This window comes from Marivita geojedonensis (assembly GCF_002115805.1).
GTDB classification, from domain to species: Bacteria; Pseudomonadota; Alphaproteobacteria; order Rhodobacterales; family Rhodobacteraceae; genus Marivita; species Marivita geojedonensis.
In genome coordinates this window covers 1-57020 of record NZ_JFKC01000015.1, presented here as the reverse complement: position 1 = coordinate 57020, position 57020 = coordinate 1, and the positions used below count along the sequence as shown (strand labels likewise).

53 protein-coding genes (1 of these 53 running past the window's edge) are annotated in these 57020 nt (G+C 61.6%); 36 read left to right on the top strand and 17 right to left on the bottom strand.

The features are described 5' to 3' along the window. The 11 genes from uppS to lpxB all read left to right on the top strand — a co-directional run. Positions 1–384, top strand: partial view of a polyprenyl diphosphate synthase gene (gene uppS / locus MGEO_RS14255; RefSeq protein WP_085639097.1) — the 3' portion only. 348 nt of this gene lie to the left of the window's left edge; the window shows 384 of its 732 coding nt (coding positions 349–732); its start codon lies beyond the left edge, outside the window; the stop codon is at positions 382–384. Then, on the top strand, positions 381–1169 hold the full coding sequence (locus MGEO_RS14250) for a phosphatidate cytidylyltransferase (protein ID WP_085639093.1): 789 nt from the start codon (positions 381–383) through the stop codon (positions 1167–1169). Before uppS ends, MGEO_RS14250 begins: the two co-directional genes overlap by 4 nt. Beyond that, entirely contained in the window at positions 1166–2338 is a 1173-nt protein-coding gene (gene dxr, locus MGEO_RS14245) for a 1-deoxy-D-xylulose-5-phosphate reductoisomerase (protein ID WP_085639090.1), read from the top strand. The genes MGEO_RS14250 and dxr overlap by 4 nt, the downstream gene beginning before the upstream one ends. A 3-nt stretch (positions 2339–2341) precedes the next feature. Beyond that, positions 2342–3685 (top strand): RIP metalloprotease RseP, encoded by a 1344-nt coding sequence (rseP, locus tag MGEO_RS14240; RefSeq protein WP_085639087.1) that lies wholly within the window; start codon positions 2342–2344, stop codon positions 3683–3685. A gap of 108 nt (positions 3686–3793) precedes the next feature. Continuing rightward, a complete protein-coding gene (locus MGEO_RS21585; RefSeq protein WP_170102916.1) occupies positions 3794–3952 on the top strand; it encodes a hypothetical protein in 159 nt (52 codons plus the stop codon). A gap of 85 nt (positions 3953–4037) precedes the next feature. Then, positions 4038–6380, top strand: a complete 2343-nt coding sequence (bamA, locus tag MGEO_RS14235) for an outer membrane protein assembly factor BamA (protein WP_085639084.1) — start codon at positions 4038–4040, stop codon at positions 6378–6380. Continuing rightward, on the top strand, positions 6381–6965 hold the full coding sequence (locus MGEO_RS14230) for an OmpH family outer membrane protein (RefSeq protein ID WP_085639081.1): 585 nt from the start codon (positions 6381–6383) through the stop codon (positions 6963–6965). A gap of 63 nt (positions 6966–7028) precedes the next feature. Then, positions 7029–7490, top strand: coding sequence for a 3-hydroxyacyl-ACP dehydratase FabZ (gene fabZ / locus MGEO_RS14225; protein WP_085630989.1), 462 nt, complete (start codon positions 7029–7031; stop codon positions 7488–7490). Continuing rightward, positions 7487–8272 (top strand): acyl-ACP--UDP-N-acetylglucosamine O-acyltransferase, encoded by a 786-nt coding sequence (gene lpxA, locus MGEO_RS14220; protein WP_085639078.1) that lies wholly within the window; start codon positions 7487–7489, stop codon positions 8270–8272. Before fabZ ends, lpxA begins: the two co-directional genes overlap by 4 nt. A 3-nt stretch (positions 8273–8275) precedes the next feature. Continuing rightward, the gene (locus MGEO_RS14215; protein WP_085639076.1) at positions 8276–9178 is read left to right on the top strand and encodes an LpxI family protein; all 903 of its coding nucleotides are present in this window, start codon (positions 8276–8278) and stop codon (positions 9176–9178) included. Further along, complete coding sequence (gene lpxB, locus MGEO_RS14210) at positions 9178–10323, top strand: lipid-A-disaccharide synthase (protein WP_085639073.1); 1146 nt, start codon at positions 9178–9180, stop codon at positions 10321–10323. The genes MGEO_RS14215 and lpxB overlap by 1 nt, the downstream gene beginning before the upstream one ends. A gap of 48 nt (positions 10324–10371) precedes the next feature. Here the strand turns inward: lpxB and MGEO_RS14205 are convergent, their stop codons facing one another. Then, positions 10372–11004: an invasion associated locus B family protein gene (locus tag MGEO_RS14205; protein ID WP_085639070.1), complete on the bottom strand. Its 633-nt coding sequence runs from the start codon at positions 11002–11004 to the stop codon at positions 10372–10374. 460 nt (positions 11005–11464) lie between these two features. Between MGEO_RS14205 and MGEO_RS14200 the strand changes: the two genes are divergently transcribed. Next, positions 11465–13015 (top strand): helicase HerA-like domain-containing protein, encoded by a 1551-nt coding sequence (locus MGEO_RS14200; RefSeq protein WP_085639067.1) that lies wholly within the window; start codon positions 11465–11467, stop codon positions 13013–13015. A gap of 63 nt (positions 13016–13078) precedes the next feature. Then, positions 13079–14896: an ABCB family ABC transporter ATP-binding protein/permease gene (locus tag MGEO_RS14195; RefSeq protein WP_085639064.1), complete on the top strand. Its 1818-nt coding sequence runs from the start codon at positions 13079–13081 to the stop codon at positions 14894–14896. A 53-nt stretch (positions 14897–14949) separates the two neighbouring features. Here the strand turns inward: MGEO_RS14195 and MGEO_RS14190 are convergent, their stop codons facing one another. After that, the gene (locus tag MGEO_RS14190; RefSeq protein ID WP_085639061.1) at positions 14950–18708 is read right to left on the bottom strand and encodes an efflux RND transporter permease subunit; all 3759 of its coding nucleotides are present in this window, start codon (positions 18706–18708) and stop codon (positions 14950–14952) included. After that, positions 18705–20009, bottom strand: a complete 1305-nt coding sequence (locus tag MGEO_RS14185; RefSeq protein WP_085639058.1) for an efflux RND transporter periplasmic adaptor subunit — start codon at positions 20007–20009, stop codon at positions 18705–18707. Before MGEO_RS14185 ends, MGEO_RS14190 begins: the two co-directional genes overlap by 4 nt. Before the next feature lie 348 nt (positions 20010–20357). Here MGEO_RS14185 and MGEO_RS14180 point away from each other — a divergent pair, with 348 nt between their 5' ends. The 4 genes from MGEO_RS14180 to MGEO_RS14165 all read left to right on the top strand — a co-directional run bounded on the left by MGEO_RS14180 (position 20358) and on the right by MGEO_RS14165 (position 24710). Further along, a complete protein-coding gene (locus MGEO_RS14180) occupies positions 20358–21014 on the top strand; it encodes a hypothetical protein (protein ID WP_085639055.1) in 657 nt (218 codons plus the stop codon). A 67-nt stretch (positions 21015–21081) separates the two neighbouring features. Next, positions 21082–22392, top strand: a complete 1311-nt coding sequence (locus tag MGEO_RS14175; RefSeq protein ID WP_085639054.1) for an outer membrane protein assembly factor BamB family protein — start codon at positions 21082–21084, stop codon at positions 22390–22392. A gap of 79 nt (positions 22393–22471) precedes the next feature. Next, positions 22472–23926, top strand: a complete 1455-nt coding sequence (gene der / locus MGEO_RS14170) for a ribosome biogenesis GTPase Der (protein WP_085639051.1) — start codon at positions 22472–22474, stop codon at positions 23924–23926. 76 nt (positions 23927–24002) lie between these two features. Continuing rightward, complete coding sequence (locus MGEO_RS14165) at positions 24003–24710, top strand: DUF5765 domain-containing protein (RefSeq protein ID WP_085639048.1); 708 nt, start codon at positions 24003–24005, stop codon at positions 24708–24710. A 73-nt stretch (positions 24711–24783) separates the two neighbouring features. Here MGEO_RS14165 and MGEO_RS14160 read toward each other — a convergent pair whose 3' ends face one another. Further along, entirely contained in the window at positions 24784–26550 is a 1767-nt protein-coding gene (locus tag MGEO_RS14160; RefSeq protein ID WP_085639045.1) for a PQQ-dependent methanol/ethanol family dehydrogenase, read from the bottom strand. A gap of 190 nt (positions 26551–26740) precedes the next feature. On the opposite strand from MGEO_RS14160, the gene MGEO_RS14155 reads away from it, so the two are divergent. Continuing rightward, a complete protein-coding gene (locus MGEO_RS14155; RefSeq protein ID WP_085639042.1) occupies positions 26741–27286 on the top strand; it encodes a hypothetical protein in 546 nt (181 codons plus the stop codon). On the opposite strand, the gene MGEO_RS14150 is transcribed toward MGEO_RS14155, so the two are convergent. After that, complete coding sequence (locus MGEO_RS14150) at positions 27287–27697, bottom strand: c-type cytochrome (protein ID WP_085639039.1); 411 nt, start codon at positions 27695–27697, stop codon at positions 27287–27289. Positions 27698–27856: 159 nt separating this feature from the next. Here MGEO_RS14150 and MGEO_RS14145 point away from each other — a divergent pair, with 159 nt between their 5' ends. Next, complete coding sequence (locus MGEO_RS14145; RefSeq protein WP_085639036.1) at positions 27857–28831, top strand: ABC transporter substrate-binding protein; 975 nt, start codon at positions 27857–27859, stop codon at positions 28829–28831. Positions 28832–28860: 29 nt separating this feature from the next. Continuing rightward, on the top strand, positions 28861–29505 hold the full coding sequence (locus MGEO_RS14140; protein ID WP_233139935.1) for an ABC transporter ATP-binding protein: 645 nt from the start codon (positions 28861–28863) through the stop codon (positions 29503–29505). Here MGEO_RS14140 and MGEO_RS14135 read toward each other — a convergent pair. The 6 genes from MGEO_RS14135 to MGEO_RS14110 form a co-directional block, all read right to left on the bottom strand. Beyond that, a complete protein-coding gene (locus tag MGEO_RS14135; protein WP_085639033.1) occupies positions 29502–30056 on the bottom strand; it encodes a tetratricopeptide repeat protein in 555 nt (184 codons plus the stop codon). The two genes, MGEO_RS14140 and MGEO_RS14135, sit on opposite strands and share 4 nt — an antisense overlap. 53 nt (positions 30057–30109) lie before the next feature. After that, positions 30110–30901: an ABC transporter permease gene (locus tag MGEO_RS14130; protein WP_085639030.1), complete on the bottom strand. Its 792-nt coding sequence runs from the start codon at positions 30899–30901 to the stop codon at positions 30110–30112. Then, complete coding sequence (locus MGEO_RS14125; protein WP_085639028.1) at positions 30898–31614, bottom strand: ABC transporter ATP-binding protein; 717 nt, start codon at positions 31612–31614, stop codon at positions 30898–30900. The genes MGEO_RS14130 and MGEO_RS14125 overlap by 4 nt, the downstream gene beginning before the upstream one ends. Before the next feature lie 121 nt (positions 31615–31735). Next, positions 31736–32182, bottom strand: coding sequence for a hypothetical protein (locus MGEO_RS14120; RefSeq protein ID WP_085639025.1), 447 nt, complete (start codon positions 32180–32182; stop codon positions 31736–31738). A 41-nt stretch (positions 32183–32223) separates the two neighbouring features. Further along, the gene (locus MGEO_RS14115) at positions 32224–33189 is read right to left on the bottom strand and encodes a YVTN family beta-propeller repeat protein (protein ID WP_085639023.1); all 966 of its coding nucleotides are present in this window, start codon (positions 33187–33189) and stop codon (positions 32224–32226) included. An 83-nt stretch (positions 33190–33272) separates the two neighbouring features. Next, positions 33273–34451, bottom strand: coding sequence for an ABC transporter substrate-binding protein (locus MGEO_RS14110; protein ID WP_085639020.1), 1179 nt, complete (start codon positions 34449–34451; stop codon positions 33273–33275). Positions 34452–34626: 175 nt separating this feature from the next. Between MGEO_RS14110 and pedF the strand changes: the two genes are divergently transcribed. The 6 genes from pedF (at position 34627) to MGEO_RS14080 (ending at position 40609) form a co-directional block, all read left to right on the top strand. Continuing rightward, positions 34627–35325 (top strand): cytochrome c-550 PedF, encoded by a 699-nt coding sequence (gene pedF / locus MGEO_RS14105; RefSeq protein ID WP_085639017.1) that lies wholly within the window; start codon positions 34627–34629, stop codon positions 35323–35325. A gap of 4 nt (positions 35326–35329) precedes the next feature. After that, positions 35330–36229, top strand: coding sequence for a substrate-binding periplasmic protein (locus MGEO_RS14100; RefSeq protein WP_085639014.1), 900 nt, complete (start codon positions 35330–35332; stop codon positions 36227–36229). Positions 36230–36313: 84 nt separating this feature from the next. After that, complete coding sequence (locus tag MGEO_RS14095) at positions 36314–36835, top strand: CoxG family protein (protein WP_085639011.1); 522 nt, start codon at positions 36314–36316, stop codon at positions 36833–36835. A gap of 54 nt (positions 36836–36889) precedes the next feature. After that, entirely contained in the window at positions 36890–37375 is a 486-nt protein-coding gene (locus MGEO_RS14090; RefSeq protein WP_085639008.1) for a (2Fe-2S)-binding protein, read from the top strand. Between the two features lie 55 nt (positions 37376–37430). Continuing rightward, positions 37431–39806: a xanthine dehydrogenase family protein molybdopterin-binding subunit gene (locus MGEO_RS14085; RefSeq protein ID WP_085639005.1), complete on the top strand. Its 2376-nt coding sequence runs from the start codon at positions 37431–37433 to the stop codon at positions 39804–39806. Between the two features lie 14 nt (positions 39807–39820). Beyond that, on the top strand, positions 39821–40609 hold the full coding sequence (locus MGEO_RS14080; protein WP_085639003.1) for an FAD binding domain-containing protein: 789 nt from the start codon (positions 39821–39823) through the stop codon (positions 40607–40609). A gap of 183 nt (positions 40610–40792) precedes the next feature. Here the strand turns inward: MGEO_RS14080 and MGEO_RS14075 are convergent, their stop codons facing one another. Together MGEO_RS14075 and MGEO_RS14070 are read right to left on the bottom strand one after the other, a co-directional pair. Beyond that, entirely contained in the window at positions 40793–41665 is an 873-nt protein-coding gene (locus MGEO_RS14075; protein WP_085639000.1) for an FAD:protein FMN transferase, read from the bottom strand. After that, positions 41662–43773 (bottom strand): 4Fe-4S binding protein, encoded by a 2112-nt coding sequence (locus MGEO_RS14070; protein WP_233139933.1) that lies wholly within the window; start codon positions 43771–43773, stop codon positions 41662–41664. Before MGEO_RS14070 ends, MGEO_RS14075 begins: the two co-directional genes overlap by 4 nt. On the opposite strand from MGEO_RS14070, the gene MGEO_RS14065 reads away from it, so the two are divergent. Further along, a complete protein-coding gene (locus tag MGEO_RS14065; RefSeq protein WP_332908319.1) occupies positions 43772–44611 on the top strand; it encodes an ABC transporter permease in 840 nt (279 codons plus the stop codon). The two genes, MGEO_RS14070 and MGEO_RS14065, sit on opposite strands and share 2 nt — an antisense overlap. 135 nt (positions 44612–44746) lie before the next feature. Here MGEO_RS14065 and MGEO_RS14060 read toward each other — a convergent pair whose 3' ends face one another. Both MGEO_RS14060 and MGEO_RS14055 read right to left on the bottom strand, forming a co-directional pair. Beyond that, entirely contained in the window at positions 44747–45508 is a 762-nt protein-coding gene (locus MGEO_RS14060; RefSeq protein WP_085638991.1) for a hypothetical protein, read from the bottom strand. A gap of 512 nt (positions 45509–46020) precedes the next feature. Beyond that, the gene (locus tag MGEO_RS14055) at positions 46021–46554 is read right to left on the bottom strand and encodes an REP-associated tyrosine transposase (RefSeq protein WP_332908318.1); all 534 of its coding nucleotides are present in this window, start codon (positions 46552–46554) and stop codon (positions 46021–46023) included. Between the two features lie 134 nt (positions 46555–46688). Between MGEO_RS14055 and MGEO_RS14050 the strand changes: the two genes are divergently transcribed. Further along, positions 46689–47405 (top strand): RlmE family RNA methyltransferase, encoded by a 717-nt coding sequence (locus tag MGEO_RS14050; protein ID WP_085638985.1) that lies wholly within the window; start codon positions 46689–46691, stop codon positions 47403–47405. A gap of 74 nt (positions 47406–47479) precedes the next feature. Here the strand turns inward: MGEO_RS14050 and MGEO_RS21850 are convergent, their stop codons facing one another. Both MGEO_RS21850 and MGEO_RS14045 read right to left on the bottom strand, forming a co-directional pair. Then, a complete protein-coding gene (locus MGEO_RS21850) occupies positions 47480–47602 on the bottom strand; it encodes a hypothetical protein (protein WP_269845897.1) in 123 nt (40 codons plus the stop codon). Between the two features lie 58 nt (positions 47603–47660). Further along, a complete protein-coding gene (locus tag MGEO_RS14045; RefSeq protein ID WP_233139931.1) occupies positions 47661–48719 on the bottom strand; it encodes a GlxA family transcriptional regulator in 1059 nt (352 codons plus the stop codon). Between MGEO_RS14045 and MGEO_RS14040 the strand changes: the two genes are divergently transcribed. The 8 genes from MGEO_RS14040 (at position 48688) to MGEO_RS14005 (ending at position 56804) form a co-directional block, all read left to right on the top strand. After that, the gene (locus MGEO_RS14040) at positions 48688–49599 is read left to right on the top strand and encodes a BKACE family enzyme (protein ID WP_085638982.1); all 912 of its coding nucleotides are present in this window, start codon (positions 48688–48690) and stop codon (positions 49597–49599) included. The genes MGEO_RS14045 and MGEO_RS14040 overlap by 32 nt on opposite strands. Next, positions 49596–49961 carry a hypothetical protein gene (locus MGEO_RS14035; RefSeq protein ID WP_085638979.1) on the top strand — a complete coding sequence of 122 codons (366 nt, stop codon included), beginning with the start codon at positions 49596–49598 and terminating at the stop codon, positions 49959–49961. Before MGEO_RS14040 ends, MGEO_RS14035 begins: the two co-directional genes overlap by 4 nt. A 10-nt stretch (positions 49962–49971) precedes the next feature. Next, entirely contained in the window at positions 49972–50595 is a 624-nt protein-coding gene (locus tag MGEO_RS14030) for an SGNH/GDSL hydrolase family protein (protein WP_085638976.1), read from the top strand. Continuing rightward, entirely contained in the window at positions 50592–51353 is a 762-nt protein-coding gene (locus tag MGEO_RS14025; protein ID WP_198948114.1) for an SDR family oxidoreductase, read from the top strand. The genes MGEO_RS14030 and MGEO_RS14025 overlap by 4 nt, the downstream gene beginning before the upstream one ends. Next, positions 51350–52765, top strand: a complete 1416-nt coding sequence (locus MGEO_RS14020; protein WP_085638973.1) for a carnitine 3-dehydrogenase — start codon at positions 51350–51352, stop codon at positions 52763–52765. Before MGEO_RS14025 ends, MGEO_RS14020 begins: the two co-directional genes overlap by 4 nt. After that, positions 52762–53922, top strand: a complete 1161-nt coding sequence (locus MGEO_RS14015) for an acyl-CoA dehydrogenase family protein (RefSeq protein WP_085638970.1) — start codon at positions 52762–52764, stop codon at positions 53920–53922. The genes MGEO_RS14020 and MGEO_RS14015 overlap by 4 nt, the downstream gene beginning before the upstream one ends. Before the next feature lie 96 nt (positions 53923–54018). Beyond that, complete coding sequence (locus MGEO_RS14010; protein ID WP_085638967.1) at positions 54019–56022, top strand: acetate--CoA ligase family protein; 2004 nt, start codon at positions 54019–54021, stop codon at positions 56020–56022. Then, complete coding sequence (locus MGEO_RS14005) at positions 56019–56804, top strand: carnitinyl-CoA dehydratase (RefSeq protein WP_106299206.1); 786 nt, start codon at positions 56019–56021, stop codon at positions 56802–56804. Before MGEO_RS14010 ends, MGEO_RS14005 begins: the two co-directional genes overlap by 4 nt. Positions 56805–57020: the final 216 nt, after the last annotated feature.

Below are 57020 nucleotides of genomic sequence, written 5' to 3'. Positions count from 1 at the left end.
GCCATGATGGACGAGTTGGAAGCGCTTACTGCAAACTGCCAGACGGTCAACCTGACCATAGCCATCAACTACGGTGGCCGCGATGAGGTGGCGCGGGCGACCAAGCGCCTTGCGCGCGACGTGGCGGCAGGGAAGCTTGATCCTGAAGCGGTAGATGAAGAAACGCTGCCAAAGTATTTGGATACCTGTGTTTTGCCTGATCCGGATCTTGTGATCCGAACCAGCGGCGAAGCAAGGATTTCAAACTTTCTTCTGTGGCAGTCTGCATATTCGGAATACGAATTCATCGACACGCTCTGGCCGGACTTCTCGGCGGACGAATTCCGCTCGGTCGTGGGTGGGTTCGGAACCCGCGAGCGCAGGTTCGGAGCCGTGGTGGCATGACCTCAGGCAAGTGGGACGACCTTGCCCCGCGGCTGATGTCAGCCGTGGCAATGGTGGGTGTCGGCGCGCTTGGCGTCTGGCTGGGCGGTTTGTGGTTTCACGGGCTGATCGCGATTGTCGTGGGTCTCATGGTCTGGGAACTGGTGACCATGCTGGACACGGATCGCAGCAAATCTCCCATCGTTCTTGCGGTGATCGCGGCGGTTGTTTCGATGGTGTCCATCGAGTTGCCCGCCTCGTTTGCTCTGCCGCTGCTGTTGGCGCCATCGATGATCGGTCTCGGGCGGATGGAGCAGGGCGGCGTGACCTACGCGGTCTTCACCGCGTTCATTCTGCTTGCCGGATACGGATTGATGGCCCTGCGCGACGATTTCGGTCTGACCTGGATGGTCTGGCTCTTGCTGGTCGTCGTTGTCACCGACATTGCCGGATATTTTGCAGGGCGTCTGATCGGCGGGCCCAAACTCTGGCCGCGCGTCAGCCCCAAGAAGACTTGGTCGGGCACTGTGGCGGGGTGGATCGGATCGGCTGTGGTCGCGATGCTTTTTGCTGGCGCGACCCGCGCCGGGATCGGCCTGATCGGCGTCAGCATCGCGGTCAGCATGGCCAGCCAGATCGGGGATATCGCCGAAAGCGCGATCAAGCGTCGGGCAGGGGTCAAAGACAGTTCGCACCTGATTCCCGGTCACGGCGGGTTGCTCGACCGGTTTGATGGTATGCTCGGCGCGGCGCTGTTCATCGTAATCGCCGGGCAATTGATCGGATTTCCACCGGGGACCCAATGAGGCGGATCACCATTTTCGGGGCCACGGGCTCTATCGGGCAGAACACGCTGGATCTGATTGGTCGGGATCCGGACGCCTACAAGGTCGTTGCCCTCACCGGTGGTCAGAACATCGCGCAGCTTGCAGGTGATGCGATCCGTTTCGGTGCAGAAGTGGCTGTAACTGCTGATCCGGATCGGTTGGATGATCTGCGCGCAGCCTTGTCAGGGTCGAATGTCGAAGCTGCCGCAGGACCAGGCGCTCTGCTCGATGCGGCGTCGCGCCCGGCCGATTGGGTCATGTCCTCAATCGTTGGCTCGGCCGGTTTGGCCCCGGGGTTGCGGGCGCTGGAGCAGGGCGCGACCCTTGCCCTTGCCAACAAGGAGAGCATGGTCTGTGCCGGAGCTCTGATGCTTTCGACTGCACAGGCGCATGGCGGCAGTATTCTGCCGGTCGACAGCGAACACTCGGCGGTTTTCCAGGCTCTGATCGGTGAAGACCTGAGTGCCGTTGAACGCGTGATCATCACAGCTTCGGGCGGTGCATTCCGCGATTGGCCGATCGAGGATCTGGCCAAAGCCACGCCGGAACAGGCCGCTCAGCACCCGAACTGGGACATGGGTCAGCGCATCACCATCGACAGCGCATCAATGTTTAATAAGGCGCTGGAACTTATAGAAACAAAAGAGTTTTTCCAGATCGATCCGGCGCGTATCGAAGCCGTTGTCCACCCTGAATCCATGATTCATGCGCTGGTGGGATTCCGTGATGGTGCGTTGATGGCCCATGTCGGACCACCTGACATGCGTCACGCGATCGGCTTTGCCCTGCATTATCCTGAACGCAAAGACCTGCCGGTGGATCGCCTTGATCTTGTAAGCTTGGGTCAACTGACCTTCCGCCGGGCGGATGAGGAGCGGTGGCCGGCGCTCAGACTGGCGCGCGAGGTCATGGCAGCAGGCGGATTGTCCGGCGCGGTGTTCAATGCTGCGAAAGAACGCGCCCTCGACGGGTTCATTGCGAAACGCATCGGATTCCAGCAGATTGCCCAGGTTGTCGAGGAGGTCTTATCCCGAATTTCGGCGCAACCGGGTCACATTGATGCCGCCATCACCCTTGATAACGTGATGCAGGCAGACCATCTCGCTCGTACACGGGCAGATGAAATCATGAAAAAATTAGAGGGTTGAGCTTTGGATATTGCAGCGCTTTTGCCCCAGTTTGGTAGTGTCATCTGGACTCTCTTCGCTTTCGTGATTGCTTTGTCGATCATCGTCGCGATCCACGAATACGGACATTATATTGTCGGACGCTGGTCCGGGATCGATGCCGACGTGTTCTCGCTCGGCTTTGGGCCGGTGCTGTTTTCGCGCGTCGATAAACGCGGTACGAAGTGGCAATTCGCGCTGCTTCCGTTCGGCGGATATGTGAAATTCAAAGGCGACGGCAACGCGTCTGGCGGCAAGGACGAGGACGTGATGTCCCGCCTGTCGGAAGCGGAGCAGCGCCGCACCATGAACGGCGCGCCGCTTTGGGCGCGTGCGGCCACTGTCGCGGCGGGTCCGGCGTTCAACTTTGCGCTGTCTATCTTGATCTTCACCGGCGTTTTCATGTTCCAGGGCGAAGTCACCGAACCGGTAAAGGTCGGCGAATTGCGTGCTGTACCCTCTCAGAACGAACTGCAAGTGGGTGATGAACTGGTCGCAATCGAGGGGGTTGCCCTGCCGCCGTTCAGTGAGTCAGACAGTTTTCAGAGCTTTCTTGAGGGACTGCCGCAGCAGGAGCACCTGGCTTACACGGTTAAACGCAACGGCAATGAGCTGGTTGTAGAAGGCCCCTATGTCTATCCCCCCGTCGCGACACAGATTATTCCGCGCTCTGCGGCTGATGATGCCGGGTTTCGGTCCGGGGACATCATCACCTCTGTGGATGGCCAAACCATCTACGCGTTCGACCAATTGCGTGAAGCCGTTGAAGGTTCGGGCGGAAATACTCTTCGCCTGGATGTCTGGCGGGAAGGCGAGATCCGTACCCTTGAGCTGACACCCCGTCGTACCGATGAACCTCAGCCGGATGGCACGTTCAAAACGGCGTATCGGATCGGTCTGGTGGGCGGCATGTTCTTTGAACCGGCAACCGAGTTCGTCGGACCGGTCAGTGCAATTGTTTCCGGTGTCGAACAGACTGGCCGTATCATCGACGGGTCTCTGTCGGGGCTCTGGTACATGATCACCGGCGCCATCAGCACCTGCAACCTGTCCGGTCCGATTGGAATCGCGGAAACGTCCGGGTCTATGGCTTCTCAGGGCACCGCGAGCTTCATCTGGTTTATCGCCGTTCTGAGCACGGCTGTGGGACTGCTGAACCTGTTTCCGATTCCCGTGCTCGATGGTGGTCACCTGGTTTTCCACGCCTACGAGGCCGTCACCGGCCGCCCGCCAAGCGACAAAGCGCTGCGCGTTCTCATGGCGATCGGTCTGACGCTGCTGCTGTCATTGATGCTGTTTGCGCTGTCAAACGATCTGTTCTGTCCGTGATTGGACGAGGCGGATAAGGCGATTCCGCAGAATCGCCTTATTTGCCGCCTGATTGCTGCCACAATTCGACATCACTTTGGCCATTGAAACAGGCAGTCGAGGTGCGTCATGCAAACGATTCAAGACGGTTACAGAACGTTCAGCCTTCTGGTCTCCATCAACTGGGACCGGCTTCTGTACGTGTTCGCCATCGTGGCCTCCCTGTTTCTGGGCGCCTATCTCGGCACGCTCATGATTGAGGCGATGACACACCCGCTTGGCTATTGACCGAGACGGCCTCTGCGCTTTTGACAAGCTAGGGCAATCTCGGTACTCACATCCTTAAAAGGGATGTCTGAGTAGGTTGCCAACAATGACACATAAAACAGGCGGGCAGGTGACGCGACGAGCAGCGCGAAACACCTCCATTCGTCCACTGATATTTGCTGCTTCCATGGCGCTGACGGTTGGTGTTGCTGCCGCACCCGACGTCGCGTTCGCGCAGGACTTCCGGTTCAACGCGATTTCGGTCGAAGGCAATCAGCGCATCGAAGCCGGAACGATTGCCAGCTACCTCGGAGTGGCGCGCGGAGAAACCGTGTCGGCTGCGCAGCTCAATGACGGGTACCAGCGAATTCTTGCCTCCGGTCTTTTCGAGTCCGTCGAGATTGAGCCGCGGGGAAACACGTTGGTGGTGCGCGTGGTGGAATTCCCGACCGTCAACCGCATCACATTCGAAGGCAACGCCCGGATTGATGACGAAACGCTTGGCACGATCGTGCAGTCGCAGTCGCGCCGTGTGTTCAGCCCCTCCACAGCCGAAGCCGACGCTGCCCGCATCACAGAGGCTTATTCGCAGCAGGGGCGCATCGCCGCCCGCGTTCAGCCCAAAGTGATCCGCCGCTCTGACAACCGCGTCGATCTGGTTTTCGAAGTGTTTGAAGGCGGTGTTTCGGAAATCGAACGTATCGGTTTTGCCGGCAACCAGGTGTTCAGTGACCGGCGTCTGCGCCGCGTATTGGAAACCAAGCAGGCGGGTATTTTCCGTGCGCTGATCCAGTCCGACACGTTCATCGAGGACCGGATTGAATTCGACCGTCAGGTCCTGCGTGATTTCTACCAGTCGCGCGGCTACGTCGATTTTCGGACAACCGGCGTGAATGCTGAACTCAGCGATGAACGCGATGCCTATTTCATCACGTTCAATGTTGAGGAAGGGCAGCAGTTCACCTTTGGCGAAGTCACCGCAACCTCGGATCTGGCAGAAGTCGACACGGATGTGTTCCAGAACGCCATCCGCCTTCGGTCAGGCAAGGTGTATTCACCGACTGCCGTTGAAACCGAAATTGCACGCCTTGAACGTCTGGCAATCCGCGAGGGTCTCAATTTCGTGCGCGTTGAACCGCGCGTGACCCGCAATGATCGCGACCTGACTCTGGATGTGGAATTCCTGCTGACCCGTGGTGAGCGTGTCTTTGTTGAACGCATCGACATCGAAGGGAACACCACGACACTGGACCGCGTTGTGCGCCGTCAGTTCCGTGTTGTGGAAGGCGACCCGTTCAACCCGCGCGAAATCCGCGAGAGCGCGGAACGCGTGCGCGCGCTTGGCTTTTTCGGAGATGCTCAGGTGGAGGCCCGCGAAGGCTCGACCCCGCAGCAGGTCGTGATCGACGTGGACGTCGAGGAACGTCCGACCGGGTCGCTGAGCTTTGGCGGTTCCTACTCAACAAGCAGCGGCTTCGGCGCCGCAATCACGTTCAGTGAGCGGAACTTCCTTGGCCGGGGTCAGCAACTGGCGCTGGGTGTAACGACGGGGGTCGACTCTTCGAACTACAGCTTCAGCTTTACGGAACCGGCATTCCTTGGCCGTGATGTGGCGTTCAATTTGAACGTCAACTACCTCGAAACGGACAACGCCTCGGCCGAATATGACACCGCTATTGGTAACTTCTCGACCGGTTTCACGTTCCCTGTGTCCGAAAACGGACGTCTCAGCCTGCGCTACGGCGCGCGCTATTCCGAGATCACCAACCTCAACCCCGAGGTCGGTTCGATCATCACCGCCGAAGCGGAACGGGGTGAGGTGTGGGACAGCTTCGTAGGTTACCGCTACAGCTATGACACCCGGCGTACTGGGCTGAACCCAAATGCGGGTGTTCTGCTGGAGTTCGGCCAGGACTTTGCGGGACTTGGGGGCGACAGCACCTATGTGGAGTCGACGTTGCGCGCGGTCGCACAGACCAAGATCTACAACGACGAAATCACATTGCGGGCAACCTTGCAGGCCGGAGCGCTCAGCTACTCTGAAGGCGCGTCGCGCGTGACCGACCGTTTCACGCTTGGCACGAATCTGATGCGCGGCTTCGAAGGCGGAGGCATCGGCCCGCGCGAAGTGGGGCCGGGTGACGTCAACGATCCTCTGGGCGGCAACTACTTTGCCGTGGCGCGGTTCGAAGCGGAATTCCCGCTGCCTCTGCCCGAAGAATACGGTGTCTCCGGTGGTATCTTCTATGACGTCGGCAGCCTTTGGGGGCTGGAAGAAACCAATGCGAATGTTCTCTACGAGGACTTCACCGCCCGGCACGTGGTTGGCGTGTCGCTGTTCTGGGATACGCCAATCGGCCCGCTGCGCTTCAACTTCTCCGAAGCGATCAGCAAGGAAGACTTCGACGAAGACCAGAGTTTCGACCTGACGATCTCAACGCAGTTCTAAATGCAACGCATCTTTCGCAATCTGACAGGGGCGCTCTTCGGAGCGCTTCTGTGTTCTGTCTCCCCCGTTTTCGCGCAACAGGACGGAGGGTTGTCCAACCTTGGCGTTGTCCAGAGCCTCATCCTGACGATCGCACCCGAGGCGCTTTATGCGCAAAGCGAGTTCGGCAAGCGTATCGCGCGCGAGATCGAGGCCGAGAGCGCGGAAATCGCAGCCGAGAACAGACGCATCGAAGCGGAACTGACCGCTGAGGAGCGCGAGTTGACAGAGTTGCGCGATACCCTGCCAACGGAGGAATTCCGTGCCCGTGCCGACGCGTTCGATGAAAAAGTGCAGAACCTGCGTCGGGAACAGGACGAAAAAGCTCGAGCCGTCGGTCAGCGTAACGAGGACGCGCGGCGCGCTCTTCTCACGGCGGTGCAGCCGGTCTTGCTGCAACTGATGGTCGAAGCCGGTGCCGTCGCCGTTCTGGACCGGCGCGCAGTGCTGATGAGTGTGGACAGCGTCGATATCACCGAACAGGCCATTCTTCGGGCGAATTCGGAATTCGGCGAGGGCGAAGCTATCCTGCCGCTGCGCCCCTGAAACCTTGCTCCCCGGCATCGGGATTGGTACTCAAAGCGCCATAAGAACATAAAAGGACGCCCAATGAGCGACACGCTTCTTCGTGCAGACATTCAGCTGATCCAGCGTATCCTGCCGCACCGCTATCCGTTTCTGCTTGTGGACCGCGTGGAAGAAATCGACGGCACGCAATCCGCGCTTGGCATCAAGAATGTCACGATGAACGAACCGCATTTCCAAGGCCATTTCCCGGGCACGCCGATTATGCCGGGCGTCACGATCATCGAAGCCATGGCGCAGACTGCGGCTGTGATGGTGGGCACCGCGCTTGATCTCGCTGACAAGGAAATGCTGATCTACTTCATGGCCATCGACAAATGCAAATTCCGCCGCAAGGTGATCCCCGGTGACCAGCTTCAGATGCGTCTGACCACCCTGCGCGGCAAACCGGGCGGGAAGGTCTGGAAGTTCGGCGGCGTGGCGACGGTGGACGGTGAGATGGCGGCAGAGTGCGAATTCTCGGCCATGATGGACTTGCCCGCGTGACAGCCCGCATCCACCCCAGCGCCGTCATCGAAGAGGGCGCGCAGATCGGTGATGGCTGCGTCATCGGTCCGTTCTGCCATATCGGCCCCGAGGTCGTTCTGGCCGACAACGTGACGCTGAAAAGCCATGTGGTCGTAACAGGGCAGACTTCGATTGGCGAAGGCACCGAGATCTTTTCCTTCGCCGTGATCGGCGAGATTCCGCAGGACCTGAAGTTCGGCGGCGAAAAGACAAGCCTGATCATCGGTGCCCGCAACCGCATACGTGAACATGTCACGATGAACACCGGCACCAACGGCGGTGGCGGTGTTACCCGTGTAGGCGACGACAACCTCTTCATGGCGGGGTGCCATGTGGCGCATGACGTGCAGGTCGGCAACCGCGTGATCGTTGTGAACAGCGCGGCGCTTGCCGGGCATTGTATCCTTGAGGACGACGTGATTGTCGGTGGCTTGTCGGGCGTACACCAGTTCGTCCGCATCGGTCGTGGCGCGATCATCGGTGCGGTCACGATGGTGACGAATGACGTGATCCCGTATGGCCTTGTGCAGGCCGAACGCGGGCGTCTGGACGGGCTGAACCTTGTGGGCCTCAAGCGCAAGGGCGTCAGCCGTGCCGATATCACGGCGCTGCGTGCGGCCTTCCAGATGCTGGCGCAGGGCGAGGGCGCGTTCCAGGAACGGGCCAAGCGTCTGGGCGAAGAGACCGACAGCGAATACGTAAACCAGATCGTCGATTTCATCCTGGGAGAGACTGACCGGTCCTTCCTGACGCCGGGCTGAGCGATGACGCTGGCGCTGATCTGCGGGCAGGGACGTTTGCCGCGCATCGTGGCGGACGCGCAGGACCAGCGCCCCTTGGTTTGTGTGCTGAATGGCTTTGAGCCCGAGGGTCTGAAGGCGGATCTGACTTTTCATCTTGAAACACTGGGCAGCTTGCTCGACACGCTCAAGTCGCGCGGTGTCACGCAGGTCTGCCTGTGCGGTGCGATCCGCCGGCCCCCGATCGACCCGACGCGGCTCGATGCGAAAACAGCGCCCTTGGTGCCGCGACTGCAAAAGGCGCTGACTTCCGGCGACGATGGCGCGTTGCGGATCGTTATGGAACTCTTCGAAGAAGCAGGGATGCGCATCGCGGCGGTCCACGACCTTGTTCCCGAGTTACTGCCAGCGCCGGGCGTTCTCAGCTACAAGACCTACACCGCACAGACCACCGTCGAAGCCCGCATCGGTGAGCGCACGGTTGCTGCCATGGGCGCACGTGACGCCGGGCAGGCCTGTGTGGTCAGGGGTGATTCTGTCGTATCTCGGGAAGACGCTGCCGGCACCGATGCGATGCTGACGCGCCTTGCGCGGGACAGGGCCAACGCATCCGGTGATTTTCTGACCAATCCGATCAGCACAGCCAACGACATGTTCGGCGGGTTGCTTGGTGACGCAAGCGACTGGCTGTCGGGGGGATCCACTTCAACCGAGGGAGGCATCCTGTTCAAAGCACCCAAGCCAGGACAGGACCGCCGTGCTGATCTCCCGGTGATCGGAGCCAGTACGCCCGATGCAGTCGCTGCAGCCGGTCTGTCCGGCATCGTTATCGAAGCGGGTGGGGTGATGATCCTCGACCGGGCCAGAACGGTGGCGCGCTGCGATGCCCTTGGGCTGTTCCTCTGGGTGCGGGAAAAGGGCGGCTGATGCGGGTCTTCGTCATTGCCGGAGAGGCTTCGGGCGACAAGTTGGGCGCGGCGCTTATGGCGGGGCTGCGCAAACACGCGGGTGACGTGACCTTCGAAGGCATCGGCGGCGACCGGATGATCGACGAGGGACTGCAAAGCCTGTTTCCGATGGATGAGATCTCGATCATGGGGATCACCGAAATCCTGTCGCAATACCGCCATCTCAAAGCACGCATCCGGCAGACCGCTGAGGCCGTGCTGGCCGCCAGACCCGATGTTCTGGTCACCATCGACCTGCCGGAATTCAGCCTGCGGGTGGCCAGACTGGTCAAGGCGCAGAGCGACATCCGGACCGTGCACTACGTGGCGCCGACGGTTTGGGCGTGGCGTCCCGGGCGCGCCAAGAAGATGGCCGCGCATATCGACCAGGTGCTGGCGCTGCTGCCGTTCGAACCGCCCTACATGGAGGCAGCAGGGATGCGCTGCGATTTCGTCGGTCATCCCGTGGTGACTGATCCCGTTGCCTCGACTGACGATATCAAAACCTTCCGCGCGGGCCAGGGCCTCGGCGAGGCGCCACTGATCCTGATCCTTCCCGGATCGCGCCGCAGCGAGGTGTCGCGTCTGCTTCCGGTGTTCGGGGAGGTTGTCGGCAAGCTGCACACTCAGCGCCCCGATCTGCGCTTTGTGCTTCCTGCCGCTCCGAACGTCGCAAGCATTGTGGCCGAGGCGGTGACGACTTGGCCAATCAAACCGATCATCCTGAACCCTTCAGTGGACGGCATGGCCGCCAAACACGCGGCCTTCGCGGCGGCCGATGTGGCGTTGGCGGCGTCGGGCACGGTGTCTTTGGAGCTTGCAGCGACAAACACCCCGATGGTGATCGCCTATGACATGAACTGGCTGTCCCGACAGATCATCGGGCGGATGCTGCGCGTGGATACGGTGACCCTTGTCAATCTGGTGTCGGATACCCGGGCGATCCCCGAATTCATTGGTGCGAACTGTCAGCCCGGTCCGATTTCAGACGCCGTGCTTGCGACCTTGGACAATCCGGAGGCTCAGCGTTCGGCAATGAAGCTGACAATGGAACGGTTGGGGAAGGGCGGGGTACCACCCGGAGAACGGGCCGCATTGGCCGTATTGGACGGGCTCAAAAAATAAGGCCGGGCTGTGCCGCCCGGCCTTTGGTTTGTCCACCTGTTCGGCAGATTACTGGTTCTGCTCCTCCAGCGCAGAGATTTCGTCATATGCGGCTGTGAAGCCAGAGAGCGACATCGCAACGGTCACACGCTGATCCGGAGCCAGTGCAGGAACGATGGTTACGTTGGCGACGTTGCCGCGCCGGAACGCGCTGACGTCCTCGGTCGTGAAGCCGACACGGGCATAGCACCCCACCGTCGTGCAGAACGAGAAGTCATAGCGCTTGGCCTGCCCGGAATCGACGCGGACATTGAGTTTCTCGGTCAGCAGCGTTTCAAGAGGCACAACAAACGTGCCACCGGCCGCAACCTGTCCGCCATTGTTGAGACGGAAGATGCTGACCTCGGCCACGCTGCCGCCGTTGCTGTCCTTGAGCAACTGGTACATCTGGCAGGGCTCGGGGCCTTCGGGGACGCGTAGGCACTGTACCGCCCAGTCACCATGGGTGGATTTCACGTAGGTGTTGTCGTCAGCCGGCCCTTCGATGACAGGTTCGCCTGTGTCCAGAACGGAAAGGTCCGCACCGGTCGCGGGGGCTTCGGTGGTCTGGGTCTCTTCCGTGGCAGCGTTTTCCTGTGCGACGGCAAATCCCGCAAATGTCAGGCTTGCAAGTGTGGTCAGAAGAAACAGCGATTTGGTCATAAAGTCCTCTCCGAAGCATCGGGTCACATTTGCTGTTGCGTTATCACGGGGCGCACAGACTGTCAGGCCAAAACGCAAAAAAACGAACCCTGCTACGGCGGATTCTTGCGCCCATTCCTTCAGGACATGTCAATTGCGTGTGCTCAGGCATCGAATGAACTTCATCTCTGAACGCGTTGAAATGAAAAGGGAAGCTGCGTTTCCACAGCTTCCCTTTTTTGCTCCCTGTCGGACCGGCCGACTATTATTGAGAGGACGCTACGAAATGAAATCCACAGCGTCAACAGGCAAATTAAATACATCAATGCACAAAAAAGGTCGCGCCTCGCGACGCGACCAGTCCAACAGGGAGGAACGCCGGGCGCGAAGAGGATCAAAACCGCCCGGACGAAAAACATACTGGCAGCAAAAGGTTAAGTTTGTATGTTCGGAAGCTGAATGCACTGGCAGGGGAATGCGCATGGAAAACGGTGTCTTTGTTGGCGGCGGCGGTGAAGGGTACAGCGTCAAGCAATGGTTGCGTCTGGATTATGCCAACAGGCACGGGTTGATTGCCGGTGCAACGGGGACCGGGAAAACCGTCACGCTGCAAATCCTTGCGGAAGGATTCTCGGCGCAGGGCGTCCCGGTGTTCATGGCGGACGTCAAAGGCGATCTGTCCGGGCTGGCAAAGCCGGGCAGCGCAGAGTTCAAGCTGCATCAGCCGTTCATGGACCGCGCGCAGACCATCGGCTTTGACGATTACAGCTACACCGGGTTTCCCGTCACGTTCTGGGATCTGTTCGGCGCGCAGGGGCATCCGATCCGCACCACCGTCGCCGAAATGGGGCCTTTGCTGATCTCGCGCCTGCTCGAACTGAGCGAGGCACAGGAAGGGATCCTCAATATTGCGTTCCGCGTCGCAGACGAAGAGGGGCTGCCTCTGCTCGACCTGAAAGACCTGCAGTCGATGCTGGTCTGGCTGGGCGAGAATCGGCAGGACGTGTCGCTGCGTTACGGGAATATCTCGGTTCAGTCGGTCGGTGCGATCCAGCGTCGTCTATTGGTCCTCGAAAATCAGGGTGGTGCGGACTTCTTTGGGGAACCGGCGCTGGAACTGCGTGATCTGATGCGCACCGATCCCAACGGGCAGGGCCAGATCAACATTCTAGCGGCAGACACGCTGATGGGTGCGCCGCGGCTCTACGCGACTTTCCTCCTTTGGCTGCTGTCGGAATTGTTCGAGGAACTGCCCGAGGTCGGTGACCCCGAGAAACCGAAACTGGTCTTCTTCTTTGACGAGGCGCATCTGCTGTTCGAGGACGCGCCAAAGGCGCTTGTCGACAAAGTGGAACAGGTCGCTCGCCTGATCCGGTCCAAGGGGGTGGGCGTGTATTTCATCACCCAGAACCCGGATGATATTCCGGAAGACATTCTTGGCCAACTCGGCAACCGTGTTCAGCACGCGCTGCGCGCGTTCACCGCGCGGGATCGCAAGGCGCTGCGTATGGCGGCAGAGACCTATCGTGAGAACCCCGATTTCGACACCGAGGAAGCCATTCGTGAGGTCGGCGTGGGCGAGGCGGTGACCTCCATGCTTGAGCGCAAGGGCATCCCCGGCATGGTGCAGCGCACCCTGATCCGCCCGCCGTCTTCACAGCTTGGCCCGATTTCCCCGGCGGAACGGGGGGGCGTCATGGGTGCCAGCGACCTGGGAACAAAGTACGAGCAAAAGCTCGATCGCAACTCGGCCTTCGAGATCCTTGCACAGCGCACAAAGGAAGCGGCCGAGGCGGCGGAGAAAGCCGAACAGCACGAGGCCGACCTCGACGCGGCGCTCCGCGAGTATACGGCTGGTCGACGGTATACCGGCACCCGGGTCGGACGGTCGACATCCCAACCCACCCGCAGGGCACGCAAGGAAGAAAGCTTTGGCGAAGCGATTGCGGAGGTTGTGGTCAAAGAGCTCAAGGGAACGACCGGACGGCGTATTGTTCGGGGCATCCTTGGAGGGCTTTTCAAGGGGCGCTGAGCACTGGTTCTTTCCGGTGCCGCAGGCTAAGTGACGGGCATACGCCAACACGAAAGGCTGCCCATGCCCTCCGACGCCCAATCGTCCGCTGAAATCGCAGCAGATGAACGCCGCTCCGGCCTGCGTACGATCCGCAAGGTCGGCCCCTATCTGTGGCCGGATGACAAACCCTGGGTGAAACAGCGCGTTGTCATCGCGCTTCTCTGCCTTGTTCTGGCCAAGGTGGTGAACGTGCTGGCACCGCTGCTGTTTGGCAAGGCCGTGGATTCCCTGAGCGGAGAAGTGTCGGACCTGATGCTGGGCGGTATCGGTTTGACTCTCGCCTACGGGATGGCCCGGTTGATGAACGTGGGCTTCCAGCAATTGCGCGATGGCGTATTTGCCCGTGTTGGACAGCGCGCGCTGCGGACTCTGGCGCTGGAAACCTTTACGCACATCCATCGCCTTTCCATGCGCTATCACATCACGCGCAAGACCGGCGGGCTGAGCCGGATCATCGAGCGCGGTGTGAAGGGCGTGGATTTCCTTCTGCGCTTCATGTTGTTCAGCGTCGGACCTTTGATCCTCGAACTTCTGCTGGTGATGGGGTTTCTCTGGGCGCTGCTGGATGCCCGGTACATGGCTGTCGTGATGGTCACCATCGTCATTTACGTCTGGTTTACCTTCAAGGTCACCGAATGGCGGGTTCGACTGCGGCGTGAAATGAACGAGCAGGACACGGATGCGAACCAGAAGGCCATCGACAGCCTTCTGAACTTCGAAACCGTCAAGTATTTCGGCGCCGAGTCCCGAGAGGCGGCGCGCTATGACCGGTCGATGGAGGCTTACGAGGGCGCTGCGATCAAAACGGCGACCTCGCTGGCATTTCTGAATTTCGGTCAGAGCCTGATCATCACGCTGGGTCTTGTGATCGTCATGGTCATGGCGGCGTTGGGTGTGCAGAATGGCACTCTGACGGTCGGCGATTTCGTCATGGTCAATGCCTACATGATCCAGATCACCATGCCGCTGAATTTCCTTGGAACTGTCTATCGCGAAATCCGGCAGGCGCTTGTCGATATGGGCGAGATGTTCGACCTGCTCGATCAGCCGCAGGAGGTGTCCGACAAACCGGGCGCGCCTGAACTCGATGTGTCGCAGGGAGCTGTCGAATTTGACGCGGTGAAATTCGGCTATGATCCCGCGCGCCCGATCCTCAAAGGTGTGTCGCTGCATGTCCGGTCCGGAGAAAACGTTGCCCTTGTGGGGCCGTCAGGATCCGGGAAATCCACCATCGGACGGTTGCTGTTCCGCTTTTACGATGTGAACGACGGCGCGGTGCGGATCGATGGGCAGGACGTGCGAGACGTTACGCAGGACAGTCTGCATGACGCGATAGGCGTGGTGCCGCAGGATACGGTGCTGTTCAACGAAACGATCCGCTACAACATCGCTTATGGTCGTGCCGGTGCCAGCGAAGAAGAGATCGTCGCGGCCGCGCGGTCGGCGCAGATCCACGATTTCATCCTGTCGCTCCCCGAAGGTTACGACACGATGGTGGGCGAGCGGGGGCTGAAGCTCTCCGGCGGAGAAAAACAGCGTGTCGGCATCGCGCGGACGCTGCTCAAGAACCCGCCGATCCTGATCCTGGACGAGGCGACCTCGGCGCTCGATTCCGAAACCGAATCTTCCATCCAGGGCGCCTTGAAGCGGGCAGGCGAGGGGCGCACCGTAATCACCATTGCCCACAGGCTGTCGACGATTGCCGATGCGGACCGGATCGTCGTTCTGGAAAACGGGCTTGTGGTCGAAGAGGGCACCCATGACAGCCTGCTTGCCAGCCATGGGCGCTATGCCGCGCTGTGGAACCGGCAGATGCAGGAAGACGAAGAGGCAGCCTGACGGCGCTTTACGGCAGCGCAATCACTACGCTGCCGCATGTGTCTTGAGGGCTCTTACTCTGCGGCCTGTACCGGCGGCTCGCCATCATTGGTGCGATTTCTCAGAACCTTTTTCAGGTCTTCCAAACGTGGCGCGCCGGTCTGTCCATCTTCGTATTCGGTGCCGGGGCGATCATCGTCTTCCCAGAGAATGGTCGGAGCCTTGACCTTGCGTGCCGCGCGCTGAAGCGCCCAATCCCGTCCGGCCTGGCTTGTCCGTCCACCGCCAAGCCGCGCCAGAAGTCGGAAGAACCACAGTGCGTAGGTCGTGAACCAGACCCGCGCGGCCAGCATGGACGGTGTGAAGACCAGCGTCAGGACGGTCGCAATGCCCAGTCCGAAGACAACCGCAGTTGCCAGTTGCTTCCACCACAGGGCCGTCGGGCTGTCGATCGAGTAACCGCCTGCAAAGAAATCGAGGCTGAGGCCGAACATCATCGGAGCAAGCCCGGCCATGGTCGTGATCGTCGTCAGGAGAACCGGGCGGATCCGGTCTTCGGCGGTCCGCACAATGGCCTCGATCCGGGGCATGTAGCGCGCATATTCCTGATAGGTGTCGATCAGAACAATGTTGTTGTTCACCACGATCCCCGCGAGAGCCACAATCCCCGTACCCGTCATGATGATCGAGAATGTTTGATCCATGACGAGCATCCCGATCAGGACGCCCGTGGTGGACAGTACCACGGCCAGCAGCACCAGAACCGCGTTATAGAAGCTGTTGAACTGCGCGAGCAGGATGATGAACATCAGCCCAAGCGCTGCCCCGAACGCCTTGCCAAGGAATGCCTGGCTTTCCGCCTGCTCTTCTTGGTCGCCGGTCCACTCCCAGTCGATACCGGGCAAGGGATTGGTTTCGAGCCACTTGGTCAGTTCCGCAATCCGTTCGTTGGCATTCACCGGCACAATCCGCGCGCCATCGTCGAGCGCGGTTGTCACAGTTTCAACACTTGTGGTGTCGGTCCCGAACAGCGCATAGCGTTTGCCGTTTGCAGCCTCGATCTGGCCGTCCTCGCGTTCGCGGAGCGTTGCTATGGTCGTGGTGCTATCGCCGTCCCCGACCACTTTGAACAATCCCGGCAGAACATCGGCCTTCACATCGAAGTATCTCTTCTGATCGACGCGATTGATCTCGGCCAGCTTGGCCACCGGTTTGCGTGTAATGAAGTTCGACAGCGGCACAAGCCCGTCATTGGTACGCACCCGCAAGGTGTCGAGTGTGGACAGGAAACGGTCTTCTTCCGGAAGGCGGACGCGGATTTCGATCTCTTCATCCGAGCTGTCCACGCGCATCGTGTCGAGCAGGATGCCCCGCGTCACCAACTGCACCATGGCGCCGACGACAGCCACGTTGGCCCCGTAACGGCCGGCCTTTTCCACATCCACGTCGATCTGCCAGTCGATCCCGGGCAGGGGCAGGGTGTCCTCGATCAGGGTCAGGCCGGGTGTCGCCTCGAACTGTGCCCGCGCGATGGCGGTGGCGCCAAGCAGATTGTCCCAATCATCGGCCTTGAGCCGCAGATGCACGGGTTTCCCGCTGGCCGGTCCCCGGTTCTGAGACAGGATTTCGATCTCTACGCCGGGAATGGTCTGAAGTTGTTCGGTCAGCTCGTCAAGGATGATATCCCCATCCAGCTCGGGGCGATCGGCGCGGTCCTCCCACGGGATCGTTTCCAGCTGAACCTGACCGATCGTGTCCTTCGGCACAGCCGCGCCGCTGGCATCGGTGTTCAGCCCACCTTCACCGGCAAAGGAGAACGCGTTCTTCACACCGGGGTGGGCCAGAACGATATCCTCGGCGCGCATCACGAGTGCGTCTTTTTCCTCGAGGCTCAGGTTGCCGCGCGCCCGGACATAGACAATCGCCTGTTCTGGTTCGGATTCGACGAAAAACTCCACGCCGTTATTGTTTTGGCCGAAATACGTGAAAACGCTGAACACGAACGCCAAGACACCCGCTCCGGCAATAATCGGCATGATCGGGTTGCCTGCGATGAACTTGATGAACAGACCGAAAGGTGTCCGGCGACGCCGACCATCGACACGAATTCGCTTCCATGTGATCGACGCGGCATCCAGCACGATGGACGCCAGAACCGACCCGATCAGGAACAGCACGATTCCTGGCAGATGCGCTGCCGGTCCGTCAGCGATGGGCGGGAAGAGGAAGCCCGGATCCAGCAGCATCAACGCGCCCACAAAAAGCATACCCAGAACCACGGGAACCATTGCGGCGCGCAGCAGCCAGGATGTGTTCGCCTTGAGTGAGGCCGAGGCCCTGTCGAGCATCCTTGAGAAACGTCCTGTCACACCGCCCATCACCGGAAGATAGACCAACGCAACGACCAGAGAGGCCGACAGCACGAAGATCAGCGTGACCGGCAGCATCCCCATGAATTCGCCCGGAACTCCGGGCCAGAACAGCATGGGCAGAAAGGCGCAGAGCGTGGTTGCGGTCGAGCTGACCACCGGCCAGAACATCCGCTTCGCCGCCTCGACATAGGCGTGCATCGGGCCGGTGCCTTCCTTGATGCGCTTGTCCGCGTATTCGACAACCACGATGGCCCCGTCCACCAGCATCCCCACGGCAAGGATCAACCCGAACATCACGATGTTCGAGATGCTGACCCCCATCACCGACAGGAAGACGAAACAGAGAAGGAATGACGTTGGAATTGCGAAACCCACCAGCAGCGCGGCCCGAAGGCCAAGAGCAGCCAGAACCACGATCATCACCAGCGCAATTGCCGTCAGGACCGAGCCTTCGAGCTGCTTGACCATGCTGTCCACGATCCGGGACTGGTCGTTGGAGGTCCCGACCGTTACGGCGGCCTGAAGCTCGGAAGGCCAGTTGGCCTCGGCTGCGGCAACCTCGGCCTTCACGGCGTCAGCGGTGTCGATCAGGTTGAAACCCTTGCGCTTGACCACCTGGAGCGCCAGCGTCTTTTCGCCGTTGAACCGCGCCGTTCCCTGGCGGTCCTCAAAGGTCAGGTTGATTGTCGCCAGATCGCCCAACGTCACCACGCGATCGCCGTTCACCTTCACCGGCAGGTCATAGACATCGCGCTGATCGTCAAAGCTCGATGGAATCTTGACCGCAAAACTGCCCTGGTCGCTGCGCACTTCACCGGCTGCGATCAGCTGGTTGTTGTTCTGAACAACGTTGATCAGCTCACTGGCGGTGACGTTGTAGCTTTCAAGCTTCAGCGGATCGATCACCACTTCCAGCATTTCGTCCCGGTTGCCCGCGATGCCGGCCTCAAGCACGGAATCCAGCGATTCAAGCCGATCCTGTAGATCCTTCGCGACCCGCGCCATGGTGCGTTCGGGCACCGGGCCGGTCAGGTTGACAATGATGATCGGGAACTCTGAAAAATTGATCTCGGTGATCGAATACTGTTCAGCACCTGCCGGGAACTTGGACTGCGCCTTGTTCATGGCATCGCGGACATCGGCCATGACCTGTGTCTTGTCCCAACCGAACTCGAACTCAAGCGCGACACCGGCATATCCTTCAGCCGCAGTACCGGACATGGTCTTCAACCCGTCCAGATCAGCCAGCTCGGTCTCCATCGGTTTGACAAGCAGGGTTTCGCTGTCAGCTGCGGAAATGCCGGGGAATACGGTCGAAACGAACAGGGCCGGAATTTCGATATCCGGTTCACCTTCCTTGGGCAGACCCACATAGGCCACTGTCCCGATGGTCAGGGACAGTGCGATGAAGGCCAGCACCATGCGGGCGCGTTCGGCGGCCCAGTCGACGATCCCGGTCATTGAATGACCTCTTCAAAGCTGGGGGCGACAATCACGCCGTCGGTCACGAATTCCTGCCCAACGGTGATCACATCGACCTGATCTGGCAGGCCCGTCACGTAAATGCCTTCCGCAGTGTCCCGCAGAACGGTAACAGGCAAGAATTTCGCTGCGCTGTTTTCGTCAACAATCCGGACCCCAAGCGCGCCTTCATCGTTTAATGTCAGCGACGATCCCGCGAGAAGGTGCGCCTGAACACCCTGCGACTGGATCAGGATTTCGGCGGTTTGTCCGTCGCGGATGCTCAGTTCGGGGTTCGGAACCGTCAGCTCGACACGGAAGGTCCGGGTGGTCGGGTCGGCAGAGCGCGACAGGAAGGTGACCCGTGCCTGCACATCCGGCCCTTGGTTGAACCGTGCGCCTGCCATGGCACCCACCTCGACCCGGCCGATTTCGGTTTCCGGCACGAAACCGACCACCTTGATCGGATCAAGCTGGATCACCGTGGCGCACAGCGCACCGGGCTGGAGCAGGCTGCCAAGTTCTGCCGTGTCCGTTTCAAGCACACCTGCGAAGGGGGCGGTGATCTGAAGACGGTCGATTTCCGTCTGCGCCCGCGCGACGGCGGCCTGTGCGCTTTCGATGCTGGCCTGAAGGCTGTCCAGTCCGGCCTTTGCCGCTTTGACACCGGCTTCGGCGCTCACAATCGCGGCCTGGGCACTTTGAACGGCGGCTTCTGTGTTGGCGACGCGGGTCTGGCTGGCAAAACCGTCCTCGCTCAGCCGGACGGCTGCGGTTGCATTGATCCTTGCTTCCTCGAGCCGGGCCTGGGCCTCGCTCAGACGGGCCTCGGCTTCGGGAACACGCGCTTCGACTTCGGGCCGGCGTGCGATCGCTTCGGCCAATCGCGCCTGCGCCTCTGCGAGGCTTGCGTCACGCGTGCCGGGATCGATGGAGCAGAGCTGTTCGCCCTCCTGCACGAAGGCGCCCTTCCTCAGAGGAGGCGAAACGATCTTGCCGCTGGTTTCCGCAACCACGGACACCTGCCGGGCGGCTTCGGTTTCGCCGCGCAGACGGACCTGCGTGCCAATCTCCTGAGCAACCGAGCGTTTTGCCATAACGCGAATGACGCCGTCACTTACGGAGTCTTCAGCGATTTCAGACACTTCATCGGTCTCAGCTGGTGCGGTCTCAACCGCTTCGGCGGCTGTTACGCGGGGGCTCAGATCATCGATCAGCGCGAACAGGCGGTCACGCTCGATCACAAGTCCAAACAACAGGGCCGCAACCAGGATCGCGGTTATCACGGGTACTATGCGCATCAGACGAACCTTGTGCCTGCACTTCTGTTATTTGATCGGTTGCTGCCATTCCGAAAATCCAAGCCGTAGTACATCTCGCCAGCAGACAATCGAAATACGGTAAACTGATCAGTTTAGATTAAAGTTGACCCCGGATTTTTTCAAGATGAACTGCACGGTTCATTTTCTGGAAATCCGAATTTTCTCTGCGCCTTGTGCGGAAAATGGACGAAAGCCTGACAAATCCTTCGGATCATGCGGGATTCAAGGCTGTGAAACGCGCGGCTTGGCACCTGACCCCGGGCGCGGTATGAGGGGCGAAATTCTTGGGCGGGCAAGACAATCCGCAAGGTCAAAGGGGGCCAACAGGTGAGCGAAACTGACAGCTTTATCGAGGAAGTGACCGAAGAAGTCCGCCGCGACAGGCTTTTTGCCCTCATGCGCCGCTACGGCTGGATCGCGGTTCTTGCGGTTCTGCTTCTCGTCGGTGGCACCGCGTACCGCGAGTACACGCGCGCCGCCGAACAGGCAAAGGCGCAGGCGTTTGGCGATGCGATCCTCGCGGCACTTGAAAGCGATGAGGCGTCCGATCGTGTGGCGGCACTCGATCAGATCGAGGCACCCACTGAGGAAGGTGCAGCGGTCCTGGATATGCTCATTGCTGCGGAAGACGCGCTGGCCGGAAACGGGGCTGCGGCCGCCGAACGGCTCAATGCCACAGCCACCGACGGAGACCTGCCCGAGATCTACCGCCAGATTGCGAGCTTCAAGGCGCTGACCCGCCCGGAATCGACGCTCAGTGCCGATGAACGCCGCGTTGCGTTCGAGGCGATGGCGGCCCCCGGTGCGCCGCTTCGGCTTCTGGCAGAAGAACAGTTGGCGCTTCTCGACATCGAAGCAGGCGACACGGATGCGGCTTTGACGCGTCTCAACGCCATTCTTGGCGACTCGGAACTGACTGCAGGCTTGCGCCGACGCGCGTCTCAGTTGATTGTGGCTCTGGGGGGCGAGATCGAGGCGTCCTGATCGCCATGGCCTGCGGGCCAAGGCGCGAGAAAAAGACGAGGGCAGGGCAGTGCACGTAAAATTTCTGATGGCCAGCGCGATCGCAGCAGGTGTCCTTGCGGGATGTACGGATCGTGAAATCATCCTTCCTGGGGAACGTCTGGGCGTTCGCGAGGTGCTTCAGGACAATGCCACCGCAGGGGCCGAAACCCTTGGCAACATAACGGCATCCGCCAATGTGCCCGCAGCCACCAATAATGCATCCTGGCCGCAAAGCCATGTCAGCCCGTCGTCCCGGACGACCAATGCGGCGTTGGGGTCCAGCCTGACGCAGATCTGGTCCACATCGATCGGGCAGGGCGACAAACGCCGGGCGCGGATCATCACCGATCCGGTCGTCGCCGATGGGCGTGTGTTCACCATCGACAGCGCGGGACGCGTTTCGGCCACATCGACAGGGGGTGAGGCGCTCTGGTCCTACAGCCTCGCACCGCTTCGGGATGACCCGTCGCAGGCACTGGCCGGTGGTCTGGCCTATGACAATGGACGTGTTTACGTGACCTCGGGCTTCGGAACGCTGAGCGCCCTCGATGCGTCTTCGGGTCAGGAAATCTGGACACAGAAGCTTCAGGCGACCGCAACAGGCGCGCCAACCGTTTTCGGCGGCCTTGTCTATGTTGTCGCCGGCGACAGCACCGCCTGGGCCATCGAGGCGGATGACGGCCGTGTGCGCTGGCAATCGGACGGGTTGGGTGATGTTGGCAACGTCGCAGGCGCCGCGCCGCCGGCGGTGAGCAACACCCACGTTGTGTTCTCCTTCGGAAGCGGAGCCGTTCAGGGTGCGTTCCGTCAGGGCGGTCTGCGGCTTTGGAGCGCCGACATCGTCGGTGCGCGCAAGGGTTTCGCCATCGCCCTCGTCGATGACATCACCGGGTATCCGGTGATCGACGGAAATACCGTTTTCGCGGGCAACCATTCAGGACGTGTCGTCGCGCTGAACGTGAATTCCGGCGAACGCCAGTGGACAGCGCAGCACGGTGCGCTGGATCCGGTCTGGCCTGCAGGAAACTCGGTGTATTTCGTTTCTGATCTGAACAAACTGGTGCGTCTCAACGCGCAGGACGGAACTCAGATCTGGGCGGTTGATCTGCCGGGCTACGAGCCCGTGCGCCGCCCGCAGCGCCGCCGCGACTCGGCGTTTACCAACCATGGGCCGATCATGGCGGGTGGTCGTCTGATCGTGGCCTCCTCCGACGGTCTGATCCGATCTTTCGATCCGGCGTCAGGCGACCTGATCGGAGAGACGGAAATCCGCGGCGGAGCCACGACCCGTCCAGTGGTGGCGAATGGCACACTTTACGTGGTCTCGAAAAACGGTGTGCTGCACGCATACCGGTGACCCCTTTCGCGGGCGCGGGAAACAGGGTATGCGGGCGGCTTGAACTGAACCCGAGCCAATGCCGGAGCCCTGCGCGCCCATGTCTTTCACCCTTGCAATCGTCGGACGTCCCAATGTGGGCAAGTCGACCCTGTTCAACCGTCTGGTCGGCAAAAGGCTTGCACTGGTCGATGACCAGCCGGGTGTGACCCGCGACCTCCGTGAAGGGGCGGCCAAGCTGGGCGACCTGCGATTTACGGTTATCGATACCGCCGGTTTGGAAGAGGCGACTGACGAAAGCCTGCCGGGCCGGATGCGGAAGCTGACGGAACGCGCCGTGGACATGGCCGATGTGTGCCTGTTCCTCATAGACGCCCGCACGGGTGTCACTCCGACGGACGAAGTGTTCGCCGACATCCTGCGCAAGCGGGCAGAGCATGTGATTCTCGGAGCGAACAAGGCCGAAGGACAGGCGGCCGATGCCGGTGTGCTCGAAGCCTATGGTCTCGGTTTGGGAGAGCCCCTGCGCCTGTCCGCTGAGCACGGCGAGGGTATGCCGGAACTCTATGCAATGCTGCAGCCTCTGGCCGACGCGTTTGAAAAGCGGGCCGAGGCCGACGCGCCCGAAACCGAGGTTGATGTCAAAGAGGATGAGTCCGACGAAGGCCCGCGTCCGATCACGGCCGCCAAACCTTTGCAGATTGCCGTGGTGGGGCGCCCCAACGCAGGCAAGTCCACGCTGATCAACCGCATCCTTGGGGAAGATCGGCTTCTGACCGGCCCCGAAGCGGGTATCACCCGCGACGCCATTTCGGTACAGACCGAATGGGACGGTACACCGATGCGGATTTTCGACACCGCCGGCATGCGCAAAAAGGCCAAGGTTCAGGAAAAACTCGAAAAGCTTTCTGTGTCGGATGGGCTGCGCGCCGTCAAGTTTGCCGAGGTGGTTGTCGTTCTTCTGGACGCGGCCATCCCGTTCGAATCTCAGGACCTGCGCATCGCCGATCTTGCAGAGCGCGAAGGCCGTGCTGTGGTCGTGGCTGTGAACAAATGGGACGCAGAAGACCACAAGCAGGAAAAGCTGCGCGAGTTGAAAGAGGCGTTCGAACGGCTGTTGCCGCAATTGCGTGGTGCGCCGCTTGTTACGGTCTCGGCCAAGACGGGGCGCGGGTTGGATCGTCTTCATGCGGCCATTCTCAAGGCGCATGACGTCTGGAACCGCCGGGTCACGACGGCCCAGCTCAATCGCTGGCTGTCGGGGATGCTGGAGCAACACCCGCCGCCCGCACCACAGGGCAAACGCATCAAGCTGCGCTACATGACGCAGGCCAAGACCAGACCGCCGGGTTTTGTCGTCATGTGTTCCCACCCGGACAAGCTGCCCGACAGCTACAAGCGGTATCTCGTCAATGGTCTGCGCGAGGATTTCGACATGCCGGGGACGCCGATTCGCCTGACGTTGCGCGGGCAGGGCGACAAGAATCCTTACAAAGGGCGCCGCGAAAAGAACGCGGGTGCCTTGAAGAAGCATCTGGGCAAGAATCGAGGCTGATCGGCTTTTGCCGGAAAATCCGTGACAAACGCAGAGCCAGTTTGCTTTAGTCCAAGGTCCAAGCGGAGGGCGGATCATGTGTTGGAGCGAAACGGCATCCGTCGGGATGGTCGCAGTCGGTGGCGCGGCCACCGCGATCACCTTCCTACGCGGAGAACCCAAGGCGATCTGGCTCGCCATGGGGTACTTCACCGTTATGGAAGGACTTCAGGCGATTGGCTACGGTTCAGTGGACCAGTGCGGGACGCCTGAGAATCGGATCATCACGCAACTGTCCTATCTGCACATCGCGTTCCAGCCCCTGTTCATCAACGCCTTCGCCATGGCAATCGCCCCTGCGCCGGTGTCATCGCACGTGCAACGATGGGTCTATGGCCTGAGCGCGGTGGCCTCGGCGCTTCTTCTGTTCAGGCTTGTTCCGGTGTCGGCAATCGGCGCTTGCCAGCCCGGCGACATCCTTTGCGGGGCTGCATGGTGTCTCGTGTCCGGAGAGTGGCATATCGGCTGGGACGTTCCTTTGAACGACTTCTGGCGTGCTCTTGGTCTGCCGGTGCAGTTCCCGGCCTATATGGCCGCAGTGTTTGTTCTGCCTCTCGTCTACGGCGCTTGGCGATTCGTGGTGTTTCATGCTCTGGCAGGGCCCATCCTCGCGTCGACATTGACCGCAGACCCCAACGAGATGCCGGCCATATGGTGCCTCTTTTCCATTGGGTTGTTGCTGATCGGGATGAGCCCGTTCATCCGGGTGAAACTGTTTAATGCACACCACTCCGTCGCCGCCTGAGGGAGCCCATCTGCGCCAATGAAAAACGGCGCACCCGAAGGCGCGCCGCTTGTTTTTTACCAGTTGGTAAAAATCAGTTTGCGCTTGCCAGCTCTTTCGGCAGGCGGAAGGTCCAGAGCGTACCACCCTGGTTCAGGTAGTTGACCTTCTTGGCCACTTCACCACCCCAGAGCGGAACCGCGCCACCCCAGCCGGAGATGACCGAGACATACTGCTCGCCATTCTGTTCCCAGCTGATCGGCTGACCGACGATGCCGGAGCCGGTCTGGAACGACCACAGCTCTTCACCGGTTTCGTCATCCAGCGCGATGAACTTGCCTTCCGGCGTGCCGAAGAACACCAGGCCACCGGCCGTGGTCATCACACCACCCCAGAGCGGCGCGTCGTTCTTGTATTCCCAGACCCAATCGCCGGTATCCGGGTCAATCGCCTTGAGCGAGCCGATATGGTCTTCGTAGTTCGGCTTGATGGTAAAGCCGGAGCCCAGATAGGCCGCGCCCTTCTTGTAGGTGATCGGCTCGTTCCAGATGTCCATGCCCCATTCGTTGGACGGCACGTAGAAGTTGCCGGTCCGCTTGGAGAAGGACATCGGCATCCAGTTCTTGCCACCCAGGAAGGACGGGGAGGCGAAGACCACTTCACCTTTCTTGCCATCGGCAGCCGCCGCCGGATCACCCGGACGGTTGTCTTCGATGAAGATCGGGCGACCGTTCTCGTCGATGCCCTCGGCCCAGCTGATGTCCTTCACAAACGGCGTGCCGCTGATGAAGCCACCGTCTTCGGCGTTCAGAACGTAGAAGAAGCCGTTGCGGTCTGCCGTGGCCAGACGCTGCGAGCCGTCGCGGGCGTCGAACGCCACAACTTCGTTCACACCGTCATAGTCCCAGCCTTCGCGCGGCGTGGTCTGGTAGTGCCACTTGATGTTGCCGGTCGCCGGGTCGATGCCGATACGGCTGGCGGCATAAAGGTTGTCACCCTTGCCGGAATTGTCCTGACCCGCATCACGCAGCCAGCTGTTCCAGGGGGCAGGGTTGCCCGCGCCGAAGATCAGCGTGTCGGTGCGTTCGTCATACGACCCACCCAACCATGTGGCGCCGCCACCGGTCTTCCACATGTCGCCTGGCCATGTCGCGTTCAGCGTGCCGGTCATGGTGCTTTCTTCGCCGTTGAGCATGCCCATATGGCCTTCGATCACCGGACGGTTCCAGACCAGCTCACCGGTGTCGACATTGCGCGCCTGAACCGCGCCGACGATGCCGAACTCACCGCCCGAGTTGCCGGTGATCACGAGATCGCCCACAACCAGCGGAGCCGCCGTGTAGGAGTACCCCGCCTTGTAGTCGTCGATCTTGTCGCGCCACACCACGTCGCCGGTCTTGGCGTCCAGCGCGACGATCCGCGCGTCCAGCGTGCCGAAGATCACCTTGTCACCGGCCAGAGCCGCGCCCCGGTTGATCACGTCACAGCAGGGCAGGATGCCCTCGGGCAGACGCGCGTCGTACTGCCAGATTTCTTCCCCGGTGTTCGCGTCAATCGCGTAGAGGCGCGAATAGGAACCGGTGATGTACATGATGCCATCATACACCAGCGGCTGGGTCTCCTGACCGCGCTGCTTTTCGCCGCCAAGGCTGAACGCCCATGCCGGAACGAGGTTCTTGACGTTGTCCTTGTTCAGCGTCTCCAGCGGCGAGTAGCGCTGCAGATGCCGCCCCATGCCGTTGGTGACGACCTGATTGGTCATCGTCTGGTCATTGGCCAGCATGTCTTCTGTCACACCCTGAGCAAGCGCGCCCGTTGCGGCGAGAATGCTGGCGGTGACGGCGGCAACAAATCTGTTCATCCGTATTCCTCCCATGAACTTCAGTTGCAGGTATCCAGATGCACGGGGGCGCATGTGGATGGCTGACCGGCAGTATAGGGATAACGAATTCGTGTTGTACGCGACTTGGGTCGTAAGACCTTTGGGATGTTGACAGCATATCCCCAAACCCTCGCAGGATCAGAGAATCAACAGTTGGAAGGGACTCGGTATGGGCAGTTACGCAGGCGGATTGGCTTTGGGGGGAGCATTGTTTGGAGCCACTTTGCACGCCGCAGAATTGCGCGATGGGCACCACCGGGCGTTTCTTCTGGATTCGCAGGGCGTGCGTGTGGAAATTGCGGAGATCGAGGTGAAGAGCGGCAAATATGCCATTGAAATGAAATCAGAAAAATTCACGGATCACTTCCTGTCCATGCGTCCCTTCAAATGCCTCGAAGGTCCGGAAAAGACGTGGTGCCATGTGCCCTATCCGTACATGATCCGCCGGGACGTCTCTAAAGACCTCACCGATCTGGAGTATGATCTGCTCTTTCTCTGGAAAGGCGCGACGGAATACGGGATCGATATGTGGAACGGAGTCTACTACCGGCTTGGGGTCTCAGACGATGGTCGTATACGAGGTACACTGCACGAGATGGACATGAACATCCTTTCGGTTCCGCCAGATGATGGAAACATGCGTCCTATTCGGGAGGTCGATCTTGAGCCGGGAGATGCGGACAGCCACTGGCTGCCCGAACTCGTCATAGAATGATCACTTCGAGATCGCCGAATTGTCCTGCGTCGTGATCGACACCAGATAGGACAGGATGAAATCCTGCACGGTCCGGTCCTCGATGCCGACATGGCGCATTTTGGTGCCGGGCATGAAGCCGTCATTGTCCTCCATCCACGCGCGCAGAGCGGCGGTGGTCCACACAATACCCGACGCTTCCAAGGCAATCGAGTAATCGTAGTCTTCATACGTCCCTGCTCCGCGTCCCACGATGTTCTCCAGAGGCGGGCCGTAAGAGGCGTCTGTCGGCTCGACCGCATGGCAGCGGCGGCATTCGGCCTCGAACAGGGTTTTCCCGGCGTCGATCTTGACCTGTTCAAAGGTCGTATCGCTGGCAAAGGCGGGCAGGGCGCAGAAACTGGCCGCAGCTATCAGGGCAAAGCGTGTCATAGGGTGGTCTCCTTCACAAAGTCACCGGCACCGTAAAAACCCGCCAAATCGCCCAATATGATCCACATCAATGTTTTTGAGCCGTGGTCACATCCTTTGGTCGTATTTCCGCAAGAAAAGCCGCTGTTACTGTGTGTCCAGCCATTTTGGGAGGACACAATGAGCTTTTTCTCCACCGTTCGTGCGGCCTCTGCTGCCCTGCTGGTCTGTGCCAGTGCCGCAATCGCCGAGACCCCCGTTCTGCGCGCCGCCGTGCTTGAATTCGGTACCGTGAACTGGGAACTCGACAGCCTGAAACACAATGGATTCGACACCGCGAATGGATTCCAGCTCGAGGTCCAGGGCGTTGCGGGGGGCTCTGCCGCGCAGGTCGCGTTCCAAGGCGGCGAGGCGGATGTGATTGTGTCCGACTGGCTCTGGGTTGCGCGCCAGCGCGCCGACGGCAAAGACTACATCTTCATCCCCTATTCCAAGGCGGTCGGTGCCGTTCTGGTCCCGGGCGACAGCACTGCCACGTCACTTGCGGATCTGAAAGGCGGCAAGATCGGCATCGCGGGTGGTCCGCTCGACAAAAGCTGGCTGATCCTGCGCGCCTATGCCGAGAAAGTGCACGGGATGGACCTCGCGGCCGAAACCGAACAGGTCTTCGGCGCGCCGCCCCTGATTTTCAAAACCGCACTTCAGGGCGAGTTGGACGGCGCCATCAATTTCTGGCATTTCCTCGCCAAGATGGAAGCGGGTGGCATGAAGCCGATTATCACCGTGGATGCCGCCGCGCGTGAACTTGGCCTTGATCCCGAAACACCGCTTCTGGGGTATGTCATGCACGGCGACATGCTGCGCGATCACCCCGAACTGGTCGAAGGTCTGGCTGCTGCAAGCCGCGCCACAAAAGAGCTTCTGGCAGAGTCAGACGCCGAATGGGACCGGCTGCGTCCCCGGATGAACGCCAAGACCGACGCGCAGTTCGATGCGCTCAAGGCCGGCTTCCGCGCCGGGATTCCCGCCGATGCGCCCGTGGATGAAGACGCCGCGGCGCGCATGCTGGCCCTAATGGCCGAGCTTGGCGGGGAAAAGCTGATTGGCAGCGCAACCACCCTTCCTGAAGGCGTCTTTGTTCAACCCGGAAGCTGATCTTGTCAGCGGTCCCGAACCTGAAGCTCGTGAGCAATCGCGACACAGACACGCCGGCGGGCCTCGTTCCGCCGGCTCTGAGCGTCACGCTGCAGGGCATGGCCTTTGGCGACAAGCCGGTGCTGGGACCAATCGACATCGCACTCGCTCCGCGCGAAACCATCGCAATCACTGGTCCGTCCGGCGTCGGAAAGACCACCCTGATGCGGACCATCGCGGGGCTGGAGAGTCGGTATCAAGGCCATGTCCGTCGTCCAGACAAACTGGCGATGGTGTTTCAGGAACCGACCCTTATGCGCTGGCGGACCGTGGCCGACAATCTGCGCATTCCGCTGGGCCTTTCCTCGAACGAGATCGACAGCGCGCTGGAACAGGTGGGGCTTGCCGGGCGGGGCGCGGCGTATCCGGATCAGCTTTCGCTCGGCCAGCAGCGTCGCCTGTCACTCGCCCGCGCCTTTGCCGGTAAACCCGATGTGCTGCTGATGGACGAACCGTTTGTCAGCCTGGATGCTGACCTCAGCGACGAGATGATGACCCTCTTCGAACAACTGCGGGCAAGCCATCCGGTCGCGACGTTGCTGGTCACCCATTCGATCCCCGAGGCCGAACGTCTTGCGACACGCATCCTCGAACTGTCCGGGCAACCTGCGCAGCTCAAACCGCGCCCAGCCTAGAACAGCGGCGCGTATTTCCAGTTGTCCGCATCCGGCGTGACCTCGTCGAGGTCATAGCCCGCGCCCTGCAAGCGCTGCGCGATTTCCAACCCGTCCGACGCTGCTTCATCGACATAGCGCCGTCCCATAACCTCGTCCCTGGCGATCCCATGCCCGCGCATCAGATTGATCCCGTGGTTGAATTTGCCCACCGGATCGCCCAACTCCGCCGCCTGCCGGTCCCAGGCCGCGCTGGCTTCGGGGTCGTACTCACCTCCAAGTCCATTGTTGTCGAGCTGGCTCATCCAGGTCATCGCACCGGTGTAGCCAGCCTCGGCACAATTGCGGAACAGCGTGCGGGCGGCTGCGTGATCCCCCGACTTGGTCAACATGTACCCGGTGGCACAGAGCACCATCCCGGTCTCGCCGTCTTCGGCCCGGTCGAGCACGGATTGCCACGTCATCTCGTCGGGGTTCAACACGCCACCGGGATCATCGTCGTCCGGCTCGGCCCAAAGGCCGGAGGAACAAAGCGCCACTGCGCAACTCAGCGGGATCAAAATCTGTCTCATGCCGCAATCCTAGCGCAAAGCGGGCCATGAATCACCCGACCTATGGTCGTAGATCAGCCCTTTCGCGTCATCATCCCGCGCGCCGGGTCATAGCCCCAAACCGCCAACGCCATGAACGCCGCCGTTGCCAGCGCGGTCCAGACAAACGCCATACCGTTCCATTCGACATAAAGCGCAAAGCGGATCAATTCGACCGCATGGGTAAACGGGTTCGCCGCGCAGATGTCGTGTAAAATCTCCGAGCTTTCGGCCATCTTCCACAGCGGATAAAGCGCCGAGGACAGGAAGAACATCGGGAAGATCACGAAATTCATCACCCCTGCGAAATTCTCCAACTGCTTGATGAAACTCGACAAAGCCAGTCCCAGCGCCCCCAGCATCAACCCGCCCAGCGCCAGCGCGGGCAACACGGCGAGATACCCCAGCGGCGGCAGCGTGATATCGAACAACCACGCCACCAACAGGAAGGCATAGACCTGAAGAATGGAAATGATCGTGCTGCCCAACAGCTTGCTGAACAAGAGCCATGTCCGCGACAGCGGGGCCGTCAGCAACAGACGCATCGACCCCATCTCACGGTCATAGACAAGGCTCAAGGAGGACTGCATCCCGTTGAAGAGCAGGATCATCCCGCAAAGCCCGGGCACGATATAGGTCTCATAGGTGATATAGGTCTGGTAGGGCGGGCTGATCGACAGGCCAAGCGCCGCCCGGAACCCGGCCGCAAACACCAACAGCCAGACCAGAGGCCGCACCAGCGCCGCGATGAACCGCTCGCGCTGATGCACAAAACGCAGCGCCTCGCGCAGCACAATCGCCCGCATCGCAATCAGCGCATGCCTCATGCCGGCGCCCCCGTCATCTTTGCAAAATACTCGGGCAGGGAAGCCGATCCGCGCAGCGCGCCACAGCGCCCATCCGCCAAAACCTGTCCTCGATGCAGCAGGACCACCTGATCGCTGTCCAGAACCTCATCGGTCAGATGGGTGGCCCAGAGCACCGTCACCCCGGTGTCGGAACACAGATCGTGGATATGCCGGGTCAGTGCCGCGCGCGTTGGCGCATCAAGACCCACTGTCGGCTCATCCAGAAGCAGTACCTTCGGATCATGCAGCAGCGCCCGCGCGATCTCGGTCCGCCGCCGGTGCCCGCCATTCAATCCGCGCGCCTTTTCACCCGCCCGCTCCGCCATGTCCAACCGCGCGAGCGCGGCATCGATCCGGGTGTCGGCAGCACGTCCCGACAGACCATGCAGCGCTGCGAAATAGCTCAGGTTCTGCCGCACCGTCAGATCGAGATCGAGCGTGGTCTGCTGAAAAACCACCCCCAGATCCGCCATCGCTGCCAACGGCGCGGCTTTCAGATCGTGTCCGGCAATCGAAATCGCGCCGGGCTGCGTCACGAAAAGCCGTGTCAGCAAAGAAAACAGCGTCGACTTGCCCGCGCCGTTCGGGCCCAGCAGCGCCGCGAACTGCCCGTGCCCGACTGAGAATGACACTCCGTCCAACGCGGTCTTGGTCCCGTAGGAAAACGACAGATCAGAAACCTGCAAACTCATCCGCGCCTATCGTTCCGTCTTCTCTGGTTCTCAAATACTTCGGGGGAGCGCCCCCGATTTTGCGTCGACGCAAAATCACGATGCGTCGACGCATCGGACGCGCTGCAGACCAAGCCTCGCGTCATTCGATGGTGATGTCCAGCCGCTGGGTTTCGCCGGTCGATCCGGGGATGCGCAGGAAGTACTGACCTGGCTTGATCGCCACGAACCCGATCTCCATCGTGCCGGCATCATCGAATTCGATGGAGTTGAGACCAAGCGGCCGGATCTCCAGATCATTGACCACAATCTCGTCTATCCAGATTGCCCGAAAGAACTCGGAGCCTTCCAGCGCCAGCTCGGCCGACCCGTCCCCTTCGATCTCGAACTCGTAATAGGTGCCCGAGGTCAACACCCAGGGCGCCTCGGACAACGGCATCCCCGAACTCAGAGTCACCGGCGGCAGGTCTGCCTTGTTGGCCGAGGACAGAATACCCGCGCGGCCCCACTGGTCGCGCGGTGCGCCGTCCGCAAGGGCCAGAGCAGGGATCAGGGCGGCAATGCCGATTGTGGCCAAAATCGATTTCATATCAGTCTCCTGCACGGAAAAATTAAAATTGCGCCCCAAGCTTACTCAGTCGGTCGGAATGCAGCCCCCCAGGGGAACCGACCCACCTTGATGCTTTTCAGAGCCTTGCGGCTTTCCACGTCGACCACAGTCACATCGCCGGAGACACCGTTGGTGGTAAACAGCTGGCTGCGATCCCGGTTGAACTCCAGATGCCAGACCCGGCGGCCGACGAGGATATACTCCTCGACCTCGTAGGTTTCGGCATTGACCACCGCGACATGGTTGGACGGCCCCAGCGCCACGAAGGCATGGGTGTCATCCTTGGTGAACTCAAACCCCACAGGCTGCACCCGGTCGGGGTGGATATTGTCGATCTCGAAGTCGATCTTGGCTTTCTCGGTCTGCGTCGCCACGTCGAACACGGAAATCGTACCACCGATCTCGGCGCTGACCCAAAGCTCGGTCCCGTTCTTGACGAATTCCGCATGACGGGGGCGGGAATCCACAAGCGTATTGGCAAAGAGCGTCTGGGTCTCGGTGTCGATCCAGTGCGCCATGTTTGTGGTTTCGGACGTGGTGATGGCGATCTTGCCGTCTGGGCTGACTGCCATCCCTTCGGGTTCGATCCCCACATCGATCTGTGCCACGACGGTGCGGGTCTCGGTATCGACCACGGTTGTGATCGCGTCGTCTTCGTTGGCGATGTATAAGTGTCGGTTGTCCGGGTGCAGCACAAATTGTTCCGGGTCTTCACCCGACGGCAGGTCATAGAGGATCTCGCCGGTCACCGGATCCATCACCTGCACCGCATCGCTGTCCGAGGCGCAGATATAAACAACCGAGTAATCCTTGGAGAAGGTGATCCCACGCGGGCGTTCGCCGGTTTCGATCGTGCGGACCACCTCCATGGTTTCGATGTCGATCACGCTGACCGTGTCGTCCTTTTCGTTCGTCACCCAGATTTCATCGGCGAGCGCGGCCGAGCACAGAAGTGTGGCGCAGGTGGTGAGGATCGGCAGTTTCATCGGTGTCGGTCCTTTTGGTTGAGGTCGGATCGGGGGCCAGCCCCCGAACCCCCGGAGTTTACCGGGCAAGATGAAGAGAGATGTCAGTTCGCAAAGGCGGTGCAGCCGCTTTCCGGTTGGTCGAGCCCCAGCGTGTCCAGTTCGCTGCGCTGGTGCAGAAAGCCTTCGAGCGGAGCCTGAGCCACCAGCGCGCGTTCATGCACCAAAGGGATCGGTTGGCGCAGCTGTCCGTTCCAGGTGCGAAAGGTCATGGGGCGGCCCTTGAAGCCCGCCAGTTCAAACGCGTCCGAAAGCATGTAGTTGCGCAACGTGGCCGCATCTGCGGCGCCGGTGCGGGTGACGGCCTCGCCAATCGAACGCATCGCCGCCCAGACGGCGTAGTCCCGGTCGAGCATGGGGCGACCGGCCAGTTCTTCGAAGCGCGATTGCAGCTGTGCAGCGCCCCATTGTTCGACCACGCGGTGCCAGGCCACCGGGCGCAACCCTTCGGACCCGGCCACGGGACGCGGGCGCCAGGTGTTATAGGAGATGTAGCGCGCGAAATCGTCGGCCGCGTCAGCCACCAGCAGCACGTCGTAGTCCCCCAGTTCCTGTGTGAAGAGGGGAACTTCCTGCGCCGCGTTGCGCCGCATGTCGGCGTCAAACGCCCATGTCTTGCGCGCGCCGAACCGCAGACCGAACTTGCGCGCAGAGGCCTCCAACGTGTCGGCCCAGGCCACATCTTCAGCGCGGTCACCCGCAATCATCGCGATCTCGTCCCAGCGGCGGGTGACGAAAAACTGCATCAAGGCATCCGCTTTCATCGCGTAAGACGGGAGGGTGTGCAGCACATTTGTCCGGCACGCACTGTCCCGCAGCGCCACATCCGCGGCACCCGCGTTGAAGAGAAGGGCGTCTGCCGCCTCCGGCAGATCGGCGGCAAGGGTCACCTCATCCGCCGGGGCGTCGAGCACCACAAGGTCGGTCTCGGCCAGCGCCGCGCGCAGGGCTGCAGCGAAATCTCCGTCCGGGGCGATTTCGGTTACCGAGAGGCTGTAGGTCTGCCCGAGGAACCGTCCGGTGGTGATATTGTCCTCCAGCCCAAGCTCGGCCCCGCGCAGGCCCAGATCCTCAGGGATCGGGTCCAGATTGGACAGGGTGGGCGGCGCCGGAACGAGCTGTTTCAGATAGTGGATATGAACCGCAACCTCCGCCCGCGCGGCAGACGCGAGGCTGATGGCCATGGCACAGAGAACGCCACACGCACGGCGCGAAGTGATCATGAAACGGTCCTCCCAAACGGACGGTATTCCGGGGGTCGAGGCCGGAAAATACGACCATTGTCCCGTGTCCGAGGCAGCGGAATCGGCCCTGCGCGCCACGAAAGTCCAATACCCGGGAGAAGGGCGCGCCGATAGAAATCCGGCAAGACACAGGATCGTGCCCGAGGAGGACCCCATGACTGCGACCGCTCTGAAATCCGCGCTTGCCGCCATCACACTGACCGCAGCCGCAAGCCTGGCCCACGCACATGGCGACGTTGCCCCGCAGGCGGTCGATACAACCGGACTGCCGGCCAATGGCGACGATTGGCTGACCGAAAACCCCTATCGTGCAGAAGCGGCCGGGGAAGAGGTCTGGGCGCTGGCGGTCAGCATCGGCGCCTCGGGCTATAACCAGAACTGCGCACGCTGTCACGGTCTCGAGGTGATCTCGGGTGGTCTTGCCCCCGACCTGCGTTTCCTCGAGGCCGAGGAATATGGGGATGAGTGGTATGTTGAGCGCTTCCGCGAAGGCTACACCCAGAATGGCATCACCAAGATGCCCGCCTTCGGCGAATTGCTTGGCCAGGACGCAGCCTGGGCGATCCGCACCTATATCGAAACGCGTCCCGATGATGCTTCGATGGAAGAGGTTTCGGACGAACTCAAGGCGCTCCGTGACGAGATCGTGGGCTACGCGTCCGACGCCAGTGCCGCAGATGCCGACGCCTTGAAGTCGCGTCTGACAGAGATTGCGATGGGCATCGAAACGCTCTCGGGTGCGCCCGTTGCCGACAGCGCGGCCTCGCGTGCGGCAAACCTGATTGACGGGACTGCCGACGCTTATGCCCGCGCGGCCGAAGCGCTGACCATCGGGTTGTCTGCAGCACACTGAGCCTATGATGACCGCGTTCCGCGCAACTCTGCTTGCGACGATGCTGGCCTCGACAGGACCTGTCTGGGCCAGCGATCCCTGCGCCGATTACGTCCCGCAGGCCAAGCCACAGAACGCCAGCCGTGACATTGTCGGGCAGGATATCGACCAGATCATCGAACGCGGCTTCATGACGTTCGCGGTCTATGAGGACTATCCGCCCTACAGTTGGGAGGAGGCCGGACAACCGCGTGGCGTCGATATCGACATCGCGCGCATCGTGGCCGAGGATATCGGCGTCGAGCCGCGCTTCAAATTCGTCGCGGCGGGCGAAAACCTCGATGCCGATCTGCGCAACAACATCTGGCAGGGCCCGGTGATAGGTGGCGCGGTGTCGAACGTCATGCTCCGTGTGCCATATGACAGCGCCTTCAACTGCCGGGTGGAACAGGTGGTGTTCACCGGTCAGTACATGACCGAAAGCGTGGCCATTGCCTATTCCGAGGCCGAGTATCCAGACGGTGGTCCGGTCCCGGCCTATTTCCGGTTCGATACGGTGGCGGTCGAAAACGACTCGATCGCCGATTTTTACCTGACCAGCTTTGCCGGCGGGCAACTTGCTCAGGGTGTGCGCCGCTATCCGACCATGCAGGCTGCGATGGCGGCGCTGAACGCGGGTGAGGTCATGGCGGCGATGGGGCCGCTGGCGCAGCTCGAATTTGGGGCAGGTGAGGGGGTTGCCATCCACCAGCCGCCATTGCCGGGGTTTGCCAAATCGAAATGGACACTCGGCACGGGCAGTCATTTCGCCTATCGTGGCCTGAGTTACATGGTCGACGATGCGATTTTCGCCGCCCTTTCCGATGGGCGGATCGCTGCAATTTTCGAAAGCTACGGGCTGACCCATCAGCCGCCGGAAAGATAGTTTTCGCCAACATGTTAAGCCATTGGTCTTATATGCCACCGGGGATTGAGCCCCTAGGCTGACCACCAAAGAAGGATCACACCGATGCATATGACCGATTCCCGCACGATTGCAGCCAGCCCCGAAGAGGTCTGGGCGGCGATCCTCGATCCTGAAGTCCTGAAACAATGCGTGCCGGGTTGCACCGAGATGAGCGGCTCTGCCGACGACGGCTTCGAAGCGACCGTTGTGCAAAAGGTCGGCCCGGTGAAGGCGACGTTCAAAGGCACGGTCACGCTCTCGGACATGGTGCCGGGCCAGTCTCTGACCCTGTCAGGCGAAGGCAAGGGCGGTGCGGCGGGTTTTGCCAAAGGCGGCGCCGATGTGAAGCTCACAGCCGTCGAGGGCGGAACCGAGCTGCATTACGATGTCGAGGCGAAGGTCGGCGGCAAGCTGGCCCAGTTGGGCAGCCGCATCATCGATGGGTTCGCCAAAAAGATGGCGGATCAGTTTTTCACCAATTTCCAGAACGCCGTTGAAGGCCCGCAGGACGCGGATGGCGACGCTGACACCGCCGTCGAAGGCGGGGAAAAGAAAAAGGGCTGGTTCAAGAAACTCGTTTCTTGATCGGACGCCGCTTCTGAAACACAGTTGAATTCGAATACCCATGGGAGGAGTTAGATGACAAAGGTAACGATGACGGTAAACGGCAAGACCGTTTCCGGAGAGGTGAAGGGCAACACGCTCTTGACCGAATTCCTGCGCGAGGATCTGCGCCTGACAGGAACCCATGTGGGTTGTGACACGTCGCAGTGTGGCGCGTGCGTTGTGCATGTGAACGGCGAGGCCGTGAAATCCTGCACCATGTTCGCGGCCGAAGCAGACGGCGCCGAGGTCAAGACGATTGAAGGCATGGCGAATGCGGACGGCTCGCTCAGCGTGATCCAGCAGGCGTTCCAGGACTACCACGGCCTTCAGTGCGGTTTCTGCACACCGGGCATGGTGATGTCGGCGGCTGCGCTTCTCAAGGACAATCCCAAGCCCACTGAGGCGGAAGTCCGGGATTACCTCGAAGGCAACATCTGCCGTTGCACCGGCTACCACAACATCGTGCGCGCCATCATGGCGGCATCCGGTCAGGACGTGCCCGCAGTCGCGGCGGAATAATCCACAATTGTAGGGTGTGTGCCCGCACACGCCGCTCCTAGGGAGGAACATCACTATGCCGAAGGATCATGGCATCGGTGCAAGCCAGAAACGGCGCGAAGACGTCCGCTTTCTGACAGGCGCCGGAAACTATACCGACGACATCAACGTACATGGCCAAGCCTATGTGCATTTCCTGCGCTCTGACCTGGCGCATGGCAAGATCAACAACATAGATACCAGCGCCGCCGAAGGTATGCCGGGTGTTGTCCGCATCTTCACCGGCAAGGATTTTGAAGGTGTTGGCGGTCTGCCCTGCGGCTGGCAGGTGACCGACAAACACGGTGAACCGATGAAGGAACCGGCCCACCCGGTTCTGGCTCAGGGCAAGGTGCGCCACGTTGGCGATCCCATCGCTGCCGTTGTGGCCGACAGCCTCGAACAGGCGCGCACCGCGGCCGAGGCGATCGTGCTCGACATTGACGAGCTTCCGGCCGTTGTCGACATGGCCAAGGCGCTCGAAGCCGGGTCTACAAAGGTGCATGACGATCTGGCGGATAACCTCTGCTACGACTGGCAGTTCGGCACTGACACCGAAACCACAGATGCGGCGTTCAAGAATGCAGCGCATGTGACGACGCTGGAACTGGTGAACAACCGCCTCGTTGCCAACCCGATGGAGCCGCGCGTCGCGGTGGGGGACTACTCCCGCGCCAATGACGAGCATACGCTCTACACCACTTCCCAGAACCCGCACGTAATCCGTCTGCTGATGGGCGCCTTCGTTCTCGGCATCCCCGAGCACAAGCTGCGCGTTGTGGCACCGGATGTGGGCGGCGGTTTCGGCACCAAGATCTTCCACTACGCTGAAGAGGCATTCTGCACCTTTGCCGCCAAGGCGTGCAACCGCCCGGTCAAGTGGACTTCGACCCGCTCCGAGGCGTTCATGTCCGACGCGCATGGCCGCGACCACGTGACCAAGATCGAACTGGCGCTCGACAAGGACAACAACTTCATCGGCGTCCGCACCGATACGCTGGCGAACATGGGCGCGTATCTGTCCACCTTCTCGTCCTCGGTGCCGACATGGCTCCACGGCACGCTGATGGCGGGCAACTACAAGACCCCGGCGGTTCAGGTGAACGTCAAAGCGGTCTTCACCAACACCGTACCGGTTGATGCCTATCGTGGCGCAGGACGCCCCGAAGCGACGTTCCAGCTCGAGCGTGTGATCGACAAAGCCGCCCGCGAACTGGGTGTCGATCCAATGCAGCTCCGCCGCCAGAACTTCATCACTTCCTTCCCCTATGAGACCCCCGTGGCCGTTGCCTACGACACCGGCGATTACCACGCGACCATGGACAAGATGGAAGAGCTGATGGACATCCCGGGCTTCGCCGCACGCCGCGCCGAGTCCGAGAAGAACGGCAAGCTGCGTGGCCTTGGCATCAACTGCTTCATCGAAGCCTGCGGTATCGCCCCGTCGAACCTCGTCGGCCAGCTCGGCGCCCGCGCCGGTCTCTATGACGCCGCCACCGTCCGCGTGAACGCGACCGGCTCCATCTCGGTGATGGTCGGCGCACACAGCCACGGGCAGGGGCACGAAACCGTGTTCCCGCAGGTCGTGGCGGAAATGCTCGGCATCGACGAAAGCATGGTCGATATCGTCCATGGCGACACCTCCAAGATCCCGTTTGGGATGGGCACCTACGGCTCGCGTTCGCTGGCGGTCTGCGGATCGGCCATGGTTCGGGCCACCGAGAAGATTATCAACAAAGCCAAGAAGATCGCTGGCCACCTTCTCGAAGCCTCCGACAGCGATATCGAACTCAAGGACGGTCAGTTCACCGTCGCAGGTACCGACAAGTCGGTCGCCTGGGGTGACGTCACGCTGGCAGCCTACGTGCCGCACAACTACCCGCTCGAAGACATCGAGCCGGGCCTTGAGGAAACCGCGTTCTACGATCCGGCCAACTTCACCTACCCGGCAGGCGCCTATGCCTGCGAGGTCGAGGTGGACCCGGACACCGGCAAGGTCACCATCGAGAAGTTCGTTTCGGCGGATGACTTCGGCAATGTCGTGAACCCGATGATCGTCGAAGGCCAGGTCCATGGCGGTATCGCCCAGGGCATCGGTCAGGCGCTTCTGGAAAACTGCGCCTATGACGAAAACGGCCAGCTGCTGAGCGCATCCTACATGGATTATGCAATGCCGCGCGCGGATGACATTCCGCATATGGCCAGCTACGTCGTCGACCACTCCTGCCAGACACCGTGCACCCACAACCCGCTCGGGGTGAAGGGCTGCGGCGAGGCCGGGGCGATCGGGTCCCCGCCCACAGTGGTGAACGCGGTCATTGACGCGCTGCACTCTGGCGGCCACACCCATGTCAACCACATCGATATGCCCGTGTCGCCCTCGCGCGTCTGGGCAGCGATCAACGGCCAGTAAGGAGGGCTGAGCACATGTATAGCTTTGACATTCAACGGCCCACCTCCATCGCGGATGCGGTGGCAGCACTGAGCACAGACGAAGCCCTGCCTCTGGGCGGTGGTCAGACCCTGATCCCGACGCTCAAGCAGCGCCTCTCGGCTCCGTCCGTGCTGGTCAGCCTTGGCGCAATTGCCGAGATTAAGGGCGTCTGCACCGGCGATGACGGCGCGCTCTGCATCGGTGGCGGCACGACCCACGCCACCGTTGCGAAAGAAGCCGCGTCGTCCTATCCGGCGCTTGCCGCGCTTGCGGGCAATATCGGTGACCCGGCGGTCCGCAACCGCGGCACCATCGGTGGCAGCCTCGCCAACAACGACCCCTCCGCCTGCTACCCAGCAGCGGCTCTGGCGTCGGGCGCGACCATCGTCACCAACACCCGCTCCATCGCGGCTGATGATTACTTCCAGGGGATGTTCGCAACAGCCCTGAACGAAGGCGAAATCATCACCGAGGTGCGCTTCCCGGTGCCGGAAAAGGCCGCCTATATGAAGTTCGAACAGCCCGCCTCGCGCTTTGCGCTGGTTGGCGTGTTCGTCGCCAAATACGCGGACGGTGTGCGTGTGGCGGTGACCGGGGCATCCGAGGACGGCGTCTTCCGTTGGACCGAGGCTGAAGCGGCGCTTTCGTCGAACTTCTCGGCGGATGCGGTTCCTGCGGCGCCTTCGGGCGACGGCATGATCTCGGACCTGCACGGCTCGGGCGCGTACCGTGCGCATCTGATCGCCGTGATGACCAAACGGGCTGTTGCTGCAGCTGGCTGATCCGAGTGCGATCACTGAAATCAGAAAGCCCCGGTTTCCGAACCGGGGCTTTTTCTTTGGCGGGGACGATGCGGTAACGCATCGTCATTTTGCGTCAGCGCAAAATCGGGGGTCGTCCGTTGAGGCGCCATTGGATCAAGCCCAATGGACGACGCCCCCGAGGTGTTTTTGAAACAGAGAAGATCAGAGGGTTTGGATGTTGCCGTCCGCATCGACCAAAGTGATGCGGTGCAGGCCCGCCGCGACTTTAAGGTGTCGCAGCCTGTCGCGATCCATGAACACCGCAGCGGTTGAAAGCGCATCGGCCATCGTCGCCGAGGGTGCCTCGATGCTGACAGTGGACCAGAGCGGGATTTCCCCACGCGGGCCGAGGATGTGGGAGCGGTCACCCAATGTCAGGGCTGCCGGGCTTGATGTGGCGATGGCCATATCTCGCAACTCGCGTGTTCCGAGATGTCCATGGGTCGGGTCATCCAGGCCCAGCGTGAACGGGCCGCCCATCGCGGCCTGTTCGCCGATATTCACAAGCGCGGTTTCTGCGCCGTGCTTGCGCAGAAGAAGGCGCATCACGTCCGTCGCAAAGCCCTGCGCGATGCCGTTGAAAGTCAGCGCCTGACCGCTCTGAACTTCGATCATCCGGTCCGAATAGCGTACCCGGTGCCAGCCAAGGGCTTTGCGGGCCGGTTCGGGGTCGCGGCCTTTGGCGTAGGCTTCCCACAGGGGCTGGATCGTCGGATCGAACAGCCCGCCGCTCAGGTGATGCGCTTCGTCTGCCCGCGCCATCAGCGTCCGCATGAGCACATTGGGGTCGCGCAGGCGGCCCATGATGTTCAGGCGGCTCAGATGCGAGGTCGGGCGGAACAGGCTGAACGCCTCTTCGAAATTCACCAGCAGGCGCGGCACATCCGCAAGCGCCTTTTGGGTCATCTCGCGCGGCCCGTGCAGCGTCACCGACACCTCCGCCCCGAGCGCCTGACCCGACCACGTGTCGGCCCGGGCAAGGGCAGGGGCACAGGCAAAGGCGGCGGCAAGGGTCAGGAAGCGGCGTCGTTTCATTCGGCAGGCACCGTGTTGGGATGGCCCAGATTGCGCGGCGCGCGGCGTCCGGCACGCCCTTTGAGGATCAGCGGCACGCACTGCTCTGCGTCATCATGGATGGTGACGCAATCAAGGCATTGGAAACATTCGGAATACTGGATCTTGCCGCTTGGTGCGATGGCCTCATAGTTGCATTTCACGCGGCAGAGCTGACATGGGGAGCCGCATTCCTCTCGCCGCGGGATCCATCGGCGCAGGCGCAGCACACCCCCGATGGCCATAAGAGCGCCCAGAGGGCAGAGGTAGCGGCAGAAGCCTTTGAAGACGACCATGCCCAGCACCAGCCACAGCGCGGCATACGCGACATAGTACCATTCGCGGACAAAGAAGGTGGTGATCGCGGTCTTGAACGGCTCTATCTCGGCCGCCTTGTCCATGTGGGACGGCGCAAACACCGTCACCGCGACCAGTCCCGCCAGCGCAACGTATTTCACCGATTTGAGCCGTGCATCCCATCTGGCGCTGGGTTCGATTTTCGGCAGGCGCAGCAGTCGTCCGAGGTGATGTGCAAATTCCTGCATCGCGCCAAACGGGCAGAGCCAGCCGCAGAACAGACCACGTCCCCACAGCACAAACCCGAGGATCGCGGCGCCCCAGATCAGCAGCGAGAAGGGATCGTAAAGCAGGAACGCAAACGACCCGCCGGCCATTGCGGTCTGCAGCGCCGCAAGCGGTGTCACGATGGAGAGCTGCCCCTGTCCCCACCAGCCGATGAACCCAAGCACGCCAGCGAGGATGCCCAGCCGCACCGGGGTAAACGCTGCCAGACCCGCCAGCCAGCTCTGCGCGCCCAGAAGAACCGCCAGGAGACCGGCGAGCATCACGCTCAGAACGATCAGGTCGGTCTCCCGGTTCAGGATCGCCTCTTTCCATGGAGGCAGCTTCTCCACCACCGCCGGACGGGCGTAGAACCTGTCATCCGTCACATGGGTCGCGGTCAGTTGCACCGACCCGATCTCTGGCTGAAACATCCCATGTTCGCGCACCGCATCGACGCTCATCGTCCACTCGCGTGTCGGGTCAAACCCCAACCGCCGGTCGGTGCGCAGGATCATCGCCACACCGTCATGCAGCGCGTCCGGCACCGCGTCGCTCAGCTCGACAAACAGATCCGCATCCCGCAACGCCACCGGGAACCCGTCCTGCTCTGCGCCGATCCAGTCGGGGGCGGTGTTGCGCACGAAATCCTCGCTGACCAACCCGTGCCGCGCGGTTTCCACCACGAGGATCGGCTCGTCGAAGGTCGAGATTGACATGAAGTGGTCAAGCTCCTCCAACGTGCCCTCATCCAGCAGCACTCGGGCGATCGACTTTGGCCCCACATCGGCGATCCAGAGGTCGAGATAGGGCGCGTCTGGCTCGTCCAGCGCCTCGGCATCGTCATCCTCCCAGACCGTGCCAGCAAACAGCGCCTGCACCTCGGCATTGGTGGCCACCCGCCGCGTGATCAGCCCCTGCGTCACCAGATCGTCCCAGCTCAGCACCTCGACATACTCGGGGTCGGGGAACGCAGGCGGCCCCGAGGCGATCCCCTGCATCTTCTCGCGCGCCACCTGCAGCGCCGCCGCAAGCACGCTCTCGTGCGCGATCCGCACCGAGGCCGTCGCCTTTGTCACACCGTCCAGATAGATCAACCCGCCGCCACCCGTCGCCCCACCATAGGGCGTGCCCACCACCAGGGAATCGCTGATCGAATGACCGCGATACTGCTCGAAGAACGCGTGAAACGGCGCTTCCCCCAGACCCGACACAAAGATCGGCTCGTTATGATCCAGAAGCTGCACATCCAGAAACCGCCCGTCCAGATCCAGCACCACCAGCACATTGATCGGCGCGCCGGAAAAGCCGGGCAGGGCGGCCATCGGCTCGGTCTGGAACACGTAGCCCGCATGTGCGCCACCCGAATTGAGAAGCTCGTACACCCCGTTTTCGGAGATCAGCGCGCCTAGGCTCATTGGTGCGAAAATCCGCGCGCCTATCTCGTCTTCGGACAAGACCTCTCCGACCGCGCACACCGCGCTCACACACCACAAAACAGCGGCGAGGATGAAACGAAGGCCTCCCATGACCGCGACCATAAAAGCGCCGCCCGCGCCGCCCTATTGGACCTTCGTCCAAGAGCCACGAACCCCCGCGATCCCCTATGCTTCTCCCATGCGCGCACCACCCCATGTCACCCTGATCTCGCTCGCCCTGCTGATCGCCGCCTGGATGCTGGGCGCGGGGGCGATGAACGACGCCGACATCCTGCCCACCCCGCTCGCCGTCTGGCACGAGATCGCGGATGAAAGCGCATCAGGCGCCCTCTGGTACCACATGGCCAACACCCTGCGCCGCGTGGCTCTGGCCTTCGCGCTCGCCATGGCCGTCGGCATCACGCTCGGCATCCTGATGGGCCGGTCCGAGCGGCTCAACATGTGGCTCGACCCGTGGGTCACCGTCTTTCTGAACCTGCCCGCGCTGGTGATCATCGTGCTCTGCTACCTCTGGATCGGCCTGAACGAGACCGCCGCCATCATCGCCGTCGCCCTCAACAAGACCGCCATGGTCACCGTCACGATCCGGGAAGGCGTCCGCACGCTCGACCGCGGCATTGCCGACATGGCGCAGGTCTACCGCCTGACGCCCATGACCCGCCTGCGCCACATCATCTGGCCGCAACTGGGGCCGTTCGTCGCCACCAGCACCCGCAACGGGCTGGCCGTGATCTGGAAGATCGTGCTGGTGGTCGAGTTTCTGGGCCGCTCGAACGGCGTCGGCTTCCAGATCCATCTGTATTTTCAGCTCTTCGACACCGCGACCGTCATGGCCTACGCGCTGGCCTTCACCGGCGTGATGCTGAGCATCGAGTACGGTCTGGTCCAGCAATGGGAGAGGCGATCAAGCGCGTGGCGGCGGGCGTGAACCTTAGGGCCGTGTTCGCGCACGTCTTCAGTCAGCGCATCATACGCCCCCAACAAACACCTTAGCCGTCACTCAAGCAAAAAGAGCTCCACCATTCGGCAGAGCTCTCTACGGCACGTTTCAACGACACCGCAATCAGGGCAAAGAGACCTCCCGCACATAGACGGGAACGTCCATGACCGCGATGATTTCTTCGGTTCCGTCCAGCACCGGCATCAGTTCAGGGATCGAATTCGACAGCCGGATGTCTCCGCTCGCCGGTTTGCCCAAAGCCGTGCTGACGACCAGATCGACCATCTGATTGTACCGGTAGATGCGCGAGAAGTCCGGATTGGCTGCGGAATAGGGAAACAGCTCTCCCGGGCTCCAGCTGCGCTTGCCGGACGTGTAGCTCAGATCGACCTCGATCATCCCGCCGTCGGGGGATGTGATGCGCCACGCGTCCGATACGGAGCGTCCACCGTTGGCCGGACCGCTTAGCGTCTGCGTCCGCTCGATGTCAGCCGCTGTCGCAACGCCGTAAGGATTGCGCTCCGGGGCGCTGGACAGGATGCGCAGGACATACATGCGCACGGCGTCCTCCTTCTTGCCCAGCCCGACCAGCACCACTGCGCGGCGGCTTGCCGGATCAAGCGGCGCACCCTCGGGGTCAAGCTCGAGAATACCGTCGATCAGCGCGAAAAGAAGGTTGGACCCCTTCATCGGACCACCCGGAAACGGGACCGACGTCCACCCCTTGGGCATCAGCGCCTGAACCCCCTCAGAGTTCGCCTTGAGACCCATCAGAACCCGGCTGTCGATATTCGACCCGACCGGCGTCTCCGCCCGTGCCGGGATCGTCATTACCATGACAGAGGCACATACCAGAACAAACCGTATCAAGGATTTCGCAAGCATTGGCTTCCCCCCTTATTGCGTTCACTCCTCCACGCTTGAGCCTATGCGCTTGGTGCGGCGGGACGTTGATGCAAATCAAGTTGGGGAGTGGGGCGGGTTTCAAGGTCGGTCTGGGGAAACGCGTGCGGCCTCCTTAGTGTATGATTTTGCATCACAAATCGTGCACATCCAAAATCTTGAACAGAGTTCGAAAGTGGAATGCCCAACCCAAGAGGTCACCCCCAGCCCGGAACGGGCCAGCGCCCGTCCGCCCCCCGGGCGGGCGCTTCTGCACCGACATCGCGCCGATGAACCGTCATCTTAAGCCAACCGAAGCGCCTCGCTCCACCGTCAAAGCGCCCACCCCGGACGGACGCTGGCCCGTTCCTTCGTGATGCTGAGCATCGAGTACGGTTTGGTCCAGCAATGGGAGCGGCGGTCGAGTGCGTGGCGGCGGGCGTGACATTGCGGTGCGTGAAATCGCGCAGCCTACATCCGAGCTACGCCGTAGGGTGCGTGCTCGCACGCACCACTCAGTTCGCAACCAAGCAATCCCGCCGAAAACTCGAAAACACCCAATCCTCCGGCCTATTGACCAGACCATGTTTAACCGGATTGAACCAACAATACTCCAGGTGCGCAGCAAAATCCGCCTCATCCCGAATGTGATGCTCCCAATATCGGCGTTGCCACACCCCGCGCTCCTGCCGTTTGACATGGCTTCCGCGCACCTGTCCCAGCGGAACCTCGCGTGAAAACCGCGACTTGATCAGCCGCCACCGCGTTGGATAGTCGGTATCGTCGTCGGGTAACCGCCATATACAATGCATGTGATCGGGCAGGACGACCCATGCATCTATCCCGAAAGGTCTTTCGGTTTTCGTGACGCGAACAGCGTGGCGCAGGAGGTCGATTTCGCGAACAAGCAGATCGCTGCGTCGATCTCCCAGAGCAACGGTAAAAAAGATCGGAACGCCGGATAGTTCGGGACGACGGTAATTGGACATGCTCGAACCATCGGTGCGCAAGGTTAATAAGGCATGAAAACGGTGCGTGAAATCACGCACCCTACAGCCCGAAGGGTGTGTGCTTGCACGCACCAACCAATCCGTCACGTGAGCGCCACCTCTTCACCATCCCCCATGACCTTCCCCCAAACCCATGCTACACCGCCCTCCAAACCATCACGAAGGGCGCAGACATGGCCAAGACCCCAGACGGCAAGAACACCTCCGGGCGCGGACAGCGGGACCTCAAGGTCAAGGTGAAATCCGCGCGGGGTCGCAAGCTCAGCTCGACGCGCTGGCTGCAGCGGCAGTTGAACGATCCGTACGTCAAGCGCGCGCAGGCCGAGGGCTACCGGGGCCGCGCCGCCTACAAGATTCTCGAGCTGGACGAAAAGTACCGCTTCCTCGTTCCCGGCGCGCGCGTCGTCGATCTGGGCTGCGCCCCCGGCGGCTGGTGTCAGGTCGCCGTCAAACGGGTGAACGCTTTGGGCGAGAAACAGGGCAAGAAGATCGGCACCGTGCTGGGCATCGACCTGCAGGAGGTCGAACCGATTGCGGGGGCCGAGATCCACCAGCTTGATTTCCTCGAAGACGACGCGGACGAGAAGGTCAAGGAATGGCTGGGGGGCAAGGCTGACGTGGTCATGTCCGACATGGCCGCGGCCAGTTCCGGCCACAAGCAGACCGACCACCTGCGCATCATTCACCTCTGCGAAACCGCCGCGTATTTCGCCTTCGACGTGCTCGAGGAAGGCGGGACGTTCGTTGCCAAGGTTCTGGCAGGCGGGGCAGAGGGAGAGCTTCAGAAACTACTGAAGCAGCGCTTTACCAAGGTCATGAACGTGAAGCCGCCGGCCTCGCGCTCTGACAGTTCGGAAAAATTCGTCGTCGCCACCGGCTTCCGCGGCTGATCGTCCGGCGCGATGGTACGAAGCGACCGGTTCGCGCGCTCACGCAGTTGCAGCGCCACGTCGGGCCGCTGAACCTAAGGCTGTCCATAGGCGCGCCCGGAACCTGTCTGCAACCGTTCCTGACGGTGCAGTTCAAACAGTTTTTCCCGACGCAGATCGGCATGACCTGCTTTGTGCAGGTCAGGATAATGTCGCATAAAGCCTCCCCAGGCGGTCTGACACGGAAAGCGTTAATGCCTTGTGAATGTGGTCTTTTCAGGCCCGATTTGGGGCTGTTTCGCCACGAAAGGCCCGTGGGGCGGCACCAAACCGTTTCCGGAACGCCCGGGTGAGCGCGGTTGGGTCTTCATAGCCGCACCGCACCGCGATCTCGGCAATGCTCGTCGTCGATCCCTCCACCAGTGACCGCGCCGCGCTCAGCCGGATATGCCGGTACAGCTGGCCCGGCGTCATCCCCAACACGGCCTGACAGCGTCGGGTGAGAGTGCGCGGGCTGGTGTTCAGGCGGGAGGACAGATCGTCAATGCCCAGAGGCGTTTCGATATTTTCCCGCATGATGCGTGTTGCGCGCGTCAAAAGCGGGTCGCGCACCGAGGGCAGGGCGTTGCTCCGCACCGGCGGCGTGAACAGCGCGTCCACATCCAGCGCAATCGCCGGACTGACATCCCGCGCGATCAGGTGGCGGCTCAGGGCAAGCGTCGCACTGGCCCCCGCACAGGTGAGCACATCGCCATCCTCGAACCAAAGCGCCTGTTCCACGTCAACATCGAGAAACCGCTCGGAAAACGCGTCGAGCAGATCCCAGTGCACCGTTGCCCGTCGCCCCGCCAGCAGTCCCGCCGACGCCATCAGCCACGCCCCCGCATCCAGCCCGAACATCGCGCCACAGCGCCGTGCCGCCTGTTGCAATGCGCGACGGGTGGCGGGGGTGTCGTTGGCAAGATGTCCATAACTTGCAATGACATAAAGGCGATCCGCGCGAGACATGTCACTGATTTTACCATTTGGTAAAACCGCCATTCCAGAGCTTGAGCGCACCGGTGCGCCGTCAAGGCTGTAGAAGGACCATGAATAAACCGGTGTTTCGGCAAAGCTGTTGGCCGCGCGTAACGGTTCGAGCGCGTTGGACAGGCACAGGTTGGAAAACCGGTCGATCAACAGAAACCCGATTTTCAACCGCGCCGCAGAGGAATCTGGCGGGTTTTGCATGAAGCTGACCGTATCCGCATGGTTGAGCGAAAATCCAGTGCCAAACTCTGATGAAACGCGAGGGAGGATCACCATGCCGCTGTCCATGACCCAAGAGGTCTTCATCACCTGCGCCGTAACCGGATCGGGCGGCACGCAAGACCGCAGCCCGCATGTGCCGCGCTCTCCGAAAGAGATCGCCGAAAGCGCCATCGCGGCGGCCAAGGCGGGGGCGGCGATTGTGCATTGTCATGTCCGCGACCCGGAAACCGGAGCCCCGTCTCGCAAGCTGGAATACTACCGCGAGGTGACGGACCGCATTCGGGATGCCGAGGTTGATGTGGTGTTGAACCTGACGGCGGGCATGGGTGGCGACATCACCTTTGGCTCAACCGAAAGCCCGCTGCCGGTGAATCCGAACGGGACCGACATGGTCGGGGCCGAAGAGCGGGTGGCGCATGTGGCGGAGTGTCTGCCGGAGATCTGCACGCTCGACTGCGGTACGATGAATTTTGCCGAAGCCGATTACGTGATGACGAATACGCCGGGCATGTTGCGGGCGATGGGGAAGATGATGACCGATCTCGGGGTGAAGGCCGAGATCGAAGCGTTCGACACCGGGCACCTGTGGTTCGCCAAGGAACTGGTCAAGGAAGGCATCCTTGAAGACCCCGCGCTCGTGCAGCTTTGCATGGGGGTTCCGTGGGGGGCGCCGAACGATCTCAACACCTTCATGGCGATGGTGAACAACGTACCGGACAATTGGACCTTCAGCGCGTTCTCATTGGGGCGGAACCAGATGGCTTATGCGGCGGCGGCGGTTCTTGCCGGCGGTCATGTGCGGGTTGGTCTGGAGGACAACCTGTGGCTCGACAAGGGCGTGCTTGCCACCAATGCCCAACTGGTTGAACGGGCCGTGGGTATCGTTGAAGGCATGGGGGCCAAGGTGATGGGACCACAGGCCGTGCGCGACATGTTGGGCCTGACCAAGCGCGCGCCGAGATGAAGGCGATAGGCACATTGGTGATCGCGCTGTGTGCTGCGGTTGGGCCGGTCATGGCCGAAATCCCGCCATGGGCGGGGTATTGGGCTTTTGACCTGACATGGTGCGAAAACGCCGCGCGCGTCGGGTCGGTTACACCGGCTCCGATCTACCTCGCCGATACGGAAATGCTCGGTTACGAGAATTCCTGTGACATCATTTTCGCAGAGCCTGTCGGACCTGACCGCGCTTGGGTGCTCAATATGTCCTGCACAGGCGAAGGCAGCAGCTATGAGATGGAGCAATTGATCCTGTTGTCTCCGGATAACAAACGGCTGTCGATCTGGGATGGTGTCGAGATCGTCCCCCTGCAGCGTTGCCCCTAGGGAGAGTATTATGTCGGTTATCTTATGTTACGGCGACAGCAACACCCACGGCACGACCCCGCTTGAGAAGCTGGGCGCGTTTGCGCGGCACGCGACGGGGGATCGCTGGCCGGATGTGATGGCCAAGGCTCTTGGGCCGGGCCATCAGGTAATCTCGGAAGGGCTGCCGGGCCGGACAACCGTGCATGACGATATGGTGGAAGGCGGTATGCGCAATGGTTTGACCGTGCTGCCCGCGATCCTGCAAAGCCATGCACCGATTGACCTGATGGTCCTGATGCTCGGGACCAATGACCTGAAGAACCGGTTTTCGGTGACAGCGTTCGAGGTCTCGCGGTCGCTGGAACGTCTGATCCTTGCCACGCGGGCCGAAGGGGTGGTGAAGGACATTCTTCTGGTGTCGCCGGTCCCCGTTCTGGAAGCGGGCGTGTTGAAGGATGTTTTCGCGGGGGCTGAGGCACGGCAGCAGGGTCTGAGCGGGTTCATCGCGGCGGCGGCGGACCGGCAGGGCGTTGGCTTTTTTGACGCCGGATCGGTGGTCAGCGTGTCGCCCGTCGATGGAGTCCATTGGGACGTGGCGGCGCATCATGCGATGGGGGCCGCGATGGCTCAAGCCGTGGTGGCGCGGCTGTGAGGCATGTCGTGATCACCGGCGGCGCGTCCGGTCTCGGGCGCGCGATGGCCGAACGGTTCACGGCCGAGGGCGACCGGGTTGCGATCTGCGATGCTGACCCGCACGCAGTGGCGGGGTTTGCCGAGGCATATCCTGGCGCAATCGCCTGCATGGCAGACGTGACGGACGAGGCGGAGATGCAGGCGTTCTTCGACCGGATCGACGCGGCATGGGATCACGTCGATGTCGTCTGCGCCAATGCCGGGGTCGGTGGGCCTGCGGGGCGGATCGAAGACCTGAGCCTCGCGGACTGGAACCGCTGTGTAGAGGTCAACCTGTCGGGCACCTTCCTCACTTGTCGCTGGGCCGCGCGGCGGATGCGGGCGGCCGGGCAGGGGTTGATCGTCCTGACCTCTTCGACCGCCGGTCAGTTTGGCTATCCGCTGCGCTCGCCTTACGCCACGGCGAAATGGGGCATTGTCGGCCTGACGAAGACGCTGGCGATGGAGCTTGGACCCGCGGGCGTGCGGGTGAACGCGATCTGCCCCGGTGCTGTCGAAGGCGACCGGATGGACCGGGTGGTGGCGATGGAGGCCGCGGCCTCGGGCAAGACCCATGACGAGGTGCGCGCGCTTTACGTGAAAGGCGTGTCGCTGCGGTCCTGGGTAACGGCTGAGGATGTGGCGGACACGGTGGCGTGGCTCGCCTCGCCGCAGGCGAAACGGATTTCCGGCCAGATCCTGGCCATCGACGGACATACGGAGACTTTGACACCATGACCAAGGTAGCGGCCATCATCGGCGGTGGCGTGATTGGCGGCGGCTGGGCCGCGCGGTTTGCACTGATGGGATGGGAGGTGCGTGTCTTCGACCCCGATCCCGAAGCGGAACGGAAGATCGGCGAGGTCATGGGTAATGCGGGCCGCGTGCTGCCGATGCTCTATGAAGCGCCCATGCCCAAGCGCGGGCAGATCACGCTGGTCGGGTCAGTGGTCGAGGCGGTGACGGGTGCGGACTGGATACAGGAAAGCGTGCCGGAGCGGCTCGACATCAAGCATCGGGTGATTGCGGAAATTCAGGGGGCCTGCCCTGAAGGCGCGGTGCTCGCGTCATCGACATCCGGGTTCAAGCCGTCGGAATTGCAGGATGGCGCGGCGCGTCCCGGTCAGATCGTCGTCGCGCATCCGTTCAACCCGGTCTACCTGCTTCCCTTGGCCGAACTCGTGCCAAGTGCGGTGACCTCCCCTGAAACCGTGGCGCGGGCGAAAGAGATCCTGACCGCCATCGGCATGTACCCCTTGCACGTCCGGGCCGAGATCGACGCCCATATCGCCGACCGGTTCCTTGAGGCGGTCTGGCGCGAGGCGCTTTGGCTGGTCAAAGACGGCATCGCCACAACCGAGGAAATCGACAATGCGATCCGCTACGGGTTCGGGCTGCGGTGGGCGCAAATGGGCCTGTTCGAGACCTATCGCGTGGCGGGCGGCGAGGCCGGGATGCGGCACTTCATGGCGCAGTTCGGGCCGTGCCTGCAATGGCCCTGGACCAAGCTGACCGATGTGCCGGAGTTCACGGATGAGCTGGTGGACCTGATTGCAGGTCAGTCGGACAAGCAATCCGGGCATATGGGCATTCGCGATCTCGAACGGCTGCGCGACAACAACCTTGTCGCCATCCTGCGCGGTTTGAAGCAGCAGGGGGCGGCTGCGGGCAAGCTGATCCTCGATCACGACGCGATGCTGCGCGGGCCACTTGGGGATGACGTGCCGCTGGTCACGGTGCGCCGGGTGGTGCCCGTCGACTGGACCGACATGAACGGACATATGAATGAGGGGCGGTACGGACAGCTTTTCAGCGATGCCTCCGAGGAATTGATGACCCATGTCGGCGCGGATCGCGCCTATGTGGAGGCGGGCAACAGCTATTTCACGGCTGAAACGACTGTTAAATATCTGAACGAAACCCATGCGGGTGAGGACATCTATGTGACCACGCGGGTGACGCGGGGCGAGGGCAAGAAGCTGCGGCTTTGGCACGAGATGTGCCGGGCGTCGGACGATGCGGTGCTGGCGACATGCGTCCAGTTCCTGCTGCACGTGTCTTTGGAAACGCGCCGCTCCTGTCCGCCTTTGCCGCAGGTTCTTGAGGCGGTCGAGGCACTTGCCGCACATCACGCGGAGGCGGGCGCATGAATTTCGGGCTGTCAGACGAACAGGAGATGATCGTCTCCACCGTGCGCGAGTTCGTGGAGCGCGAGATCTATCCGCATGAAGCGGAAGTCGAGCGGACAGGTGAAGTGCCGCATGACGTGGCACAGGAGATCAAGCGCAAGGTGATCGACCTTGGGTTCTACGCCTGCAACTTCCCGGAAGAGGTGGGTGGTGCGGGTCTCAGCCATCTCGACTTCGCACTGGTCGAGCGCGAGTTGGGGCGCGGGTCGATGGCGCTGACGCATTTCTTCGGGCGACCGCAGAACATCCTGATGGCCTGCGAAGGAGATCAGAAAGACCGCTACCTGCTCCCGGCGGTCCGGGGGGAACGGATGGACGCGCTCGCCATGACCGAACCCGAGGCCGGATCGGATGTGCGCGGCATGTCCTGCACTGCGCGGCGCGATGGCGGCGATTGGGTGGTGAATGGGACCAAGCATTTCATCTCGGGCGCCGACCACGCGGATTTCTTCATCGTCTTCGTGGCGACAGGCGTTGATGAGACCCCGAAGGGACCGAAGAAGCGGATCACCTGTTTCCTTGTCGACCGTGGGCATCCGGGGTTCACCGTACGGGAAGGGTACAGGTCTGTCAGCCATCGGGGCTACAAGAACTGCATCCTCGAATTCGACGATTGCCGGTTGAGCGATGCGCAGGTGCTGGGCGCGGTCGATGGCGGGTTCGAGGTGATGAACACCTGGCTTTATGCCACGCGGATCACCGTTGCGACGATGAGCGTGGGCCGGGCGCGACGGGTGTTCGACCATGCGCTGTCCTACGCCGCCGAGCGCAAGCAGTTCGGTCAGCAGATCGGCAAGTTTCAGGGCGTCAGCTTTCAGATCGCCGACATGATCACCGAGATCGATGCGGCGGACTGGTTGACCCTGTCGGCGGCGTGGCGGCTCGATCAGGGTTTGCCTGCGAACAGGGAGATCGCAAGCGCCAAGCTCTACGCAAGCGAGATGCTGGCACGGGTGACGGATGCGACGCTGCAGATCCACGGTGGGATGGGGCTCATGGATGACTATCCGATCGAACGCTTCTGGCGCGATGCACGGGTCGAACGGATCTGGGACGGAACATCCGAGATCCAGCGCCACATCATCAGCCGCGATCTGCTGCGGCCTTTGGGGGCATGACGCCATGCTTCTTTGGGCTCAAAATACCTCGGGGTCTGGGGTGGAACCCCAGGCGTTTCCGTTGACGGAAACGCCACGAGGCGTCGACGCATCGTGATGCGCGGGCTTGATCGTCTGTTCCGGCCCGCATCGGTCGCCGTGATCGGCGGCGGTGCGTGGTGCAGGTCGGTGATGGGTTCGCTCGACCGCATCGGTTTTGACGGACCGGTCTGGCATGTGCACCCCACTGCAGAAGGCGCAATCCGCACCATTGGCGATATCCCGGCAGCGCCAGACGCCTGCTTCATCGGTGTGAACCGTGCGGCCAGCATTGACTGTTTGCGGGACCTGTCGGCCATAGGTGCCGGAGGTGCAGTCTGCTTCGCCAGCGGATTTGCCGAAACAGGCGATGGGGCTGCGCTGAACGCCGCGTTGCTGAATGCGGCCGGGGAGATGGCCATCGTCGGGCCGAATTGCTATGGCTTCGTCAATGCGCTCGACCGCGTGGCGCTCTGGCCGGATGTGCACGGCCTTGTCCCCGTAGACCGCGGTGTTGCGATCCTGACGCAAAGCTCCAACATTGCGCTGAATCTCTCGATGCAGCGGCGTGGTTTGCCCATCGCCTTTCTGGGGACGGCGGGCAATCAGGCTCAGACAGGTTTGGCCGAGATGGCCGCGCATCTGATCGAGGATCCGCGCATCACGGCGCTGGGTCTGCATATCGAAGGCGTCGGGGACGTGACGGCCCTTCAGGCGCTCGCGCAGGCTGCGCACAGGCTGGGCAAGCCCATCATTGCACTGAAATCAGGGCGGTCCGAGGCCGCACAGGTGGCCGCGCTGTCGCATACCGCATCATTGGCCGGGTCCGATGCAGGGGCAGAGGCGCTGTTTGCCCGCTTGGGCATCGTGCGGGTGCCGAGCATCGAGGCGATGCTTGAGGCACTCAAACATGCACATCTGTTCGGAGCGGTGCATCCGGGACCAATTGCGTCGCTGTCCTGTTCCGGAGGAGAAGCCAGCCTGATGGCCGACGGCGGCACCGCGCGAGGGCTGGGTTTTGCTCCGCTGACGCCTGAGCAGGACTCCAGGCTGGAAGCGGTGCTTGGCCCGCTCGTGACCCGCGCCAATCCACTTGATTACCATACATTCATCTGGGACGACGCGGACAGGATGGGGCAGGTCTATGCGATCATGGCCGACGGACCAGCCGAACTGACGGTGATCGTCGTAGACTATCCCAGACCGGATCGATGCAGGACGACTGCATGGGACTGTGTCGAAGCGGCAGCGCGTCATGCCCGGGCACAGACGGGACGGCGAATTGCGCTGTTGGCGTCTCTGCCGGACTGTATGCCTGAAGACATGTCCTTGAAGCTGATGGCGGCCGGTCTCCTCCCGATCCACGGGCTGGAAGCCGGGCTGGATGCACTGGCAGCGCTCTATAACTCCCGCTCTGCGCCCGATCCGGAGCGCAGTCTGGTTTTGCCGGGCGCGCATGGTGAAACGGTGATGCGCGATGAGGCTGCTGCAAAGGCGCTGCTTCGGAAGGCCGGGCTGGACATTCCGTTCGGAGCAGAGGCTGACGGGGTCGATGAGGCCTGCCGTGCAGCGGACGGGCATTATCCGGTGGTGCTGAAAGCACGGGGTCTGGCGCACAAGTCCGACTCGGGTGGCGTTGTGCTGGGACTGTCAGATGAGGCAGCCCTCCGCAGCGCTGCGCAACAGATGTCGGAAGAGCGCTTCTATATAGAAGAGATGATCACCGGCAGCGTGGCAGAGCTTCTGGTCGGTGTGATTGCCGATCCGGCACATGGTTATGTTCTGACCCTGGGGGCAGGGGGTGTCCTGACCGAGCTTTGGCAGGACACGCAGTCCCTCCTTCTCCCGGTAACGGAGGCTGAAGTCGGTCAGGCGCTCGATGCGCTTCGGATTGCGCCGCTGCTCCGCGGGTATCGTGGGTCTGCCGGTGCGGATCGCGACAGCGTCATCCAGTCCGTGATGTCCCTTCAGAACTATGTCATTGCGCAGGAGGGACGGGTGGCCGAAATTGAAATCAACCCACTGATCGTGACACCGAACCGCGCGGTTGTGGCGGATGCGCTGATACGAGAGGAGACATGATGGACAGCCCCTTAAACGTGACACGGGACGGTCATGTCCTCGAAGTGGTGCTCAACCGGCCCAAAGCGAATGCCATCGACCTTCAGACAAGCCGCGCCATGGGCGAGGTGTTCAGATCGTTTCGTGACGACCCGGAACTGCGTGTGGCGATCATAACCGGAGGAGGCGACAAGTTCTTCTGCCCGGGCTGGGATCTCAAGGCGGCGGCCGACGGTGACGCTGTGGATGGCGATTACGGTGTTGGCGGGTTCGGTGGGCTTCAGGAGCTGCGCGACCTGAACAAACCGGTCATCGCAGCGGTCAATGGAATCTGCTGCGGTGGTGGGTTGGAACTCGCCCTGAGCGCGGACATCATTCTGGCGGCTGATCACGCAAGCTTTGCCTTGCCGGAAATCCGCTCGGGGACCGTTGCCGATGCGGCCAGTGTGAAACTGCCCAAGCGGATCCCCTATCACATCGCGATGGAGATGTTGCTGACCGGACGGTGGCTGGATGTCGAGGAAGCCGCGCGCTGGGGCTTCGTGAACCATATCCATCCTGCGGACACCCTCATGACCGAGGCGCGCAGCATGGCCGCACTTCTCGCGTCCGGGCCTCCCCTTGTTTATGCGGCGATCAAGGAGATCGTGCGCGAAGCCGAGGATACCGGGTTTCAGGATATGATGAACCGTATCACCAAACGACAGCTGGCAACGGTTGATGTTCTTTACGCGTCAGAAGATCAGCAGGAAGGTGCGCGGGCCTTTGCTGAAAAACGCGATCCTGTGTGGAAGGGACGCTGACTCGGCCTGAGTCTGGAGGGTGACGCAGAGGCAGGTGGGGGTAAGCTTGTGGATAAGCGCAGATTCTTCGCCTGAAGTCCGAGAACAGGTTGGTTTTTGATTGGGCTTTCAAGAGTTAAGTGGAAATAAAAACAATTAAAACAATTACTTAGTCGAAAATTGAAGTTTTTTGCCGATTTCCCGAATTTTCCGCTTGCGGACCAGCGGCCCCGACTC

What these genes read in the sequence shown, in the direction of transcription:
- MGEO_RS14250 (WP_085639093.1), top strand. Translation starts at nt 381, where the DNA reads ATGACCTCAGGCAAGTGGGACGACCTTGCCCCGCGGCTGATGTCAGCC.
- dxr (WP_085639090.1), top strand. Translation starts at nt 1,166, where the DNA reads ATGAGGCGGATCACCATTTTCGGGGCCACGGGCTCTATCGGGCAGAAC.
- MGEO_RS21585 (WP_170102916.1), top strand. Translation starts at nt 3,794, where the DNA reads ATGCAAACGATTCAAGACGGTTACAGAACGTTCAGCCTTCTGGTCTCC.
- bamA (WP_085639084.1), top strand. Translation starts at nt 4,038, where the DNA reads ATGACACATAAAACAGGCGGGCAGGTGACGCGACGAGCAGCGCGAAAC.
- MGEO_RS14230 (WP_085639081.1), top strand. Translation starts at nt 6,381, where the DNA reads ATGCAACGCATCTTTCGCAATCTGACAGGGGCGCTCTTCGGAGCGCTT.
- fabZ (WP_085630989.1), top strand. Translation starts at nt 7,029, where the DNA reads ATGAGCGACACGCTTCTTCGTGCAGACATTCAGCTGATCCAGCGTATC.
- MGEO_RS14215 (WP_085639076.1), top strand. Translation starts at nt 8,276, where the DNA reads ATGACGCTGGCGCTGATCTGCGGGCAGGGACGTTTGCCGCGCATCGTG.
- lpxB (WP_085639073.1), top strand. Translation starts at nt 9,178, where the DNA reads ATGCGGGTCTTCGTCATTGCCGGAGAGGCTTCGGGCGACAAGTTGGGC.
- MGEO_RS14205 (WP_085639070.1), bottom strand. Translation starts at nt 11,004, where the DNA reads ATGACCAAATCGCTGTTTCTTCTGACCACACTTGCAAGCCTGACATTT.
- MGEO_RS14200 (WP_085639067.1), top strand. Translation starts at nt 11,465, where the DNA reads ATGGAAAACGGTGTCTTTGTTGGCGGCGGCGGTGAAGGGTACAGCGTC.
- MGEO_RS14195 (WP_085639064.1), top strand. Translation starts at nt 13,079, where the DNA reads ATGCCCTCCGACGCCCAATCGTCCGCTGAAATCGCAGCAGATGAACGC.
- MGEO_RS14190 (WP_085639061.1), bottom strand. Translation starts at nt 18,708, where the DNA reads ATGACCGGGATCGTCGACTGGGCCGCCGAACGCGCCCGCATGGTGCTG.
- MGEO_RS14185 (WP_085639058.1), bottom strand. Translation starts at nt 20,009, where the DNA reads ATGCGCATAGTACCCGTGATAACCGCGATCCTGGTTGCGGCCCTGTTG.
- MGEO_RS14175 (WP_085639054.1), top strand. Translation starts at nt 21,082, where the DNA reads ATGGCCAGCGCGATCGCAGCAGGTGTCCTTGCGGGATGTACGGATCGT.
- der (WP_085639051.1), top strand. Translation starts at nt 22,472, where the DNA reads ATGTCTTTCACCCTTGCAATCGTCGGACGTCCCAATGTGGGCAAGTCG.
- MGEO_RS14165 (WP_085639048.1), top strand. Translation starts at nt 24,003, where the DNA reads ATGTGTTGGAGCGAAACGGCATCCGTCGGGATGGTCGCAGTCGGTGGC.
- MGEO_RS14160 (WP_085639045.1), bottom strand. Translation starts at nt 26,550, where the DNA reads ATGAACAGATTTGTTGCCGCCGTCACCGCCAGCATTCTCGCCGCAACG.
- MGEO_RS14155 (WP_085639042.1), top strand. Translation starts at nt 26,741, where the DNA reads ATGGGCAGTTACGCAGGCGGATTGGCTTTGGGGGGAGCATTGTTTGGA.
- MGEO_RS14150 (WP_085639039.1), bottom strand. Translation starts at nt 27,697, where the DNA reads ATGACACGCTTTGCCCTGATAGCTGCGGCCAGTTTCTGCGCCCTGCCC.
- MGEO_RS14145 (WP_085639036.1), top strand. Translation starts at nt 27,857, where the DNA reads ATGAGCTTTTTCTCCACCGTTCGTGCGGCCTCTGCTGCCCTGCTGGTC.
- MGEO_RS14135 (WP_085639033.1), bottom strand. Translation starts at nt 30,056, where the DNA reads ATGAGACAGATTTTGATCCCGCTGAGTTGCGCAGTGGCGCTTTGTTCC.
- MGEO_RS14130 (WP_085639030.1), bottom strand. Translation starts at nt 30,901, where the DNA reads ATGAGGCATGCGCTGATTGCGATGCGGGCGATTGTGCTGCGCGAGGCG.
- MGEO_RS14125 (WP_085639028.1), bottom strand. Translation starts at nt 31,614, where the DNA reads ATGAGTTTGCAGGTTTCTGATCTGTCGTTTTCCTACGGGACCAAGACC.
- MGEO_RS14120 (WP_085639025.1), bottom strand. Translation starts at nt 32,182, where the DNA reads ATGAAATCGATTTTGGCCACAATCGGCATTGCCGCCCTGATCCCTGCT.
- MGEO_RS14115 (WP_085639023.1), bottom strand. Translation starts at nt 33,189, where the DNA reads ATGAAACTGCCGATCCTCACCACCTGCGCCACACTTCTGTGCTCGGCC.
- MGEO_RS14110 (WP_085639020.1), bottom strand. Translation starts at nt 34,451, where the DNA reads ATGATCACTTCGCGCCGTGCGTGTGGCGTTCTCTGTGCCATGGCCATC.
- pedF (WP_085639017.1), top strand. Translation starts at nt 34,627, where the DNA reads ATGACTGCGACCGCTCTGAAATCCGCGCTTGCCGCCATCACACTGACC.
- MGEO_RS14100 (WP_085639014.1), top strand. Translation starts at nt 35,330, where the DNA reads ATGATGACCGCGTTCCGCGCAACTCTGCTTGCGACGATGCTGGCCTCG.
- MGEO_RS14095 (WP_085639011.1), top strand. Translation starts at nt 36,314, where the DNA reads ATGCATATGACCGATTCCCGCACGATTGCAGCCAGCCCCGAAGAGGTC.
- MGEO_RS14090 (WP_085639008.1), top strand. Translation starts at nt 36,890, where the DNA reads ATGACAAAGGTAACGATGACGGTAAACGGCAAGACCGTTTCCGGAGAG.
- MGEO_RS14085 (WP_085639005.1), top strand. Translation starts at nt 37,431, where the DNA reads ATGCCGAAGGATCATGGCATCGGTGCAAGCCAGAAACGGCGCGAAGAC.
- MGEO_RS14080 (WP_085639003.1), top strand. Translation starts at nt 39,821, where the DNA reads ATGTATAGCTTTGACATTCAACGGCCCACCTCCATCGCGGATGCGGTG.
- MGEO_RS14075 (WP_085639000.1), bottom strand. Translation starts at nt 41,665, where the DNA reads ATGAAACGACGCCGCTTCCTGACCCTTGCCGCCGCCTTTGCCTGTGCC.
- MGEO_RS14065 (WP_332908319.1), top strand. Translation starts at nt 43,772, where the DNA reads ATGACCGCGACCATAAAAGCGCCGCCCGCGCCGCCCTATTGGACCTTC.
- MGEO_RS14070 (WP_233139933.1), bottom strand. Translation starts at nt 43,773, where the DNA reads ATGGGAGGCCTTCGTTTCATCCTCGCCGCTGTTTTGTGGTGTGTGAGC.
- MGEO_RS14060 (WP_085638991.1), bottom strand. Translation starts at nt 45,508, where the DNA reads ATGCTTGCGAAATCCTTGATACGGTTTGTTCTGGTATGTGCCTCTGTC.
- MGEO_RS14050 (WP_085638985.1), top strand. Translation starts at nt 46,689, where the DNA reads ATGGCCAAGACCCCAGACGGCAAGAACACCTCCGGGCGCGGACAGCGG.
- MGEO_RS21850 (WP_269845897.1), bottom strand. Translation starts at nt 47,602, where the DNA reads ATGCGACATTATCCTGACCTGCACAAAGCAGGTCATGCCGATCTGCGT.
- MGEO_RS14040 (WP_085638982.1), top strand. Translation starts at nt 48,688, where the DNA reads ATGCCGCTGTCCATGACCCAAGAGGTCTTCATCACCTGCGCCGTAACC.
- MGEO_RS14045 (WP_233139931.1), bottom strand. Translation starts at nt 48,719, where the DNA reads ATGAAGACCTCTTGGGTCATGGACAGCGGCATGGTGATCCTCCCTCGC.
- MGEO_RS14035 (WP_085638979.1), top strand. Translation starts at nt 49,596, where the DNA reads ATGAAGGCGATAGGCACATTGGTGATCGCGCTGTGTGCTGCGGTTGGG.
- MGEO_RS14030 (WP_085638976.1), top strand. Translation starts at nt 49,972, where the DNA reads ATGTCGGTTATCTTATGTTACGGCGACAGCAACACCCACGGCACGACC.
- MGEO_RS14020 (WP_085638973.1), top strand. Translation starts at nt 51,350, where the DNA reads ATGACCAAGGTAGCGGCCATCATCGGCGGTGGCGTGATTGGCGGCGGC.
- MGEO_RS14015 (WP_085638970.1), top strand. Translation starts at nt 52,762, where the DNA reads ATGAATTTCGGGCTGTCAGACGAACAGGAGATGATCGTCTCCACCGTG.
- MGEO_RS14010 (WP_085638967.1), top strand. Translation starts at nt 54,019, where the DNA reads ATGCGCGGGCTTGATCGTCTGTTCCGGCCCGCATCGGTCGCCGTGATC.
- MGEO_RS14005 (WP_106299206.1), top strand. Translation starts at nt 56,019, where the DNA reads ATGATGGACAGCCCCTTAAACGTGACACGGGACGGTCATGTCCTCGAA.